36 protein-coding genes and 3 pseudogenes are annotated in these 42,920 nt (G+C 71.5%); 26 read left to right on the top strand and 13 right to left on the bottom strand.

The window, feature by feature from the left end:
* The 3 genes from STRIP9103_RS17395 to STRIP9103_RS53100 form a co-directional block, all read right to left on the bottom strand.
* Window positions 1–1,139 (bottom strand): DUF4139 domain-containing protein (locus STRIP9103_RS17395; RefSeq protein ID WP_048820457.1); only part of this gene is annotated, 1,139 nt, incomplete at its 3' end.
* Between the two features lie 124 nt (window positions 1,140–1,263).
* Window positions 1,264–1,818: an FAD-dependent oxidoreductase gene (locus tag STRIP9103_RS53105; protein WP_324605685.1), complete on the bottom strand. Its 555-nt coding sequence runs from the start codon at window positions 1,816–1,818 to the stop codon at window positions 1,264–1,266.
* A 135-nt stretch (window positions 1,819–1,953) separates the two neighbouring features.
* Window positions 1,954–2,430 carry an FAD-dependent oxidoreductase gene (locus STRIP9103_RS53100; protein WP_009313574.1) on the bottom strand — a complete coding sequence of 159 codons (477 nt, stop codon included), beginning with the start codon at window positions 2,428–2,430 and terminating at the stop codon, window positions 1,954–1,956.
* A gap of 431 nt (window positions 2,431–2,861) precedes the next feature.
* On the opposite strand from STRIP9103_RS53100, the gene STRIP9103_RS17385 reads away from it, so the two are divergent.
* The 13 genes and pseudogenes from STRIP9103_RS17385 (at window position 2,862) to STRIP9103_RS17325 (ending at window position 16,359) form a co-directional block, all read left to right on the top strand.
* On the top strand, window positions 2,862–3,965 hold the full coding sequence (locus STRIP9103_RS17385; RefSeq protein WP_234022225.1) for a lytic transglycosylase domain-containing protein: 1,104 nt from the start codon (window positions 2,862–2,864) through the stop codon (window positions 3,963–3,965).
* 184 nt (window positions 3,966–4,149) lie between these two features.
* Complete coding sequence (locus tag STRIP9103_RS17380) at window positions 4,150–5,139, top strand: RNA polymerase sigma factor (protein WP_234022224.1); 990 nt, start codon at window positions 4,150–4,152, stop codon at window positions 5,137–5,139.
* Window positions 5,140–5,296: 157 nt separating this feature from the next.
* A complete protein-coding gene (locus tag STRIP9103_RS17375) occupies window positions 5,297–6,268 on the top strand; it encodes an ABC transporter ATP-binding protein (RefSeq protein WP_009313609.1) in 972 nt (323 codons plus the stop codon).
* Window positions 6,265–7,035 (top strand): MlaE family ABC transporter permease, encoded by a 771-nt coding sequence (locus tag STRIP9103_RS17370; RefSeq protein ID WP_009313612.1) that lies wholly within the window; start codon window positions 6,265–6,267, stop codon window positions 7,033–7,035. The genes STRIP9103_RS17375 and STRIP9103_RS17370 overlap by 4 nt, the downstream gene beginning before the upstream one ends.
* Window positions 7,036–7,046: 11 nt before the next feature.
* Window positions 7,047–7,871 carry an MlaE family ABC transporter permease gene (locus STRIP9103_RS17365; protein ID WP_009313599.1) on the top strand — a complete coding sequence of 275 codons (825 nt, stop codon included), beginning with the start codon at window positions 7,047–7,049 and terminating at the stop codon, window positions 7,869–7,871.
* Window positions 7,872–7,876: 5 nt separating this feature from the next.
* Window positions 7,877–9,133, top strand: a complete 1,257-nt coding sequence (locus STRIP9103_RS17360) for an MCE family protein (RefSeq protein WP_048820449.1) — start codon at window positions 7,877–7,879, stop codon at window positions 9,131–9,133.
* Complete coding sequence (locus STRIP9103_RS17355; RefSeq protein ID WP_009313601.1) at window positions 9,130–10,167, top strand: MCE family protein; 1,038 nt, start codon at window positions 9,130–9,132, stop codon at window positions 10,165–10,167. The genes STRIP9103_RS17360 and STRIP9103_RS17355 overlap by 4 nt, the downstream gene beginning before the upstream one ends.
* Window positions 10,164–11,267, top strand: coding sequence for an MCE family protein (locus tag STRIP9103_RS17350; RefSeq protein ID WP_009313567.1), 1,104 nt, complete (start codon window positions 10,164–10,166; stop codon window positions 11,265–11,267). Before STRIP9103_RS17355 ends, STRIP9103_RS17350 begins: the two co-directional genes overlap by 4 nt.
* Window positions 11,264–12,395 (top strand): annotated as a pseudogene (locus STRIP9103_RS17345) (MCE family protein). Before STRIP9103_RS17350 ends, STRIP9103_RS17345 begins: the two are co-directional and overlap by 4 nt.
* 8 nt (window positions 12,396–12,403) lie before the next feature.
* Window positions 12,404–13,722, top strand: a pseudogene (locus tag STRIP9103_RS17340) (MCE family protein).
* On the top strand, window positions 13,719–14,996 hold the full coding sequence (locus STRIP9103_RS17335; protein ID WP_009313566.1) for an MCE family protein: 1,278 nt from the start codon (window positions 13,719–13,721) through the stop codon (window positions 14,994–14,996). The pseudogene STRIP9103_RS17340 and the gene STRIP9103_RS17335 overlap by 4 nt, the downstream one beginning before the upstream one ends.
* Window positions 14,969–15,517, top strand: a complete 549-nt coding sequence (locus tag STRIP9103_RS17330; protein WP_009313571.1) for a hypothetical protein — start codon at window positions 14,969–14,971, stop codon at window positions 15,515–15,517. Before STRIP9103_RS17335 ends, STRIP9103_RS17330 begins: the two co-directional genes overlap by 28 nt.
* A gap of 47 nt (window positions 15,518–15,564) precedes the next feature.
* Window positions 15,565–16,359, top strand: a complete 795-nt coding sequence (locus STRIP9103_RS17325) for a hypothetical protein (protein WP_009313589.1) — start codon at window positions 15,565–15,567, stop codon at window positions 16,357–16,359.
* Here STRIP9103_RS17325 and STRIP9103_RS17320 read toward each other — a convergent pair.
* The 5 genes from STRIP9103_RS17320 to STRIP9103_RS17300 form a co-directional block, all read right to left on the bottom strand.
* Entirely contained in the window at window positions 16,356–17,045 is a 690-nt protein-coding gene (locus tag STRIP9103_RS17320) for a CPBP family intramembrane glutamic endopeptidase (RefSeq protein WP_009313591.1), read from the bottom strand. The two genes, STRIP9103_RS17325 and STRIP9103_RS17320, sit on opposite strands and share 4 nt — an antisense overlap.
* 93 nt (window positions 17,046–17,138) lie before the next feature.
* Entirely contained in the window at window positions 17,139–17,444 is a 306-nt protein-coding gene (locus tag STRIP9103_RS49945; protein ID WP_009313594.1) for a hypothetical protein, read from the bottom strand.
* Between the two features lie 680 nt (window positions 17,445–18,124).
* On the bottom strand, window positions 18,125–19,309 hold the full coding sequence (locus tag STRIP9103_RS17310; protein WP_009313577.1) for a PP2C family protein-serine/threonine phosphatase: 1,185 nt from the start codon (window positions 19,307–19,309) through the stop codon (window positions 18,125–18,127).
* A gap of 125 nt (window positions 19,310–19,434) precedes the next feature.
* Window positions 19,435–20,193, bottom strand: coding sequence for an IclR family transcriptional regulator (locus tag STRIP9103_RS17305; protein WP_009313583.1), 759 nt, complete (start codon window positions 20,191–20,193; stop codon window positions 19,435–19,437).
* A gap of 106 nt (window positions 20,194–20,299) precedes the next feature.
* A complete protein-coding gene (locus tag STRIP9103_RS17300) occupies window positions 20,300–21,154 on the bottom strand; it encodes a glycoside hydrolase family 16 protein (protein WP_234022222.1) in 855 nt (284 codons plus the stop codon).
* A 323-nt stretch (window positions 21,155–21,477) separates the two neighbouring features.
* Between STRIP9103_RS17300 and STRIP9103_RS17295 the strand changes: the two genes are divergently transcribed.
* Window positions 21,478–22,818 carry an acyltransferase family protein gene (locus STRIP9103_RS17295; RefSeq protein WP_052315573.1) on the top strand — a complete coding sequence of 447 codons (1,341 nt, stop codon included), beginning with the start codon at window positions 21,478–21,480 and terminating at the stop codon, window positions 22,816–22,818.
* Between the two features lie 419 nt (window positions 22,819–23,237).
* Window positions 23,238–23,696, top strand: a complete 459-nt coding sequence (locus tag STRIP9103_RS17290) for a pyridoxamine 5'-phosphate oxidase family protein (protein ID WP_009313606.1) — start codon at window positions 23,238–23,240, stop codon at window positions 23,694–23,696.
* Between the two features lie 607 nt (window positions 23,697–24,303).
* Here the strand turns inward: STRIP9103_RS17290 and STRIP9103_RS17285 are convergent.
* Window positions 24,304–25,200 carry an alpha/beta hydrolase gene (locus tag STRIP9103_RS17285; RefSeq protein ID WP_009313587.1) on the bottom strand — a complete coding sequence of 299 codons (897 nt, stop codon included), beginning with the start codon at window positions 25,198–25,200 and terminating at the stop codon, window positions 24,304–24,306.
* A 116-nt stretch (window positions 25,201–25,316) separates the two neighbouring features.
* On the opposite strand from STRIP9103_RS17285, the gene STRIP9103_RS17280 reads away from it, so the two are divergent.
* The 6 genes from STRIP9103_RS17280 to STRIP9103_RS17255 all read left to right on the top strand — a co-directional run bounded on the left by STRIP9103_RS17280 (window position 25,317) and on the right by STRIP9103_RS17255 (window position 34,442).
* Window positions 25,317–26,354: a PucR family transcriptional regulator gene (locus STRIP9103_RS17280; protein ID WP_009313575.1), complete on the top strand. Its 1,038-nt coding sequence runs from the start codon at window positions 25,317–25,319 to the stop codon at window positions 26,352–26,354.
* A 99-nt stretch (window positions 26,355–26,453) separates the two neighbouring features.
* The gene (locus STRIP9103_RS17275) at window positions 26,454–27,410 is read left to right on the top strand and encodes a cyclase family protein (RefSeq protein ID WP_009313595.1); all 957 of its coding nucleotides are present in this window, start codon (window positions 26,454–26,456) and stop codon (window positions 27,408–27,410) included.
* 254 nt (window positions 27,411–27,664) lie between these two features.
* Entirely contained in the window at window positions 27,665–30,562 is a 2,898-nt protein-coding gene (locus STRIP9103_RS17270) for a SpoIIE family protein phosphatase (protein WP_408995650.1), read from the top strand.
* Window positions 30,563–30,643: 81 nt separating this feature from the next.
* On the top strand, window positions 30,644–32,230 hold the full coding sequence (locus STRIP9103_RS17265; protein ID WP_009313572.1) for a sugar ABC transporter ATP-binding protein: 1,587 nt from the start codon (window positions 30,644–30,646) through the stop codon (window positions 32,228–32,230).
* A complete protein-coding gene (locus STRIP9103_RS17260) occupies window positions 32,227–33,273 on the top strand; it encodes an ABC transporter permease (RefSeq protein ID WP_009313610.1) in 1,047 nt (348 codons plus the stop codon). The genes STRIP9103_RS17265 and STRIP9103_RS17260 overlap by 4 nt, the downstream gene beginning before the upstream one ends.
* Window positions 33,274–33,344: 71 nt before the next feature.
* Entirely contained in the window at window positions 33,345–34,442 is a 1,098-nt protein-coding gene (locus tag STRIP9103_RS17255) for a substrate-binding domain-containing protein (protein ID WP_086019280.1), read from the top strand.
* Between the two features lie 89 nt (window positions 34,443–34,531).
* Here STRIP9103_RS17255 and STRIP9103_RS17250 read toward each other — a convergent pair whose 3' ends face one another.
* Window positions 34,532–35,926 (bottom strand): hypothetical protein, encoded by a 1,395-nt coding sequence (locus STRIP9103_RS17250; protein WP_009313586.1) that lies wholly within the window; start codon window positions 35,924–35,926, stop codon window positions 34,532–34,534.
* 274 nt (window positions 35,927–36,200) lie between these two features.
* Between STRIP9103_RS17250 and STRIP9103_RS17245 the strand changes: the two genes are divergently transcribed.
* Window positions 36,201–37,178: a peptidoglycan-binding domain-containing protein gene (locus STRIP9103_RS17245; RefSeq protein ID WP_009313592.1), complete on the top strand. Its 978-nt coding sequence runs from the start codon at window positions 36,201–36,203 to the stop codon at window positions 37,176–37,178.
* A 63-nt stretch (window positions 37,179–37,241) separates the two neighbouring features.
* Here the strand turns inward: STRIP9103_RS17245 and STRIP9103_RS17240 are convergent, their stop codons facing one another.
* Both STRIP9103_RS17240 and STRIP9103_RS17235 read right to left on the bottom strand, forming a co-directional pair.
* A complete protein-coding gene (locus STRIP9103_RS17240) occupies window positions 37,242–37,472 on the bottom strand; it encodes a twin-arginine translocase TatA/TatE family subunit (protein ID WP_009313614.1) in 231 nt (76 codons plus the stop codon).
* Window positions 37,460–38,134 carry a hypothetical protein gene (locus STRIP9103_RS17235; RefSeq protein ID WP_009313613.1) on the bottom strand — a complete coding sequence of 225 codons (675 nt, stop codon included), beginning with the start codon at window positions 38,132–38,134 and terminating at the stop codon, window positions 37,460–37,462. Before STRIP9103_RS17235 ends, STRIP9103_RS17240 begins: the two co-directional genes overlap by 13 nt.
* Window positions 38,135–38,331: 197 nt before the next feature.
* Here STRIP9103_RS17235 and STRIP9103_RS17230 point away from each other — a divergent pair, with 197 nt between their 5' ends.
* The 3 genes from STRIP9103_RS17230 to STRIP9103_RS17220 all read left to right on the top strand — a co-directional run bounded on the left by STRIP9103_RS17230 (window position 38,332) and on the right by STRIP9103_RS17220 (window position 41,174).
* The gene (locus STRIP9103_RS17230; RefSeq protein WP_009313590.1) at window positions 38,332–38,721 is read left to right on the top strand and encodes a BlaI/MecI/CopY family transcriptional regulator; all 390 of its coding nucleotides are present in this window, start codon (window positions 38,332–38,334) and stop codon (window positions 38,719–38,721) included.
* 6 nt (window positions 38,722–38,727) lie between these two features.
* Window positions 38,728–39,660, top strand: a complete 933-nt coding sequence (locus STRIP9103_RS17225; protein WP_009313596.1) for a M56 family metallopeptidase — start codon at window positions 38,728–38,730, stop codon at window positions 39,658–39,660.
* 140 nt (window positions 39,661–39,800) lie between these two features.
* Window positions 39,801–41,174, top strand: coding sequence for an LCP family protein (locus STRIP9103_RS17220; protein WP_009313608.1), 1,374 nt, complete (start codon window positions 39,801–39,803; stop codon window positions 41,172–41,174).
* 41 nt (window positions 41,175–41,215) lie between these two features.
* On the opposite strand, the gene STRIP9103_RS17215 is transcribed toward STRIP9103_RS17220, so the two are convergent.
* Window positions 41,216–42,205 (bottom strand): sporulation protein, encoded by a 990-nt coding sequence (locus STRIP9103_RS17215; RefSeq protein WP_009313604.1) that lies wholly within the window; start codon window positions 42,203–42,205, stop codon window positions 41,216–41,218.
* 126 nt (window positions 42,206–42,331) lie between these two features.
* Between STRIP9103_RS17215 and STRIP9103_RS46575 the strand changes: the two are divergent.
* Window positions 42,332–42,727: pseudogene (locus tag STRIP9103_RS46575) on the top strand (hypothetical protein); the annotation flags it as partial.
* Window positions 42,728–42,920 lie beyond the last annotated feature (193 nt).

Genomic DNA, 42,920 nt, shown 5'->3' with positions numbered 1-42,920 from the left:
TGCGCGAGGTCGGCCATCCCGCCGCCGAACGACACCGGGGAGGGGTTGTACGCGCCACCGGGCACCGGGACCGCGGCCGGCGGACCGCCGTAGCCCTGCGAGGCCGGCGGCGGGGGAGGCGGCGGTGGCGGAACGGGACCGGACGCGGAGCCGTCCGCGGCACCCACGGGCGCGGAGCCGGCCACGACAGCCGCAGGTGCGGCGGTCGTGGCAGGGCGGGGGCCGGCTGCCTCGTACCCGGTGAACAGATCGGCGAGCCCTGCCGGAGGCTCGCGCCAGCCGGAGGGTGCGGGGGCGGGCTGACGGCGTCCGATCCGGATCGAGCGGAGCCTCGGGAGGTCGGTGCGGCGCTGAAGGTCGGCGGTGGCCAGGGCGATGCGCACGCCGGTCCAGTCCTCGCCGGTCCGCTGGGCGACCGAGGCACGCAGCACCAGACGGCCACTGCCGTCGCCCTGACGGTGCGCAAGACGGTAGGTCGGCACCCAGACGGCGCCCGGCACCCCGTACTCCAGCTCCACCTCGGGCTGCGCGTCACCGGTGCCGTCGAGGGTCAGGACCGCGCAGACCGTGGTCTCCACATGCGCTGACGGTGCGTCGGTGGAGGCGCGGGCGAGCCTGTCGGCGGCGACGGCGAGCTTGTGCTCGACGTCGCGCAGCGCATCCTCCAGCTCGACGAGGCGGGTGTGCAGTCCCGTCAGCCGCTCGTCGACGAAGTCGGCGAGCTCCAGCCACGCGTCGACCGGGGTGCGGCGGTGCGGGTCCTCGCGCCTGCGGGGAGGTGGGATCGGGTGCAGAGCCCTCACTTCATCGATCAGGCCCAGCTGCCGGTCCCGGCGTCCCTGTGCCGCCGCATACTCGTCGCGCAGCCGCTCGACCTCGCGCCGCAACTCGTCGGGCGTGTCCGTGCCGAGCGGCTGGGCCTCGACCTCCACCCGGGCTTCGGTGACACGGACCCCAGGTGCGCCCAGGACACGGGCCCGCAGCGAGCCCGGGTCCAGCGAGCGGGGCAGTCCCGTCACCCGTACCCGGCCGTCGGGCGGCACAATGCCCCGGGCCAGACGGCGGCAGACCGCGCCCCGCGCGTACACCACGACCGAATCGAGGGTCGACCCCCACCTCTGTGCTGCCTCAGCCGTCATGTGCTCCGCCCCGCCCTGTCCATGCTGAGCGAAGCCTACGCCCGGGCGGTCTGCGCGTCCGCGTCGCCTCAGGAGGACGGCGTCCGGGTCCACAGCCTGATGCGAGCCCCGCAAAGCAAAGCTGTCAACCGACGTCGAAGAGATTCGGCAGTCGGAGGAGGTAACGCGTGCGGTCGTGGCGTTTGAGCGCCTTGAACTCGGGGGCTCGATACAGCGGGGTGACGGTGCATCGCTCGGCGGCCGAACCGATTTCGTCCAGCAGGGCGTTGACAGCCTGTCGGGCCGAGGTGTTGGCGCCTTCCATGGTGGCCAGATCGATGGGCACGGCCACGTAGTCGCCGGACAGGAAGAGGTTGGGGATCTTCGTGGCCGACCGCGGACGGTGGTGCAAGGTCCCCACCGGATGGATGAGCACCTGTTCCTCGTTGACCGGGTTCGGGGTGCCGAGTCCGTCCACGGCCGGATCGAGGAACCAGGAGTGCGGCACGGAGTCCTTCAGGACCATACGACCGCTGTCGTTGAGCGCCGCCTTCAGCTGCGCCCACACCTCGCGGGCGACTTCGGTGCGAGTGCTCCCCCAGAGGGGGTACCCCCAGCTTGGCCGTCTTGCCGTACAGGATGCCCGGCTGGTCCCACTCGGAGACGTCCACGGACAGACAGTCCGCGACCGTGCCGTCACCGAAGTCGGAGGGGAAGTCGTGGCCCGGCCAGTGCTGGGCCTGGGCGATCGCGGTCAGCGACCAGGGGGAGTCGATGAGGTCGAGGTGGCCGTGCAGGATCGGCGTACGTTCGGTCGGATAGAACTGGATGCCGGTCATCCGGTCCGTCTCCAGCCGGTCGCACTCGGCCGGTTGGGGTCGGCGGCGCGCACGGCGGAGTTCCAGGTGCGGCGGGCGTGCTCGACCGGCATGGCCGAGATGCAGTGGTCGGCGGTGACGGTCCGGCGGGCGCCCTCCGGGTCCTCCACGACGGCCCCGGCGATCCGGCCCGCGTCCAGGGTCGGGTCCCGTACCGTCCAGCCGATGTGGAACTCGACTCCGAGTGACTTCAGGTACGTCACCCAGGGGTCGATCCAGATGGTGTCGGGCAGGTTGTGGTGGATGCCGGGGATGAAGCGGAAGCCGTGCTCCCCGGGCAGGGGTCCGTGGCCGCCCGTGCCGCTGCCCGGCACGTCCATGCTGCGGGCCTTGCCGCCCAGCGCCTCGCGTTCGTAGACCGTGACCCGGAAGCCGCGTTCGGCGAGTTCGTGCGCGGCCGTGAGCCCGGCGACGCCTCCGCCCAGTACGGCCATGGTCTGTGGGGCGGTGCCGTACTGGGCTGTGGCCGGCTGGGGGGTCCGAGGGTGACCCCGCCGCCGGCGGCTGTGGCCGCGGCTGTGGCTGTGGCCAGGAACCCTCTGCGTGTGGTGCCGTCCGTCGCTACCCCTTACCGTCGGTAACCATTGGCGCGCGAGGGTATGAGCGGCGTACCGATCTCGGAAGGCGACCGACGGAGCCTGGGTCACTTTGGCTTGATGCCGCGTCACCTCGGCGGCACCCGACGGCGTGCGGCGAAGGCATTCCCGGTCCGACTGCGGACGGCCGTCCAGAGTTCCGAGGCGATGTCCAGGGCGGATGACACTGCTCTCCCGCATGTTCCTCCTCCGGCGACGGACTCGCCGACCGCCCGCGTAGAGCAGAGGACGGAATCCGCACAGGGAGGGGCCGCGAGGTGGCGGTGCGCATGTTGTTCAGGACGGTCGGTACGGCGAGAGGGGCACTCAGAGGGACCAGATGCACGGCGATCGCGGCGGCGGCGATGGCCGCGCTGACCGCCTCCCAGGCGCCGGGGGTCTCGGCACAGGCCGCGGAGGCGGCGCGGAACGCGGCGCGCGCCGAGCACGGGCCGAGCGTGTCCGGCGACGCCCCGTACCGCACCGAGCTTCCGCCACTGCGGACCGGGAAGTCCGACGAGGACACGGCCGCGGGGCGGGCCGGCGGTGCACTGCCCGCGACCGTGTTCGCCGCGTACCGGCGCGCCGAGTCGGAGCTCGCGGGCACCGCACCGGGATGCCGACTGGAGTGGCAACTGCTGGCCGCCATCGGCCAGGTGGAGCCGGGGCAGGCGCGCGGCGGCCGGGTGACCGCAGACGGTACGGCCGTGACACCGATCCTCGGCCCCCGGCTGAACGGCGGCGCCTTCGCGGTCATCCGGGACACCGACGGCGGCCGGTACGACGGGGACACGGCGTACGACCGGGCGGTCGGCCCGATGCAGTTCATCCCGTCGACCTGGACCCGCTGGGGCGCGGACGGCAACGGCGACGGGCGGGCCGACCCGAACAACGTCTTCGACGCGGCGCTCGCCGCCGGGCGCTATCTGTGCGCGGGGTGGGGGAGGGACCTCTCCGACCCGGCCGACCTGGATCGGGCGATCCTCGGCTACAACCACTCGGAGGCCTATCTGCGCACGGTCCGGGCCTGGTACGCGTACTTCCTGGCAGGGCATCGGGTGGTGCCGGACCGGAGCGGTGGGCCGTCCGCGCGACCGGAGCCGTCGAGGCCGAGCAGTACACGCGAACCCGCGCCGGAGCCGTCCGAGCGCCCGGGCGCGAGCCCGTCCCCTACGCCGCCCACACCGCCCGCCTCACCCTCACCTTCCCCCTCTCCCACCCCGTCCCGTCCGGCGGGCGGAGCGGAGGAGGCGGACGAGTCGCCGCTCCCCGTACCCGATCCGGGCGTTGAGCTGCCCGGCGGCGACGTGCTGCCCGGTGTCGGCCCGCTGACCAGCAACGGTGAGGACACGATGCGCCCGTCCCCCTCCACAACCACGGATACCGGGCGGTAATGTCGCCACCCGCCGGACGGCACGAGACCGGCGGAGTGAGCGCGAAGGGGCCCTCATGGCGACGGACATGCCTGCTGAGACAGAGGCGGCGGCCATGGCTGCTGGGACAGAGACGGACCACGACCGCTGGCAGCGCATGTGGAGCCACCGCGAGTAGTTGCTCAAGGTGGCCAGGCGCAGGTCGATGAGCCCGGAGGACGCCGAGGACGCGGTACACGAGGCGATGCTGCGCGCCGCCGAGCGCCCGGACCTCGACGACGAGCGCCTCGGCGCCTGGCTGACGACCGTGACCATGCGGCTGTGCGTCGACCGGTACCGCCAGGTCAACCGTGAGGCCGAGGTGCGCACCAGCCCCACGCTGATCGCGCCGGGCCCGGTGCCCGTCGAGGAGGCCGTGTGCGACCGGGCCGAGGCGAAGTGGCTGGCCGTGCGCAGCGGGGAGCTGCCCGCCCGGCAGGCGGAGGCGCTGCGGCTCAAGTCCGAGGACCTGGACGTAGGCCAGGTCGCCACGGAGATGGGGCTGAGCTATCGGACCGTCGAGTCGCTGCTCGCCCGGGCCCGGCGGACGCTGCGCGCCTCGCTGGCCGGGACGCTCGGCGTGGTGCTGTTCCTGCTCGGGCGCGGACGGCCGCGGGGAGGCGGGAAAGCGCATGCCGTGGCCGTCGCCTCGACGGCGGCGACCCTGGCGGTGGCGGGGTTCGTGCTGCCGTACGCGCTCGACGGGGGCGGGAGCGGGGACGGTCCGACTCCGCGGCCCTCCGTGTCCGGGCCCTCGGAGGCGCTCACGACCGACGGGGACGGCCAGGCGCGCGCGCCGGAGCCGCGCGCATCGTCACCCGGGTCGGCGGCTCCCGGCGACGGTCCGGCGGGATCCGCGGCCGGCGGCGGATCGATGCTGCCGCTGTCCGTGCCGCCCTTGCCGGAGGTCTCGGTGTCCCCGCTTCCGGGGCTGCCCGCGCCCGCGGTCCCGGGCGTGCCAGAGCTGCCGGACACACCGGATATACCGAACATTCCTGATGTGCCTGATATGTCTGATGTGCTGGACGTGCCGGATACGCCGGTCGAGTCCGCCGTCCCCTCGGTGCCGCCGGTGTCCTCGATGTCGTCGGTTCCGGACACGTCTGTCGTACCGGCCACCCCCCTCTCCCTCCCTACGACGACCGCGCTCCCGTAAACGCGCAGGTCAGGAGTTCGGTGAGGCCGCCTGCCCAGCCGTCCGCGAACCCGCCCGCAAACCCGTCCGAAAAAAATCGGCCTCGCCGCGACGGACGCCCCGCCCCTCCCCGTAGAGCAGATGTCGGAGCTGCTCCACGGCTGAAGGGTGGGACCGGATGGGTGTCGAGATCTGTGTGGAAGGGCTGACCAAGTCCTTCGGCCACCAGGTCATCTGGCAGGACGTCTCACTGACGCTGCCCGCCGGGGAGGTATCGGTCATGCTCGGCCCCTCGGGTACCGGCAAGTCGGTGTTCCTCAAGACGCTCGTCGGGCTGCTGAAGCCGGAACGCGGCTCGGTCAAGGTCGCCGGGCGGGACATCACGAAGCTCTGTGAGCACGACCTGTACGAGGTGCGGAAGCTGTTCGGGGTGCTGTTCCAGGACGGCGCGCTGTTCGGCTCGATGAACCTGTACGACAACATCGCCTTCCCGCTGCGCGAGCACACCCGGAAGTCCGAGAGCCAGATCCGGCGGATCGTGCTGGAGAAGATGGACATGGTCGGGCTGATCGGCGCCGAGGGGAAGCTGCCCGGCGAGATCTCCGGCGGTATGCGCAAGCGGGCCGGGCTGGCACGGGCCCTGGTCCTTGACCCCGAGATCATCCTCTTCGACGAGCCCGACTCGGGCCTCGACCCCGTGCGCGTCGCCTACCTCAACCAGCTGATCGTCGACCTCAACGCGCAGATCGACGCCACCTTCCTGATCGTCACGCACGACATCGCCTCGGCCCGCCAGGTGCCGGACAACATCGGGCTGCTGTTCCGGCGCGAGCTGGTGATGTTCGGCCCGCGCGAGAAGCTGCTGACCAGCGACGAACCCGTCGTACGCCAGTTCCTGAACGGCCGGATGCAGGGGCCGATCGGCATGGCGGAGGAGAAGGACGCCGCCCAGGTCGAGCAGGAGCTGGCACAGCTCGGCGACGGCGAGCACACCACGACGCCCGGCAGTCAGGAGCTGCCTCCCCGCCTGCTGCCGGGTCCGGGCATCACCAGACCGCCCCGCTGGGAGGCCATCGCCCGACGGGAGACCGAACCGCACCGGAAGGAGCGGGAGACCGAGCCGCACCGGAAGGAGGTGGCCGGAGCGTGAGCCTGTCGCCGACCGGAGCGCTGCGGCACTCGGGCAACCTGTTCGCGATGGCGCTGGACGTCGTGCGGACCATCCCCCGACGGCCGTTCCAGGCGCGGGAGTTCATCCAGCAGGCGTGGTTCGTCGCGAGCGTCACGATCCTGCCCACGGCCCTCGTGTCGATCCCCTTCGGGGCCGTCATCGCCCTCCAGATAGGCAGCCTGACCCGGCAGCTCGGCGCCCAGTCCTTCGCGGGTGCCGCCTCCGTCCTCGCCGTCCTGCGGGAGGCCTCGCCGATCGTCACCGCGCTGCTGATCGCGGGCGCGGGCGGCACGGCGATCTGCGCGGACCTCGGGGCGCGCAAGATCCGGGACGAGATCGACGCCATGCAGGTGCTCGGCATCGACCCGATCCACCGGCTGGTCGTCCCCCGCGTCCTGGCCTCCATGGTGGTGGCCGTGCTGCTCAACGGCCTGGTGTCGGTCGTCGGCGTGGCCGGCGGCTACTTCTTCAACGTGATCCTCCAGAACGGCACCCCCGGCGCGTACCTGGCGTCCTTCACCACCCTCGCCCAGCTCTCCGACCTGTGGGCGGCCGAGGTGAAGGCGCTGGTGTTCGGGGCGATCGCCGGGATCGTCGCCTCGTACAAGGGGCTCACCGCGAAGGGCGGCCCCAAGGGCGTCGGTGACGCGGTCAACCAGTCGGTGGTGATCACCTTCATGTTGCTGTTCGTGACCAACTTCGTGATGACGGCGGTGTACTTCCAAGTCGTCCCGCAGAGGGGCTGAGGAAACCGACGATGCGACCTCCACGACTCCTCGACCGCCCACTCCGCTCACTGGAGGAGCTGGGCACCCAACTCTCCTTCTACGGCCGCTCACTCGCGTGGACGGGCCGCACCCTGCGCCGCTACAAGAAGGAGATCGTGCGGCTGCTCGCCGAGGTGAGCTTCGGACGCGGGGCGCTGGCCGTCGTCGGCGGCACGGTCGGCGTCATCGCCTTCCTGTCGTTCTTCACCGGCACCGAGGTGGGCCTCCAGGGTTACGCGGCCCTCAACCAGCTCGGCACCTCCAACTTCGTGGCCTTCCTGTCGGCGTACTTCAACACCCGCGAGATCGCCCCGCTGGTGGCCGGGCTCGCCCTGTCCGCCACGGTCGGCGCCGGGTTCACCGCACAGCTCGGCGCGATGCGGATCAGCGAGGAGACCGACGCGCTCGAAGTGATGGACGTGCCCTCGCTGCCGTTCCTGGTGACCACCAGGATGGTCGCCGGTTTCGTCGCCGTGATCCCGCTGTACGTGATCGGCCTGCTCTCCTCCTACCTCGCCGCCCGCACCATCACCACCGGCTACTACGGGCAGTCGACCGGCACGTACGACCACTACTTCCACCAGTACCTGCCGCCCGTCGACGTGCTGTGGTCCTTCGGCAAGGTGATCGTCTTCGCCGTCCTGATCATCCTGGTGCACTGCTACTACGGCTACTACGCGAGCGGCGGACCCGCCGGGGTCGGCGTCGCCGTGGGCCGTGCGGTGCGGACCTCGATCGTCGCCGTCAACGTCCTGGACTTCTTTCTGAGCCTCGCGATCTGGGGCGCCAACACGACCGTACGGATCGCGGGGTGAGATCGATGAGAGGGACGAGAGTACTGAGACTTCGGTTGTACGGCATCGCCTTCATCGCCGTGCTCGCGCTGCTGCTGTCGCTCGCCGTGGCCGTCTACCAGCAGGCGTTCACCTCGGCGGTGCGCATCACCCTGGAGGCCGGCAGCCTCGGCAACCAGCTCGATCCGCGCGCCGACGTCAAGCTGCGCGGGCTGCTGGTCGGCGAGGTCCGCTCGGTGCGCGCGGACGGCGAGAAGGCGACCCTCGACATCGCGCTCAAGCCGGAGTACGTCGCGTTCATCCCGGCGGACGTGCACGCGCGGCTGCTGCCCAAGACGCTGTTCGGCGAGAAGTACGTCGACCTCGTGGCACCGCGCGGTTCCTCGGCCCGGCCCATCCGCGCCGGGGACGTCATCACCCAGGACCGTACGAAGGCGGGCATGGAGCTGCAGCGGCTGCTGAACGACCTGCTGCCACTGCTGCGCACGGTCGAGCCGGGTGAACTGAACGCCACACTCTCGGCGTTCGCCACCGCGCTGGAGGGCCGCGGCGACCGGATCGGCGACAACCTCACCCGTGTCGAGAGCTATCTGCGCCGCCTCAACCCGCACATGCCGTCCCTCAAGGAGGACATCTCCCGCTTCGCCGATGTCGCCGAGGTGTACGGGGACGCGGCGCCCGACCTGATGCGGATCCTGCGCAACACGGTCACCACCAGCCGCACGATCGTCGAGAAGAAGGACCGGCTGGCCGCCGCGCTCCGCACCACCGCGACCGTCGCGGGCACCGGTGAGGACTTCTTCGACGTGAACGGCGACCGGCTGATCACGCTGGGCCGGGTCTCCCGACCCACCCTTCGGCTGTTCGCCCGCTACTCACCAGAGTACCCCTGCCTCCTCGAAGGCCTGGTCCGGCAGGAGAAGGCGTCCGAGGAGGCGTTCCGGGGCGGCCGGATGCGGATCACCCTCGAAGTCGTCCGCCCGCAGGCCGCGTACGAGCCCGGCGAGGAGCCGCGTTACGCCGAGCGGTCCGGGCCGAACTGCCGGGGGCTGCCCCGGCCGCAGGTGCCCGCACCGCACACGAAGCTCAACGACGGTACGTCGCCCGGTGGTTCGGGCGGCGACCTGCCCGGAGGTGTCGACGTGTCCGCCACCGAGGCCGAGCAGCGGGCCGTGGGCTCGCTCGTGGCCCCCGTCATGGGCGTACCGGCGGACGAGGTGCCGCCCGTCGCGACCCTGCTGTTCGGCCCGCTGGCCCGGGGAACGGCGGTGAGCGTCGCATGAGGACCGCAGGAGCCCGTCAAACGGCCGCCCCGCTGGTCAAGTTCAGCCTGTTCGCGCTGGTCACGATCCTGGCGACGGCTCTGCTCGCCGCCACCATCATCAACGTGTCCTTCGCGCCGAAGGACACCTACCGGGCCGTGTTCAGCGATGTGACCGGCCTGGAGGAGGGCGACGACATCCGCGTGGCCGGGGTGCGGGTCGGCGAGGTCGAGGGCATCCGGATCAAGGACCGGACCCTGGCCGAGGTCACCTTCACGGTCACCGCGGAGCGCCCGCTGCTCACCAGTACCGGCGCGGTCGTCCGCTACCGGAACCTGGTCGGGCAGCGGTACATCGCGCTCACCGAGGGCGCCGGCGACGGCACCCGGCTGAGGCCCGGCGGCACCATCCCGCTGTCCAGGACCCAGCCCGCGCTGGACCTCAACGCGCTGCTGAACGGCTTCAAGCCGCTGTTCGCCGCGCTCAGCCCGAACGACGTCAACCAGCTCGCCACCGAGATCATCAAAACCCTGCAGGGCGAGGGCGGCACGGTGAACAGCCTGCTCGCGCACACGGCGTTGCTCACCACGACGCTCGCCGACCGCGACGAGCTGATCGGCTCCGTGATCGACAACCTCAACTCCGTACTGAAGACGCTCGACGAGCGCGGTGGCCGTTTCTCCGGACTGCTGAAGCAGTTGCGGCGGGTGATCTCCGGGCTGTCCACCGACCGCAAGCCCATCGGGGAGTCACTGGTGAGCATCGGCGATCTCACGGAGGCCACGTCGGGGCTCCTCGACGACGCCCGCCCGCCGCTGAAGGACGACATCACCGAGCTGGGCGAGCTCACCGGAACGCTGAACAGGAACGAGAAGACCGTGGAGGGCGTGCTGAAGCGGCTGCCGAACAAGCTCACCGAGCTGACGGGGACGGCGTCCTACGGCTCGTGGTTCAACTTCTACCTCTGCGACTTCGACGGCCGGATCGTGCTGCCGAAGACGGAGCAGGTGCTCACCCCCGAGTTCCACGTGGCGCGGGCGAGGTGCGGCGCATGAGGATCCGCATCGTGCCGCGCAGGACGCGACGCCACCGCCCCGAGCCGCTGGTCAAGGTGCGCATACTGCCACCGAAGCTGCCGAGGATCAGGCTGCCCCGGAAAGCGGGCCGCCCGCGGCTGAAGCCGTTCCGGGAACGCGACCCCGTGGTCGTCGGCGCGGCCGGGCTCACCACCCTCGCGCTGCTGACCGTGGCCGCGTTCAACGCCGACAGCCTGCCGCTGATCGGCGGCGGCGAGACGTACAGCGCCGCCTTCTCGGAGGCCGGCGGACTCAAGCCGGGCGACGAGGTGCGGATCGCCGGGGTCAAGGTCGGCAAGGTCGAGGACGTCGATCTGGACGGCGACCACGTCAAGGTGACCTTCAAGGTCAAGGACGACCCGGACTTCGGCACCGAGACCGGTGCGTCGATCCGGGTCAAGACGATCCTCGGCGCGAAGTACCTGGCGCTGCACCCGAAGGGGCGGGGCCAACTGAAGCCGGGCAGCGAGATCCCGCTGCGCCGGACGGTCTCCGCGTACGACGTCGTGCAGGCGTTCAGCGACCTGACGACCACGACGGAGGAAGTCGACACGGAACGGCTCGCGAAGGCGCTGGACACGATCTCCACCACCTTCCAGGACTCGCCCGCGGAGGTGCGGGAGTCCATCAAGGGACTGTCACGGATCTCCCGGACGGTGGCTTCGCGCGACAAGGCGCTGCGCGAGCTCCTCGACCACGCGAACGGAGTCACCGGGGTGCTGGCCGAGCACTCGGAGGACTTCTCCGCGCTGGTGAAGGACGGCGACAAGCTGTTCAAGGAGATCAGCAAGCGGCGCGCGGCGACCCACAAACTGCTCAAGAACTCCGCTCTGCTGGGCATCGAGCTCTCCGGGCTGGTCGAGGACAACCGCGAGGAGATCGGGCCCGCGCTCAAGAACCTCAACACCTTCGTCAGGATGCTCGAACGCAACCAGGCGAGCCTCGACCGGAGCGTCAAGCTGCTCGCGCCCTACGTCCGGGTCTTCACCAACACCCTCGGCAACGGCCGCTGGTTCGACTCCTACGTCCAGAACCTGGTCGCCGCCCCGGTGGTGCCACGTACGGGAGGCTCACGATGACCAGGCGCTCGTCCGTCCCGCGCACCCTGGTGCTGCTCATCGCGCTCGCGGTCGTCGCCGCGCTCGCCGTCGTGCTGTGGCCGCGTCCCGGGACCGTCCGGGTCACGGCGTACTTCCCGCGCACCGTCGGCATCTACCCCGGCTCGGACGTCCGCGTCCTCGGCATCCGCATCGGCGAGGTCAAGCGGATCACGCCGGAGGGCGGCCGGGTGCGCGTCGAGCTGGAGTACGAGGAGGGCCGCAAGCTGCCCGCGGACGCGCAGGCCGCCATCATCAACTCCTCGGTGGTGCGACCGTTACGTGCAGCTGTTGCCGGTGTACCGCAAGGGCCCGGTGCTGCGGGACGGCGACGTCATTCCCGAGTCGCGCACGGCCGTCCCCGTCGAGCTGGACCGGATCTTCGACAGCCTGCACACCACGTCCGAGGCGCTCGGCCCGAAGGGCGCGAACAAGGACGGCTCCCTGTCGCGGCTGCTGGGCGTGAGCGCGGACAACCTCGAAGGCCAGGGCGAGAACCTCAACCAGACCGTCGAGGACCTCTCGCAGGCCGTCACCACGCTGTCCGACGGGCGGGGCGACCTGTTCGGCACCGTACAGAACCTCCAGGTGTTCACGGCGGCCCTGGCGGCCGACGACCAGAACGTGCGGTCGTTCAACACCAGCCTCGCCAAGGTGGCGGAGCAGCTTGCCGGGGAGCGCAAGGACCTCGCGGCGGCGCTGAAGCACCTGGGCGCGGCACTCGGCGACGTGTCGGAGTTCGTGAAGAAGAACAAGAAGTCACTGACCTCGAACGTACGGGGCCTCAGCAAGGTCACCAAGGTCCTCGTCACCCAACGCGCCGCGCTGGAGGAGCTGTTGGAGGTCGCCCCCACGGGTCTGTCGAACCTGCAGAACGCCTACAACGCCTCCGCCGGCACCCTCGACACCCGCAACAACCCCGAGGCGCCGCAGGACCCGGCGTCCCTCCTGTGCTCCCTTCTGAAGACGACCGGGGACGAGGGCGGCGAGAACCCCGACTGCGCGGAGCTGAAGAAACTCTTCGACTCCCTGCCCGAGGTACCGACGGCCCCCGCGGTGACGGGCACGGTCGACCGGACGCTCGGCGGAATCCTGGAGGTCCGCGCATGAGCCCACGTATGAGGGGATACCTGAGCGTGCCGCGCGGGGGACGGACGGTCGTGTGGACGGCCGCCGGTTCACTGCTGCTGACGGGCTGCCAGTTCAACGGCTGGTACGACGTCCAGCTCCCCGGAGGAGCGGCGGCGGACGGTCGCGCCTACCACGTCACGGTCGAGTTCAGGGACGTACTGGACCTGGTCCCGCAGTCGGCGGTCAAGGTCAACAACGTCACCGTGGGCGCGGTCGAGAAGGTGGAGTTGGACGGCTGGCACGCCCGGGTGCGACTGCGCGTCGCCGACTCGGTGAAGCTGCCCGCCAACGCGGTCGCCGAGCTCCGGCAGACCAGCATGCTCGGCGAGAAGTACGTGGCGCTGTCCGCGCCGGTCGGCACCGCGCCCGTAGGACGGCTCCGCGACGGCGACCGCGTCCCGCTGTCCCGCTGTCCCGCAGCGGCCGCAACCCGGAGATCGAGGAGGTGCTGTCCGCCCTGTCCGCGCTCCTCAACGGCGGCGGCGTCGCCCAGCTCAAGACGATCACCGTGGAGCTCAACAAGGCGCTGGAGGGCCGCGAGAACCGGGTCAGGTCCCTGCTCACGGAACTCGACACGTTCCTCGGCGGCCTCGACGGACAGCGCGCGGACATCGTCCGCGCCCTCAAGGGCATCGACCGGCTGGCCAAGCGGCTGAGGAAGGAGAAGAAGACGATCGCCAAGGCCGTCGACACGCTGCCGCCCGCACTGAAGGTCCTCGCCGACCAGCGCCGCGACCTGACGCGGATGCTCACCGCCCTGTCGAAGCTGAGCAAGACCGGCACCCGGGTCGTGAACGCCTCGCGGGACGACACCGTCGCCAACCTCAAGCAGCTGAGGCCGATCCTGCAGCAGCTCAACAAGGCGGGCGACGATCTGCCCAACTCCCTTGAACTGCTGACTACTTACCCGTTCCCCCGCAATGTGGTCGACGCGGTCAAGGGCGACTACGTCAACCTCGCGGTCACCGCCGACCTCGACCTGGCCGGCATCTACGGCAACGTCAAGGACAAGCCCGGCGAGTCCGGCGGCTCCGGTGACGGGGACGACGGTTCCGACACCCCGGATCTGCCGGATCTGCCGGAGCTCCCGGACGTGCCCGGCGTGCCGACGCCGACCGCGCCGCCCGGGACCCCGGAGGCTCCGGGCGAACCCTCGGCGCCCACGGACGGCGACGACCTGCTGTGCCCGCCGGTGTGCACCGCGGGCTATGGCCCCCGATACGGCCCCCGAGGGGACTCCGGCCGCCTCCCGGCGGGGATCGACCTCGCGCTCGCCGAGCTCATGCTGAAGGGAATACAGCCGTGATCACCCGTACGGTCAAGGCCCAGCTGCTCGCCTTCGCCACTCTCACCGCCGTCGGGGTGTCGTACGTCGGCGCCGAGTACACGGGCCTGGTGGACGACGTCCTCGACCGTGGCTACACCGTGCGGGCCGACTTCGCCGCGTCCGGGGGCATCTTCTCCGGCGCCGAGGTCACCTACCGAGGGGTGCCGGTGGGCCGGGTGGGCGAGCTGCGGCTGTCCGGCCGAGGGGTGTCGGTGGCCCTGGAGATCGAGGACGACGCGCCCCGTATCCCGGCCGACACCCTGGCGGTGGTCGCCAACCGTTCGGCGGTGGGCGAGCAGTACGTCGATCTGCAACCGCGGCGGACCGGCGGCCCGTACCTGCTCGACGGCAGCCCGATACCGCGCGAGCGCACCCGGGTGCCGCTGCCCACCACCGACCTCGTCCTCAGCCTCGACCGGCTGGTCGACTCCGTCGGCAAGGACGATCTGCGCACCACCGTCGACGAGTTGGGCAAGGCCTTCTCCGGCACCGGGCCACGGCTGAGCCGACTCGTGGACTCGGGGAACGAACTCGTCGAGGCGGCCTCCGACACACTCCCGGAGACGATCGCGCTGATCGAGGACTCGCGGACAATGCTCAAGACACAGGCCGACCAGGGTTCGGCCATCAAGTCGTTCTCCCGCGATCTGGCGGCGCTCACGGAGGAGTTGAAGTCGAGCGACGGGGACCTGCGCCGGCTGATCGGCAACGCGACGCCCGCCGCCCAGGAGATCGACTCCCTGCTGAAGTCGACCCGGCCGGATCTGCCGGTCCTGCTGGCCAATCTCATCAGCGGCGGCCAGGTCACCGTGGCGCGGCTGCCCGGAGTCGAACAGGCCCTGGTCACCTTCCCGGTCGTCGTCGCCGGCAGCTACACGGTCGTCCCGGGCGACGGCACCACCCACTTCGGCCTCGTCCTGGGCGCCGACGACCCGCCGCCGTGCACCCAGGGGTACGGCGGGACTCAGCGGCGCGACCCCGCTGACACCAGCACGCGCCCGGCGAACACCGACGCACGCTGCACGGCGCCGCGCGGCAGCGACACCTCGGTGCGCGGCGCGCAGAACGCCCCCGGCACGTCGGCGGGGTCGTACGGCGCCGAACGGGCCGCGTACGTCACCCCGTACGACCCGGACACCGGCACAGCCACCGGCCCGGACGGGAGGCCCGTCGAGATCGGCTCGACGGGCGGCGAACAGACCGTCTTCGGAAAGGAGTCGTGGCAATGGCTACTCGTCGGCCCGATGGCATGAACGCCGAGACCGATGGCATGAAGGCCGACGGCAGGAAGCGGGGGCGCCGCAGGGCGCTGTCCGCCGGACTCGTCGTCGCGACCGTCCTGACGACCGCGTTGTCGGTCTGGCTGGCCGTGGGGCTGTCCGGGCAGCGCGCGGCCGAGCAGCGGCGGCAGGACGTCCTGGCGGCGGCCCGCCAGTCGGCGCTGAACTTCACCTCGCTCGACTACCGCCACTACGACCGGGACAGCGGGAACGTGCTCAAGAGCGCCACCGGCGACTTCAAGGAGCAGTTCGCCGCGCAGACCGAGCAGTTGACCGAGCTGGTCGTCGAGAACAAGTCCGTGTCCGAGGGACAGGTCCTCGAAGCGGGCATCGTGCGGTCCGACAGCCGGTCCGCCCGGGTCCTGGTCGTCGCCGACAGCAAGGTGACCAACACCGCCGTGCCCAACGGAGAGGCGCGCACGTACCGGCTCCAGCTCGACCTCGTATTCAAGGACGGCCACTGGCTGACGTCCGGCGTCGAGTTCGTGGGCTGACGGCCCGCCTCCCGTATGAACAGACACGTGAGTTGAGGAGAATGACCGTGGCGAACACGACCTCGCGAGGCCGCGGCGCCGGCTCCCCCGCCAGCCGCACCATGACCGCGGCCGTCCGCGCGGCGGCCAAGCGCGCCCGACGTGTGGAGCACTCCGCGGCCGAGGCACCACCACGGGCCGAGGAGCGGTACTCCGGGCGCACGGTGGTGATCGATGCTCCGGGCGGTGACGGGTGGGACGACCCGCCGGGGCCGGCACCGGAGTCCGAAGAAGCACCGGAGCCGGACCAGGTGCCTGAGTCCGAGGAGGTGCCGGAGGAGAGCGCGTCCGTACGACGGCCCTGGCGACGGCTGCTCACCATGGCGCTCTGCGTCGTGCTCGGGGCGGGTCTGGTCGCCGTCGCCGTGCTCGGGTGGCAGTACCGGGAGGGGCGGCGCGCGGAGCAGGCGCGGGGAGAGGCGCTCGCGGCCGCGCGGAAGGCGGCGCCCGTCGTCCTGTCGTACGACTACCGGCACCTCGACCGGGACTTCGCCCGGGCCCGCACCCATCTGACCGGCGCCTTCCGTGACGAGTACCGCAGGACCACGACGACGGTCGTCGGACCGACCGCCAGGAAGTACCACGGCGTGGTGAAGGCGGCGGTGGCGGCACCCGCGGGCGGTGGCCGGCCCGCGACGTCCGTCGTATCGGCCGGACCGGACAAGGCCGTGGTCCTGCTGTTCGTCAACCAGGTCACCACGAGCACCCAGGTCACGGGGTCCCGCGTGGATCTGAACCGGGTGCGGATGACGCTCACCCGCACCTCGGAGGGCTGGAAGGTGAGCGCCGTGGACGCGCTCTAGACGCGGGGCGCCGCCCATGCCAGCGCGTAGCCGAAACCGTTGATCGCCCAGTGCAGCGCCGCCGGTGCCGGCAGGCTGCCGGAACGGCGCCGCAGCTCGCACAGGATCACCCCGGCGGCGACCATGGCCACGACGGCCACCATGACGGTCGGCGCCACGTCTGCCGAACCGCTTCCGAAAGCAGTTGCCACGGCGGTGTTGGAACGGTTGAGTCCGCGGGACGGCAGTACGTGCCAGAGACCGAACAGCAGTGACGACACGGCGGTGGCCCACGCCGTTCCGTGCCGGCGTCGGACCATGGCCCACAGAACACCGCGGAAGGCGGTCTCCTCCAGCAGCACGGTGCCGAACGGGACCCGCACCAGCACCCGCCACAGCAACTGCTCCACGGACAGGTCGACGGCCCTGGCATCCCGGAACGCCTCTCGGCCGGCCGGAACGGCGAGAAGGAGCAGGAGGACGGCGAGGACGGCACCGGCCAGGACGGGCGCCCACCGCAGTCCCCGGCGCACACCCGCCGCGTCGAGCCCCAGATCGGCCGAGGTGAGACCGTCCCAGCGGGCGATCAGTATCAGTACGGCCGTCGCCGTCACACACGTGAGGACGTAGACGAAGGGGCCCCGCACGAGCCAGTTGTTGATCAGGTTCGCGGCGACCAGAACGACAACGACACACACGATCCGCATCCTGCTCCCAGGATCCCGCGTCCGGGCACGGCCGCCACCGCGCCTCGAAGAAGCCTCGCGAGCGTCGACCCGAGGCAGGCCGGACTCACCTTTCTACGAGGTGACCCGTCGAGAGTCTTCGCGGTGGCCGGCCTCGGCCCAGCGCGAGGCGGCGGTGCGGGTGTCGCCGGCGTCGAGGCAGCGGTCGACGGCGACGAGGATGTCGGCCTCCTCCTCTTCGATCCGGGCAAGCCGGTCCGCCTGGTCCGCGCGCTCGTAGCCGGTGGCCGCCTGCTCGGCGAGGTCGAGGTGGACGCGGGCGCGGGCGCGCCCGATACGGGCGGCGCGGTCGCCGACGAGGAGGCTGCGGGCGTACTGCGCGGGTTCGAGCATGTCGAAACGGTCGCTGCGGGCGCGCACGAGGGAGTGCTCGACGAGGTCATGGAGGATTCCGAGTACGTCGCCGACGGCGAGGTCGACGCCGGTTTCGAACTCATGGACCCGTCGGGTAACTCGAGGGGACCGCTCGCTTCGTCGGCACGTACACCGTCGGGGAAACGGTGACGACGAAGGACCGCCGGCGCGCGGGCAACACCCGGTGGAGCTTCGTGCGCTCCTCCACCCCGTACTCCCACCTTCTTTACTGCTCCGCATCGCGGTGTGGGCTCCGGCGCCCACTGGAACCTCTCGCCCGGGTGCTTCACCGAGGAGATCCGGTCGCTCGATGTCGTGACGACCGAGAACGAGACGTATCTACGAGGCACCCGAAGCCCATCCGGACCGGCTCGAGTCGGCGCGACGGTGTGTCGAGCGTCGGGCTGCAGGGCTGAGGAAGGAAGAGGTCCCGGCGAAGCTGGAGGTCAGTCGTGAGCAGGCGCTGAGAGCCTTCCGGGACGCCTCTTTTCTTGAAGCCGAGCGGTGCGAAGAGTCCTTCGGTTCCGCCGTATGACCCGGGACACCGTCGTGGCCGACGCCCTGCCTGTGGCGCCTGGTCACCCTCGGGGCGGATGACACGGCTGCTGAGGCCGGTCGCCCGCATGGCTACGGTCGAGGTTGTCTCAACGGAGGTTGGCGGACACCGACAAGGACAACCCCGACCATCAGGTGCGGCTGAGCTTCCTGGGCTGAAGGGGAACGTCCTGGGCGTGATCGACCCATGGCTTGCGGAGCAGGAGGAGGGCCGCGTCGTCCTCCAGTCGGCCGCCCACGTGTGTCAGGAGTTCGTCGTGGAGCGCGGTGAGGGTGTGGGCCGGCTCGTCCGACACGTGCTGGGTCAGCCGCTCGGCGAGCGGGTAGAACTCACGGCCGTGGTCGCGGGCCTCGGTGACGCCGTCGGTGTAGAGCAGCAGCTGATCCCCGTCGGCGAAGGGCAGTATCTGCAGGTCGGGGGTCTCACCCGTGAGGGCGCGCAGCCCGAGCGGCGGGGCCGGATGGGCGGGTTCCACCGGCACGACCTCCGATCCACGTATCAGCAGGGGAGGCGCGTGTCCGCAGTTGACCACCTCCAGAGACCCTGACCGGGGGTGTCCGGCGACCACCGCGGTGACGAAGTCGTCGCAACCCAGGTTGCGGGCCAGGCTGCGCTCGATCCTGTCGACCACGGCGAGCAGATCGGGCTCCTCGTAGGCCGCCTCGCGGAACACCCCGAGGACGAGAGCGGCGATTCCCACGGCCGGCAGCCCCTTGCCCCGCACATCGCCGACGATCAATCGGACTCCGTACGGGGTGGGCACCAGCGCGTAGAGGTCCCCGCCGATGCGGGCCTCCGCTGCCGCGGCGCTGTAGCGGACGGCCACCTGGAACGGGCCGACGGTCGCCGGTACCGGCTGGAGCAGCGCGTGCTGGGCGGCCTCCGCGACCGAGCGGACCGCCGCGAGCACCCGCTCGCGTCGCCTGCGCAACGCGCTGGCCAGGCCACTCGCCAGAGTGACGGCCACCAGGGCGGACAGTACGGCGGCCAGCTCGCGGCCCGGCGCACCGTCACGGACGCCGAGCGCCGCGCCCAGCACCCCGGCGAGGAGACCGACGCAGAGGACTCCGCGCGGCCCGCTGGTGGTGGCGGCCAGCGCGGGCGCGGCGGCGAGCAGCGGCAGCCAGATCAGTCCGGCCCCGCTCACGAGATCCACGATCACGACGAGGGAGACGATCAGGACGGGCAGCAATGGCGTGGCGGAGGCCAGCCGTGCGGCGATGCGCTTGCGGGCCGACGCCCTGGGGGCGTCCACCGGGTTCCCGGACGGCCGCGTCGGCCGGTGATCGCCACCACGGTCTGGGGTGTGCCTCATGTTTCGCCCGCAGTCCTCACCTGTGCGCGGAGTGCGTGCACTCCTGAAATATCTGTTTGATCCGGAAATACAGGAAATAGGGTAGGCGCGAATGCCGCAAGGAGGCGATTTTCAGATAGTGAGTCTCAGATGGTGAGTGAAAGACCCCTGGTCACACGACTCGCGGTCGGGACCAGCCGCGCCCGGATCTCCTCCAGCCGGGAGAGCCGGTCCGCTCGCAGCGAGACGCCGAGCGAACCGAGCGTGTCCCCGCTGTACACGGGCACCGCGATGCAGACCGTGCCGAGGGTGTACTCCTCCAGGTCCGTGACGGCCGGGGCCACGGGCGAGGTGTCGAGCCGCCGGAGCAGTTCCGGCGGGTCGGTGATGGTCCGTGGCGTGAGATCGGTGAGGGGGTGCCGGGAGAGATAGTCCTTGCGGGAGTCCTCGTCCAGCTCGCGCAGCACCGACTTGCCCAGCGCGGTGGCGTGCCCGGCGTCCTCGAACCCCACCCAGAGGTCGACCCGGGGTGCCCGGGGGCTGTCGACGATCTCGGCGACCCGGATCTCGCCGTCCTCGTAGAAGGTGAGGTAGGCGGCGGTCGTCAGCTCGTCCCGCAGCGCGGCGAGCGTCGGGCGGACGCGGCTGAGCAGTGCCTGCCCGCGGCCGGTGGTGTGCAGCGCCCGCAGCTTGTCACCCAGGACGAACCCGCCGTCGTCCAGCTTCCGCAGATATCCGTCGTGGACCAGCGTCCGCAGCAGGTGATAGGCGGTGGCCAGGGGCAGCCCCGTCTCCCGGGCCAGCTGCTTCGCCGGCGCGCCGTTCTCGTGCGCGCTCGCCGCCTCCAGCAGGCGGAAGGCCCGCTGTACGGACGTGATGAGGGTAGGGCCGTCCTGAGCAGCCATACGGCCAGCCTGCGCCGGGTGCCCGACACAGGCAACATTCACCCGGTCCCCGGGAAACAGGACTCGCCCGGTTCCTCGCGGCCTCACGCCACCAGGGCGTGGCGGATCACTTCCACCCGTACGCGTACGCGGCGACCCAGGTGATGTCGAGCTGGGCGCTGCTGCCCGGGGCGGCGCCGGGTCCTTCCAGGGCGCTTTCGTTCTGGAGCACCCAGGACAGGGGCTGGTCCGGCACGTCGCGGGTGTCGTGCCCCACCTGCCGGCCGTCCACGAAGAACCGCACGTGTCCGGGCGTCCACTCCGTCGAGACGGTGTGCCACTCCGTCCAGTCGTCGCTCCCCGGGAAGTAGCCCTGCTCGCCGCCGTCGCACGGATGGTGGAAGGCGGTGAGCTCGCCGGTCCACTCCCCTTCGGGATGGTCCATCTCGCAGCCTCCGCCGTAGTGCAGCCAGGCGGACTTGTATCCCGGAGCGAGCTCGGTCACCTTGATACGGGCGCTGTACTTGCCGTACTTCATCTGCATGACGGCACGAGGCACCACTGCCGCAGCGTGCACGGGACCTCCGTCGGCCGGCCGCCACATCCGGATGTACATCCTTCCGTCGCCGTTCTCCGCAGGACCCACGCTCACGGTGTCCTCCGGGTGGTAGACGCCCACGACGTCCCGGCCCCGATCGTTGGCCGTGTCACGCCAACCTGTCGGATAGGCCCACCAGTTGTCGCGGTACGTACCGCTCAGGCCTCCGCAGTACGCGCCCGAGGTGTCGACGTGGTGGTCGCAGTCGCTGAACGAGCCCAGCGGTACCCGATCGCCGTTGAAGTCCTCCGCGAGGACCTGCCAGAAGGGCCCGCAGTCCCCGCGGGGCAGTTCGGTGCCCGTGCCACGGCAGGCGTCGGCCGACACGGGCGCTCCGTCGGCTCGGGGGACACCGAGGAGGACGGCCAGCAGCATGAGGCCCATGGGCAGCAGTAACGTGCGTCTACGACGGCTCGGTGCCGCGTGTGAACCCATGGGGCAAACCCTCCGGTCCGAGGCGGGATGTGCTGCGCGAGGGAGCATCCTGGCCGCACGGCCGGTGCCGCGCCACCCCTGGAACGGATCCCCAACCGGACGGTCGGGCTCCGCCGCCGGGGCGTGTGGAGGATGGTGTGCGGATGAGTGGTGTGCGAATGATGTCGTGCCGGGCACGGGTTGGTTGCGGCACGGCGTTTCCGGGGCGTTGATCCCGGGCCTCGGGCAGCATGACGACGTATGAGACGTATGAGCAGAGATCGCCACGTCGTATGAGCAGAGATCTGAGCAGAGACCTGAGCAGAGACCGCTACGTCGATTTCCTGCGCGCGTGGGCCATCGTCCTGGTGGTGGCCGGCCACTGGCTGATCACGGCGCTGGTCCACGCTCCCGGTGGTGGGATCACCGCGCCGGAGCTGTTGGCGGTCGTTCCGTGGACCCAGTGGCTGACGCTCGGCTTCCAGATCATGCCGCTGTTCTTCCTGGCCGGGGGCTACGCGGCGGGCGGCTCCTGGGCGCGTACGCGGGCGGCGGGTGGTACGGCGGCCGGGTGGGTGGCGCGGCGGGCGCTGCGGCTGCTGCTCCCGACGGGCGTGTACAGCGCTCTGGTGCTGTTCGCCGTCGGGGTCTGCTCGGCGGTCGGCGTGGATCCGGGCACGCTCGCGCTGGTGGGCTGGGCGATGGCGATGCAGTTCTGGTTCCTCCCGGTGTATCTGCTGGTCAGCGCCCTGACCCCACCGCTGTACGCGGCGCACCGGCGCTGGGGGCCGGCCGTCCCCGTGGTCTTGGGCGTGGTCGCCGTGGTGGCCGACGTGCTGGTCGTGGCGGCGAGCACGCCGTACGTCGGGCTGCTCAACTACGTGCTCGTGTGGGGTGTGGCCTACCAGTTGGGTTTCTGCTGGCGGGACGGTCTGCTGACCGGGCGCCGGGCGGTGGCGCCCGCGATGGCGGTGTGCGGAGGGCTGGCCTTCGCGGCGCTGGTCGGCCTCGGACCGTTCCCGGTCAGCCTGATCCGGGTGACGGGACAGAATCCGAGCAACACCGATCCGCCGTCGGCGGCGATGCTGGCGTGGGCCGTGGCCCAGGTGGGGCTGTGTCTCCTCGCTGCACCGATTACGCGCCGGCTGCTGGCCCGGGAGCGGGTGTGGCGGGTGGTGCGTCCGGTGGGCGGTGCCAGCATGACGCTGTATCTGTGGCACATGCTGCCGGTGCTGGTCGTCGCCGCCGCGTTCTATCTGACCGGGCTCGCCCCCGAGCCCGCGCTCGGATCGGCGGCGTGGTGGGCGCTGCGGGTGCCCTGGTTGCTGGTGCTCGGCGTCGTGCTGGCCGGTGTCGTGGTGGTGCTGCGGCCTCTGGAGCGCGGGCTGGCGGCGTTGCAGGCGCGGATGGGCCCGGACGCCGATCCACGCCGCTCCTGGCCGCTGTGGCTCGGCCTCGCCGCCTGTGTCGTAGCTCTGGCATGGTTCGCCGTACACGGCTTCGCACCGGATGGCCGGTTCCCCGTGCTCCCCGCGCTGGGCCTGGCCCTGGGCACCCTGCTGTCGGCGCTTCCCCTACGCACGAAGCCACGCGACGCCGAAAGGCCCGAGAGCGCCTTGGAGGAAGCCGCCTGACAGCCGGGGCCGGCGGTCACTGAACCGAGCGCGTCGCGGGCGCAACCCCGCGACGCGGCACGGCCATGCGTCTGCCGAGCCGACGCACCCCGCGGGCCCGGGACGACCTCACCACCGCAACGCCGTCCCGCCCGACCATGACGTCACACCTGGCCGACGCCGTGTGCGCCGGCCGGGCGCGACGGCACAGGGCAGCTACTCTCCGCGAGGGAGAAGGCGTCGTCTTGTCCGTTACCCGGAAGGTGGTGGACGGCTGTCCGGTACGCAAGGCTGTGGCGGGCTCTGACGGCAAAGGCAGCGGCCGGGTGGTATGCCGAAGGGCCGGAGCCAAATTCGGAGCCAAAATCGGAGTCAAGCTCGGAGCCAAGCTCGGGGGCTGTTCGTGAAATGCCGGAGCGGTCACGGGTGTTGATCACGGCATGACTCAAGGTCCCGCGCCTCGCCCGCTGTCCGACGAAGCCCTCTCCGACCTGCTCGGCAGGCAGCAGTTCGGCACCCTCGCCACGGTGAAGCGCAGCGGCCATCCCCACATGACCACCATGGTCTACAGCTGGGACGCCGACGCCCGTGTCCTGCGGTTCTCGACGACGGCCGATCGCATCAAGGTCAAGCATCTGCGCAACGACCCGCATGCCGCGCTGCATGTGCAGGGCGGCGACATGTGGTCGTTCGCCGTCGCCGAGGGCAAGGCGGAGGTTTCCGAGATCACGACGGTTCCCGGTGACGAGGTCGGGCGGGAACTGCTCGGGATGATCCCGACGGCCGCCAAGCCGGAGGACGAAGCCGCGTTCCTGGAGCAACTGGTCGCCGAGCGCCGGGTGGTCATCCGGCTGAAGGTGGACCGGCTGTACGGAACGGCACTCGACATCGACAACTAGGCCGTGTCGCATCGAACCCAGGCTGGGTTGTCACCTGGCCGCTGGCCGCTGGCCGCTGGCCGCTGGCCGCTGGCCGCTGCCGGGGCGACCGGTTCGACGCGCCGCCGGCGATCGGTTATCGGGATAACGATGGGGCTGACGATCGCCTACCGCGATGGTCCCGGTTCCGGCGACCGGTGGCGCGAGGATGGCGGTGGTCCGCGCGACCGCCGGGCAGGGTGACGGCGGTTCTGGCGGCTGGTGCGGCGCGATGGCGGTGGTCCGCGGGACCGCCCGGCACGATAACGGCGGTCCGCGCGACCGCCCGGCGCGATGACAGCGGTTCCGGCGGTGGTGCGGCGGATGGCGGCGGTCCGCGGGACCGCCCGGCAGAAACGGCGTCCGCGCGCCGCCCGGCGCGATGACAGCGGTTCCGGCGGCCGGTGCGGCACGATGGCGGCGGTTCCCGCGACCGCCCGGCGCGATAACGGCAGCTCCGGCGCCCCCCGGCATGAGGATGGCGGTGCTGGCGGTCGCCCGGCGCGATGGCGGTGGCCGACCGACCGGGTCGAACCGGCCTGGTCGGCCACCCGGCCTGGTCGGCCACCCGGCCTGGTCGGCCCCCGGCTCAGCCCGCGAGGGCGCGGCGCAGGGTCGTGCCGAGTTCGGTGTTCTGCCGGCCGGAGATCTCGGCGGAGAGGACCGCCTGCGATCCGTGGAACGTGCCGGGCCACTGGTGCAGTTCGACCGGGACGCCCGCCTGGAGCAGGCGCACCGCGTAGGCGATGTCCTCGTCGCGGTTCGGACAGAACTCCGCGGTGGCGATGTAGGCGGGAGGCAGGCCGGACAGGTCGGCGGCGCGCGCGGGCGCGGCGTACGGTGTGGCGGGCGCGGAGCCCAGATAGTGCCCCCACGCGGCGGCGACCTTGGCGCTGTTCATCCAGGGCGTGTCGGTGAAGTTCCGCCTCGACCATGTCTCCGGCCGGTCGTCGAGCCCGGGCTGGTTCAGCAGTTGGAAGCGGATCGGCGGCCCCTGCTCGTCGCGCGCACGCAACGCCACCGCCGCCGCGAGAGTGCCGCCGGCGCTGTGGCCGCCGACCGCGATCCGCTCCGGGGCGACGCCGAGTTCGGTGGTGTGCTCGGCCGCCCAGGTCAGTACGGCGTAGGCGTCGTCCAAGGCGGCCGGGAACCGGTGTTCGGGGGACAGCCGGTAGCCCACCGAGATCACCGTCGCGCCGGAGAGGGTCGCGATCCGGGTGGCCCACGGGTGTTCGGTGTCGAGGTCGCCCATGACGAATCCGCCGCCGTGCAGCCAGATGACGGCGCCCTGCGCCTGGTGCGGGCGGTACATCCGCACCGGCACGTCCGGATCGGCGGGCACGGTGCGGTCCTCGACCTCGATGCCCGTGGTGTCCGGTGGCGGCACCGCGGCGGCCAGTTCGGCGAACTTCTTGCGGTCGGCGACCGGGTCGATGAGGTCGGTACGGGGGAACAGCGGGATGAACGCTTCGAGTTCGGGATCCATGTCGCCATCCTCGTGGCCGACCGCCCCGGCAACCTCCGCCGCCCGTCGGGGAATTGGCGGGCATCGCGCACCGATCGGCGCCTGCCCTCTTCTCCGGCACGTCATATCCTCCTGGCATGGAGGCACTGGCCGTACGGCTGTCGCATCTGGATTCCGAGGCCGAGGGCGCGATCCGCGTCGTCATGTTCTACGACACGCTGATGCGTCGCCGAGTGGATCTCCCGGCGCTCGCCCGGGCCTCGGCGAGCCTGGCCGAGTGCGTGGCCGGGATCAGGATCCACGGCACGGGACGGACGATCCGCTTCTCGCCCGACGGAACGGAGGCGTCCACCTCGCCACCGTCCCCGTCCTCCACCGCCCCGATCACCCTCGACGAGGAGGAGATCGGCACGGTGTGGCTGGAACGCCCCGGAGCACCCGGCGCGCTCGACCCGATGGTCCTCGACCGGCTGGCCCTCGCCGCCGCGGCGGTCCTCGAACGGTACGGCCCGGCCCGCACCACCATGGCCGACCCCGCCCTCATCGAACTGGCGATCAGCTGCGACAGCGACGAGGCGGCCAGAGCCCGGGCGTTACGGCTCCTGGGCTTCGCCACCGACCTTCCCGTCCGTGTCGTCGCCGCCCGGACGAGGCTTCCGCTCGACCGGATCGGCGGCCTGGTCTGCCCGGCCCGCCCCGTCAAGGCGGCGCTGCTCGGCGACGTCGGCGTCATCCTGGCCACCACGGTGGACCGGGCCCGCTTCCCGGCGGACGTACGCGCCGGTGTCGGCGCCGCCGAGAACCCCGCCCTCTCCTGGCAGGAGGCCCGCACCGCGCTCCGCTTCACCACCCCGCGCCGACCGATCGTGCACTACGACCGTCTGGGCGCGTTGGCGCTGCTCGCCCAAGTGCCGCAGGGCGCCGCGCGGAACAACGCCGACGTGGCCGCGGTCGAGCACCTGGCCGCGGATACCCCGGAACACCTGGAGACCCTGGACGCCTACTGCGAGACCGGCTCCGTCCGCCGCGCCGCCGACCTGCTCCATCTGCACCACAGCAGCGTCGCCCGCAGGCTCGAACAGATCGGCAAGGCCCTGGACATCGAACTCACCGAGCCGACCGGCCTGCTCCGAGCCAGACTCGCCCTGACCGCGTGGCACCTGCTCAACGACTGACCCGCATCGGTCTCGTGCCGGTGAACGACCTCGCCGGGACAGGCCGACCTCTCCACGGCCGAGGTGGCACACGTACGGGTCGGCGCCGAGGATGAGGGAGTGGCCGAAGAGACCGATCCCGGGACGACCGGTACCGGCAATGGACCCGCTGTCCCGCCTGCGGAGTTCGACGCGCTGTTCGAGGCGGTCCGTACATGGGGCCGGTGGGCGTCGGCCGACCGCGGGGCCTGGAACCGTGTGACGGCGGAACAGGTGCGTCGTGCGACGACGAGGGTGCGTTCCGGGACGGTCGTGCCGATGGCGCTGCCCTGGAACACCCGGCCCGGCCCCGACAACCGCAAGCCCGCCCTGCACCACATGACCGATCTCGGCGACGTGGAGAGCCCGGAACCGTCCACCCACAAGGACTTCATCGCCGCCGACTACCACGGCAAGGGCGTCACCCATCTCGACGCGTTGTGCCACATCGCGTACCGGGGGCAGCTCTACGACGGCCGGCAGGCGGGCGAGGTCGTCGACGCCGCGGGCGCCCGCTTCGGCGCGGTGTCGGCGCTCGGACCCCTGGTGACGACGGGTGTGCTCCTCGACCTCCCCGCGGTCCTCGGGATCCCCTGGCTGGAGCCGGGGCGGGCGGTGCACGCGGAGGACGTCGCGGCCGCCGAGAGGACGCTCGGCGTGACGATCGGCGAGGGCGACGCGGTGCTGCTGCGTACCGGACACGTACGCCGCCGTACGGAACTCGGTGCCTGGGACCCCGACACGGCGAGCGCGGGCTTCCATGTGGACGCCGTACCGCTGCTGGCCGAGCGGGGGATCGCGCTGCTCGGAAGCGATGGCGACAGCGATGTACGGCCCTCACCCGTGGACGGTGTGCACTCGCCGATCCACGCCCTGGCCGTCGCCGCGATGGGCGTGCCACTGCTGGACAACCTCGATCTGGAAGCACTCTCCGCCGCGACCGCCGAGGCGGGCCGGTACGAGTTCCTGCTCGTCGTGGCGCCGCTGAACGTACCGGGCGGCACGGGCTCGCCCGTCACTCCGGTCGCGGTCCTCTGAAAGAGCTCTTGGAGACGGTCGGCAAGAGCTCTTGGAGACGGTCGGCCATGGTCCCGCGACAGGCGCCGGACAGCCGCCCCCGTGATGTACGCCCAGTATCGTCACTAAGTGTGAAGAAATGTGCGAGCGGTGACTCATGCACCCAATGTCCGTATCCTCGACAATGTCAGCTTTTCCTGAAAGTGAATGATCGCAGGCAGGTGAGGTGGAGAGTGGTTCGGTCCGACAGGGAACCGATACCGACGGGGCTCGCCATGCGCGGCACGGGGCCCGTCCTCTTCCGTGAACGGTTTCTGCAGGGGGAGCCGGTCGAGACAGGTGTGCGCACATCGATCCTGGACTCGTGGCGGCGCTGCCGCACCCTGGGCCTCTCGCCGGACCAGTCCGACCTTCCCTTCCACGACGCCTACGACCCCGACGGCCGCATCGTCCGCGCGGCCGTGCCGGTGCTCGACAGACTGCAGTCCAGGTTCTCCGGCAGCGAGATCAACATCTCACTCGCCGACGCGAACGGGACGGTCCTCCTGCGCCGCTTCGGCGAGCCGACCCTGGCCAGAGGCCTCCCGGCGATCCAGCGGGTCCCCGGTTTCGTGTTCGCCGAGCCGTTCGCCGGCACCAACGGCATCGGCCTGGCCCTCGCCGAGCGACAGCTCATCCGGGTCTACGGCGCCGAGCACTTCGCGGAGCGCTCCCAGGCCAACGCCTGTGTGGCGTTGCCTGTCAGGGACCCGCTCAGCGGGCGCATCGAGGGCGTCCTGTGCTTCGGCTATCCGCGCAGCGCCGAGAACCCGGCGTTCACCACCGTCATCCGCAGCGCGGCGAAGGCCATGGAACGCCGTCTGCTGGGGCAGAGCTCCGCACGCGAGCGCGCCCTGCTGGGGGCCTACCTGGCCGCCGGAGCCGAAGCCGCCGCCGGCCCCCACCACGGCGTCGCGCTGGACGACCTGGCCCCCGAGCTGCGCCCCGGCGACCGGGCGCTCCTCATGGAGAAGGCCGCGGAACTGATCTCCCGCGGGCAGCGGGCCGCCGTCGATGTGCCCCTGTCCGACGGCCGGCGGGTCACGCTCGTGAGCCGCCCGATGGAGAGCGCTTCCGGCGTGGAGGGCATCGCCGTCGAGGCCGTCCTGCCCGGCCCTTCACCGGGCGAAGGCCTGACCGGCCCGAACGGAGAGAAGCTGGCCGTCAGGGATCGGGTCGACGAACCGCCGGGCATCGGTGTCGAGGCCGTCGCCCGCGTACCCTCTGCCATCGCCGCCACCGCCATCCCCCAGCCCGCGCGCCTTCCCGTCACCTCGCCGCCCGGGCGTCTCCTCGACGTCACGCCCGCTCAAGCCGCACGGGACAAGACAGTCGCGATCGGAGACGGTCCTCCGGCCGAGCGCCCCCAACCGGCTCCGATCGGAGACGGCCCCCCGGGCGAGCGCCCCCAACCGGCCCCGTCGGCCAGAGGGCTCGTGCTGCTGGGCGAGCCGCAGGTCGGGGCCTACGCCATGGCCGCGCGCCGTCGGCTGGAGCTGCTGTCCGAGGCCAGCTCCCGCATCGGCACCACCCTGGAGGTGCGCCGTACCGCCGAGGAACTCGCCGAGACGGCGGTCCCGCGGCTTGCGGACTTCGTGACCGTCGACATACCCGAGGCCGTACTCCGCGGCGAGGAGTCCACCGACCCCGTCGGTGACCTGCGTCGTGCGGTGGTCCACGGCATCCGCGACGACCTGCCGTTCACCCCGGTCGGCAAGCGGATCGAGTTCGGCCCGACCGCACCCCAGCGGCGCTGTCTGACCGGTGGACAGGCGGTACTGGAGCCGGACCTGAAGGCCGCCGCGGGCTGGCTCGCCCAGGACCCCGAGCACACCGAACGGCTGCTGAGCCATGTCCACTCGCTCATCGCGGTTCCCCTCGTCGCCCGCGGTGTCGTGCTGGGCATCGCCAGCTTCTACCGGGCCCAGGACCCCGCCCCCTTCGGCGACGACGACCGTTCACTGGCCCAGGAGCTCGCCGCCCGCGCCGCCCTGTGCATCGACAACGCCCGGCGCTACACCCACGAACGCACCATGGTCCTGGCCCTCCAGCGCAGACTGCTGCCGCACGGGCTGCCCGACCAGGAGGCCGTCGAGGTCGCCCATCGCTATCTGCCCGCCGAGTCCGACGTGAGCGGCGACTGGTACGACGTCATCCCGCTGTCCGGCGCCCGCATCGGCCTGATCGTCGGTGACGTCGTCGGCCACGGCATGCTCTCCGCCGCCACCATGGGCCGACTGCGGACCGCCGCACGCAGCTTCGCCGAACTCGACTTCCCGCCGGACGAGGTGCTCACCCACCTCGACAACCTCGTGGCGCGCCTGGACCGGGAGGACCCCGGTGGCGAGGGCTCCGGCATCATCGGCGCGACCTGCCTCTACGTCATCTACGACCCCACCTCGCAGAAGTCCGTCATGGCCCGCGCCGGCCACCCTCCGCCGGCACTGGTCTGCCCCGACGGAACCGTGTCGTACCCGGATCTGCCGGCCGGCCCCCCGCTCGGCCTCGGCGGGCTGCCCTTCGACGCCGTCGAGATCGACGTTCCCGCCAACAGCCAGCTGGTCCTCTACACCGACGGGCTCATCGAGGACCGGCACCGTGACGTCGACGTGGTCCTCGACCAACTGCGCGGCGCCCTGGCCCACCACCCGGAGCGCACCCCCGAGGACACCTGCCAGGCGATCCTCGACACCGTCGCACCCGCCCACCCGTGCGACGACATCGCCCTGCTCGTCGCCCGCACCCACGCCCTGGACCCCAGCCGGATCGCCACCTGGGAGCTGCCCCCGGACCCGGCCCTCGTCGCCGGCGTCCGCGCCTCCGCCCTGCGGCGACTGGCCGACTGGGGACTCGACGACGCCTCCTTCGCCGCGGAGCTGATCCTCAGCGAGCTGGTCACCAACGCCATCCGCCACGGCGCCGGGCCCATCCGGGTACGGCTGCTGCACGACCGCACCCTCGTCTGCGAGGTCGCCGACGCCAGCAACACCGCCCCTCACCTGCGTCGGGCCGCCAGCACCGACGAGGGCGGACGCGGCCTGTTCCTCGTCGCGCAACTGGCACGGAGCTGGGGCACGCGCTACCTCCCCGAGGGCAAGGTGATCTGGGCCGAGTGCGGGCTGGACGGCGTCTGACGGCGGTACCCCCGCCGTCCGCGCCACAGCGGACAGCGAGATGTTCGGAATGTTGCGATGTGTCGATTAGTATCCGTATCCGTGTACGACGCTCCCGATCCGTCCGCGAAGGCGGTGCCGCCCGTCGGGGCGGAACCCCTGGTCCGCATGCGCGGGCTCGCCAAGCGGTTCGGCGGGACCCGTGCCCTGGACGGCGTCGATCTCGACGTCCACGCCGGCAGCGTCCTCGCCCTTCTCGGGCCCAACGGCGCGGGCAAGTCCACGCTGATCAAGGTGCTCGCCGGAGTCCACCACGCCGACGCGGGGCGGATCACGGTCGACGGACACCCGCTCGGCAGCCACGCCGCCACCCGCGGCATGTCCTTCATCCACCAGGACCTCGGTCTCGTGGAGTGGATGACGGTCGCCGAGAACATGGCCCTGGGCATCGGATATCCACGCCGGGCGGGACTGATCTCCTGGCGGCGCAACCGCGAGCGCTGCGTCGACGCCCTGCGGATCGTCGCCGCGCATCTCGACCCCGACGCACCGATCGCCCGACTCGCCCCGGCCGAGCGTTCACTCGTCGCGATCGCCCGGGCCCTGGCGGCGCGCGCGAAGCTCATCGTCCTCGACGAGCCGACCGCCCGCCTCCCGGCCGCGGACTGCGCCCGCCTGTTCCGCGTCCTGCACGCCCTGCGCGACCGCGGGCACGCCATCCTCTATGCGACCCACCGCCTGGACGAGGTGTACGAGGTCGCCGACACCTTCGCCGTACTGCGGGACGGCCGCCTCGTCAGCCACGGCCCGCTGGCGGGGCACGACCCCGTCCACCTGGTGCGCGACATCGTCGGCGAGGAACCGATCGTCCCCCACCCCACCACGGCCCCGGCCGCCGGACCACCCGTCCTGACCCTCGACGGCGTACGGACCGCGAACGCGGGACCGGTCAGCCTGGAACTGCGGGCCGGAGAAGCCCTGGGCCTGGTCGGCCTCTCCGGCGCCGGGCACATGGACCTGGGCCGGGCCCTGGCCGGGTCCCGGCCCCTGACCGACGGGCGGGCCCTGCTCGGCGGCCGACCGTACCGCCCCCGCTCGGTCGCCGACGCCGTCGCCCTCGGCGTCGGCTTCGTACCCGGCGACAGACAGCGGGAGGGCTGCCTGGCCGAGCTGACCGTACGGGAGAACCTCCTGGCAGATCCCCGGGCGGGAGGCCTGTCGGCGCGGCGCCGGGGCAGCCCTCGTACAGGAGGTCTGTCGGCGCGGCGCTGGATCAACCCCCGCCGCGAACGCGCCGAGGCCACCGCCCTGATCGAACGGTTCTCGGTGCGCCCCCGCGACAGCGAGGCGCCCATCGCCACTCTGTCCGGGGGCAACCAGCAGAAGGTCATGATCGGCCGGTGGTTCCGGGCGGGGCTGCGGCTGCTGATCCTGGAGGAGCCGACCGCGAGCGTCGATGTCGGTGCCAAGGCCGCCATCCACCGGCTGCTCGACGAGGCGCTGGCCGCGGGCCTCGCCGTCCTCCTCATCTCCACCGACTTCGAGGAGGTCGCGGCCGTGTGCCGCCGCACCCTGGTGTTCGTCCGAGGAGCGGTGACGACCGAGCTGAGCGGCGCGGACCTCACCGTCGCCGCACTCACCCGGGCGGCCTCGGCCGTACCCCCGCCCGGGACCGGGACGAACCCATGACCGCCCCGCCGCCCTCCCCCTCCTCGGGCCGGACGCGATGGCGCCGCCCCGGCGGGCCGGGCCGCCCGGGCGGACACCTCATCGGCGCCTACGGCCTGCTCGCACTCACCGCTCTGCTGTTCCTGATCTTCTCCCTCGCTCTGCCGGACACCTTCCCCACGCTGAACACCGTCGACTCGATCCTCTCCAACCAGTCGATCCCGGCCGTCCTCGCGCTCGCCGCCATGGTTCCCATCGTCACCGGCGCGTTCGACCTCTCCATCGGCTACGCCCTCGGCCTGGCGCACGTCATGGTGATGCAGCTCGTCGTCAACGAGGGATGGCCGTGGCCGCTCGCCTGTCTCGCCGTGATCGCCGGAGGGACGGTCGTGGGCGTCCTCAACGGTGTCATCGTCGAGTTCGGCCGGATCGACTCCTTCATCGCCACCCTCGGCACCGGCAGCATGCTGTACGCCGTGACCGGCTGGATCACCGACGGCGGCCGGATCGTCCCCGGACCCCAAGGCCTCCCGCCCGCGTTCACCGACCTCTACGACTCCATGTTCCTCGGCCTCCCGGTGCCCGCCTTCTACGTGCTCGCCCTCGCCGCCGTCCTCTGGACGGTGCTGGAGCGGCTGCCGTTCGGCCGATACCTGTACGTCGTCGGCTCGAACCCCCGTGCGGCCGACCTCCTCGGCATCCCGACCCGCACATACACCGTCCACGCGTTCGCCGCGTCGGGGCTGATCGTCGGCTTCGCCGGTGTGCTGCTCGCCGCCCAGCAACAGATCGGCAACCCGAGCGTCGGCCTCGACTATCTGCTGCCCGCCTTCGTCGGCGCCCTCCTCGGCTCCACCGCGATCAGACCCGGCCGCCCCAACGCCCTCGGCACCGTCGTCGCCGTCGCCGTCCTCGCCGTCGGCCTGACCGGCCTCGCCCAGCTGGGTGCCGACTTCTGGACGGTCCCGCTGTTCCACGGCGGCACCCTGCTCATCGCCGTCGGCCTGGCCGGATACGCCGTCCGCCGCAGACAGAGCGGCGGCACGACGGGCACCACTCCATGAGAGGAGCTCACTTGCACGGCAACCGCCCAGCCGTCTTCGGCACCTTCAAAGTCAGGCTCTGCGCCCTTGTGATGACGGCAGCCGCCGTCGTCGGCTGCGAACGCGGCTCGTCGGAGGGCTCCGAGGCGTCCCCCACGGGCCCGAGCGGCTGCCCCGCCGTCCACACCAGGGCCCAGAGCGCCGTCACCCGGGCAGAGGAGACCGACGTCCCCTGGGACGGACCGACCGGCGGCCCCACCGCGGTGTCCCGCAGGACCATCGTCTACGTCGCCCAGACCATGACCAATCCGGGAGTCGCGGGGGCCGCGAAGGGGGTGCGGGAAGCCGCACGGGTCATCGGCTGGAACGTCCGGGTCATCGACGGCGGAGGCACACCCGCCGGCATCCAGGCGGCGATGAGCGAGGCCGTGGCCCTCCGGCCCGCGGGCATCGTCATCGGCGGCTTCGACCCCAACTCGACGTCACGGCAGGTGGCACGGGCCGACGCGGCGGGCATCCCGCTCATCGGCTGGCACGCGGTCGCCGAGCCCGGCCCGAGCGAGCGGCCCCCGCTCTTCACCAACGTCACCACCCACGTCGAGGCCGTGGCCGCGATCAGCGCGCGGTGGATCATCGCGCACTCCAACGGCCGTGCCGGGGTCGTGCTCATCACCGACGCCTCGATCCCCTTCGCCAAGAACAAGTCCGACCTGATCCGCGAGGAGCTGGCCACCTGCCGGGGCGTACGCCTGCTCTCGTACGAGAACATCCCGATCCCGGACGCCGGCAGCCGCACCCCGCGCGAGATCTCCTCGCTGCTCTCCCGGTTCGGGAACAGGTGGACCCATTCCGTCGCCATCAACGACCTGTACTTCGCCGACGCCGCCCCCGCCTTCCGCGCGGCCGGCGAGAAGGGCTCCGGCCCGCCCTTCAACATCGGCGCGGGCGACGGCGCCCCCGCCGCCTTCCAGCGCATCAACAGCCGCCGGTACCAGGCCGCCACGGTGCCCGAGCCGCTGTCCCTGCAGGGCTGGCAGATCGTCGACGAGTTCAACCGCGCCTTCTCCGACCGCCCCGCCAGCGGATATGTGGCGCCCGTCCACATCACCACGGCCGACAACAGCGAAGGCGCCACCACCTGGAACCCGTCCGGCTACCGGGAGGCGTACCGGAAGATCTGGGGCAAGTAGCCGCGCCCCCGGTGTCGCGCGGTCCGGCGCGGGTGCCGTCGGGCCGCGCACGCCGGTGGTCACCGGCCGGTGTCAGGGTGCCCCGCTCGTCACTGGCCGGGTGTCAGGACGTATGTGTTGAGGGTGTCCACGGTCGTGACGGGGGACGGGGAGCCCAGGTCGTAGCGGTCCACGGCGAGGTAGTTGGGCTTCTTGCGGGCGGCGGGGGTGCAGAAGGTCTGCGCGCGGTTCTGGAGCTTGCCGTTGTCCGTCTCGGCGGTCCCGCTGATCGTGTAGTCGCGGAAGTGGTTCATCACGAACAGCGGATGGAAGGCGGCCGAGTCCGTGGTGAGCGGCCGGCCCGTGCCCCAGCGGCTGTAGCAGGACCAGTCGGAGTCACCGATCCCGCCGCCCATCGACCAGTAGTTCTCCACGGTCCACTCCCGCTGGTACATCACACCGAAGGTGTCACGGGTCGCGTAACCGCTCGACACATCACTCGCACGCGTACGGTCGCTGAAGATCAGCAACTGCTTGCCCCGGGCGGCGAGATCCGCCATCCTCGGCCAGCCGCTCGTCGCCACGCCCTCCTGGTCCGGCCGGTACAGCACGTCCGACAGTCCGCTGACGGAGGCCAGGGACGACTTCAGCACGTCGGAGGCGGTGTAGTCCTCCAGGAAGACCGTGACGAACTGACCCGGGTTGGCCTTGAGGAAGTCCACCATCCGCTGCAGATCGGTGGCGAGCGGCACCGGGCCGCTCACCCCGTCACAGCTGTTGTGACACAGCACGGCCTGCCCCGACACGGTGTACGCGTCCAGCATGAACCCCCGTACGCCGTCGGTCAGTTGCCGGCTGACGCCCCGCGACTGGTTGGGGAAGAGACTGACCGGGAACGAGGCGAAGTCGCCGTCGACGCCGTTGGCGAAGGCGTTGTGCGAGGTGAGGAACGTGACCTGGTCCAGTGTGCGGGTGTCGGCGGACGGCATCGCGGTCGTCGCGTAGGTGACCGGGGTGAGGTACCAACGGGCCAGATCGCCGCTCGACCCGATCCGCACGGCCGATGAGTCCGACGACACCCCCGTGAGGTACTGCGAGGTCCCGGGCACGCCGATCGTGTACGTGCTCCCCGTGCCGGCCGTGATCGTCCATGTCGTGCCGTCCGCGCCGCAGGCGGTGGTCACCGCGGAGGTGCCGCTCCGTCCGAGACAGATCCCCGACTCGTCGGTGTTCCGCAACTGATGGCCACCGCTGACCGCCACCGGCGTCCACTGCTGGTGGTCCTCGTTGCCCTTGGGGTTGTGCGCCGCGACGGTACCGCCGCTGTCGGCCGCGTTGAGACCCGTGACGGAGTTCTGCAGATGGACCGAGTACGTCGGGACCGCCGCGGCGGCCGGACTCGGCGCAAGCAGCACGGGAACGCCCAGGGCGAGCGCGGCGACCGTGCACAGGGCGCGGGGGCGGGGGCGCAGACGGGCACGGGGACGAGGACGGGGGAGGCTCACGGGTTTCCCTTCACGCCGACACAACGGGACTGGAGTGATGTCAGAGGCATGACATACCGAGAGTCGGGTCATGCGCCAGTGTCGGTACATGAAGACCTGGTGAGTCCGAACTCGCCCTCGTGGGGCGGGGCTTGAGCCTGTGGGCGCTGCCGCGGCCCCGAGTGGCTGCTTTTCAACCTTTCAGGACTTACTGCTTACAGATTCAATCATCTCTTGGAGATTATGCGTGGAAGATATGCCTAAACTCTGAAGCCCGCCCGGAGAGAGACCACGTGTGAGTGAACCGACAGGCCCCGTCTGCCCGCGATGCGGTACACCCCGGGCGACGGACGGCACTCCGGCCTGTTCCTGCGGCCAACTGGCCTCGGACGCCCACCGCGAGAACCGCACGGCACAGGCGGCAGCCGCAGAGGACTTCGATCCGGTACGCATACGACCGTTTGTGAAGGTGAGCGGCGAGGCCGAGGCCGCCGACGGCGGTGAGGACGCCGATGAGGCCGGACACGCCGACCCCGGAGATGGCACCGGGTTCGCCGACGGCTCCGCTGCCGCGCCGCTCGACACCGGGCACGTGTCGGCGGGCGAACCGGTCGTCTCTTCGCGGGACGCCGACGACGCGGGGGATCGGTCGGGGGCCGACGGCGGCGCTCAGGGCGCTCGGCGGCGCCGTCGTCGTGGAGTGGCGCTGGCCGCCGGAGCGGGAGCCGCCGTGGTGGCCGCGGTGGCGGCGGGATTCATCAGCGGACTCTTCTCGTACGAGGCCCCCTCGCGGGACGGCGCCCTGCCCGACGATGTGCGGGCGGAACTGCCGGAAGGTGCGCCGTCCGGCAGCGACGCACCGTCGACGACTCCCTCCCGCGCCACGTCCTCCCCGGCGCCGTCCGACACCCCGGCGACCTCCCCGAGTGGGACCCCGAGCGAGAGCCGGGCCACCCCGACCGGCTCCTCCTCGGACCCGACCGGCATCCCCTCCGGCGGCGGCCAGACCGCCACGGCGGGTCCCATCCCCACCCAGTCGGTCGATCCGAATCCCGTCCTCCGCTTCGGCGACACAGGACCCGAGGTCACCGAACTCCAGCTCCGTCTGCGAGAGTCCGGCCTCTACGACGGCGACATCGACGGCGACTACGACCGCCAAGTCGAGAGCGCGGTCCGCGCATACCAACTGACCCGCGTCATCCTCGACGACGAGTCGGGCGTCTACGGCGTCTCGACCCGAGCCTCACTCGAATCCGAGACTTCGGAGCCGTGAGCGGTCCGGTGGGCGCGGACGGGAGACCGGCGGGCTTCGGCCAAAGTCCGTTCCGGAGGTGATCTATGGCCTGCCGGTGCCGTCGCCCGGGGTGCCGGCCGGGGGGACCGTCTCGCCGCGGATGACCTTGGGGCCGTTCTCATGGGCGGGGATGTCGTGCTTCAGGGCGCGGGCCTCGGCCTTGAGGACGCGGGTGGCCTTGCCCGCGGAGCGGGCCAGGTCCGGGAGCTTCTTGGCGGCCAGGGCGGCTGTCACGACGATGAGGACGACGGCGAGTTCGCTCAGTCCGAACATGCGGGGCCTGTCTTTCGTTTCTGTCTTCTGTCCGGCCCTGCCGACGGGTCGGGGTGCAGGGACGGATCCTCGTGGATGCAGCGGCGCAGGTGAGGCAGTATGCCGCGCTTCAGCAGGGCCTGCTGCCAGGTCAGGCGGGCCTGTTCCGGATCCGTGCGAGGTGTGTCGCCGTCGCGTCCGCGCAGCGCCGTGCGGAACAGCGCGGCGAGGCCCATGAGGGCACTGATGGCCGCGACGAGCGCGAGGGTCCAGCCGGCGGATATGAGGGAGCCGGGCAACGTGCCTTGCACGCCGGCCAGTCGAAGAAGGTGGCCGAGCACCAGCACGGCCACCGCCGAGCAGGCCGCGAGGGACGGGGTGAGTACGGCCAGCAGGGGCAGCAGCCCGGCGTCGGCCCGGCGACCGGCGTCGCTCCGCTCCGCCTCGGTGGCCGACGCGATCGCGGTGAGGTACGCGCGGTACTCGTCCTGCGCCGCGGCCGTCGTCTCCTCGGCGTCCGCGAGCGCCCGTATCCACAGCCGGCGTGCGGCCAGACCGGAGGGATCGGCGCGCAGGACGGCACGGATCTCCGGGGTGTTCAGCGCCCGGTGCAGTACGGCCTCGAAGTCCGCCCGGTCCTCGGGGCGAAGGCCGTGCTCCCCGGCTGGGAGCGGATCGACCACTTGGTCTCCTGACGGTAGGGGCAGAGGGGCGGGCGGGGCGGTACCGCAGGGACCGGCCTGCCGGGTTCAGAATCTACAACACTGTAGAAGATGGGAGGGGGTGTGATCCGTCTTCTACAATTTTGTAGATCCTGCGGGTGGGTGCGGCTGAGCGATGGACCGCCCAGGAATCCAGGGCGGCGGAGAGGAGACAGGGCGTGGTGGACCAGCGGCAGCGTCCACGGCGGCGGGGGCAGGGCGAGCTGGAGGCGCTCGTCCTGGGCGCGCTGGGTGAGGCGGACGGCCCCCGGAGCGCGGGGTGGGTGCAGGAGCGGCTGGGCGGCGACCTCGCCTATACGACGGTCATCACGATCCTGACCCGGTTGCTGGCCAAGGGCGCGGTGACCCGGGAGCGCGCCGGCCGGTCCTTCGTGTGGACCCCGGCCGCCGACCAGGCGGGCCTGGCCGCGCACCGGATGCGCCGGGTGCTCGACGGGGAGCGCGACCGCGAGGCGGTGCTGGCCAGCTTCGTCACCTCCCTGGAACCGGACGACGAGCGGCTGCTGCGTGAGCTGCTGGGGCAGCCGAAGGGCGAAGGGGAAGACTGAGACCTCATGGGGGTGTTCGTCTTTCTGCCGCTGGTCCTGCCCTTGACGGCGTGGCCCATCGCACGGCTCGCCGAACAGCGACTGGATCCACGCACCGCCACCCGGCTGCTGACCGGCGTGGCCCTGGTGATGGCCGTGTGCAGCACCGTGTGCCTCGGGCTGCTGATGGTGGTCGGCACCGCCCAACTGCCCGGCAACCCGCTGCCCGACGGCTGGTCGGACCCCGAGGTGCGCGAGGCCGTGCCGTACGACGAGGTCGCCGGGAAGGCCGCCATCCCGGCGCTGCTCGCGGTGCTCCTGGCCTGCGGCCGGACCGTGTGGCGGCACGGGCGGGTGCGCCGCCGCGCCCACCGGGCCCTGGCCGGACTGCCGGACACCGAGGTGGCCGTACTGCCCGACGAGGCGCCGTACGCGTACGCGCTGCCCGGTGGCCGTCGTGACCGTGTGGTGGTGACCACGGCCCTGCTGTCCTGTCTGGAACCGGCCGAGCGACGCGCCCTGTTCGCACATGAGCGGGCCCATCTCGCCGCGCGGCACCACCGGTTCCTGCTGGCCGTCCGACTGGCCGCGCGCGCCAACCCGTTCCTGCGGCCCCTGCGTACGGCCGTGTCGTACACGACGGAACGGTGGGCGGACGAGGACGCGGCCCGCAGGGTCGGCAGCCGGCGTGTCGTGGCCCGCGCGATCGGCAGGGCGGCGCTCGTGTCGGCCGGCACCCCGGCGGCCGTGCTCGCCGGCTTCGCGGCGCCGGGGCCGGTGCCGCGCCGGGTGGCGGCCCTGCTCGGCCCCGAGCCCGCGGTGCGCAGTTGGCCGTCGGTGTTCACGTCGGTCGGCCTGGCCGCGTGGGGCGCGGCTGCGGGTGCCGCCGTGTCGGCCATGTCGTCGGCGAACGCGGCCGTGACGATGTTCTTCATCCTGTACGCGGCGACGCCCTTGTGAGGGTGAATCGTGCCGTGAGACGAGTTCGGCGGTGATCCGTATATCTACATGGATGTAGAGTCCTGTGGTTCGGTGATCACAACTGCCGGACGCTCAGGGGCAGTCGAACGGCCGGGTGCGGCCGAGGCGGGGGAAGGCCGGTGAGTGGTACGGGAAGGCGGCGCGCGGGCGCCGGCAGCGGTGTGACGCGGCGGGGGCGGGTGCTGGGGTGGTCCGCGGGAGCCTGCGCGATCCTCGTCCTCGGTGTCGCGGGTGTCGGGGCCTGGGTGTACAAGGACCTGGACGACAACATCACGGCCGCCGACATCGACAACAAGCTCGGCGGGGACCGTCCCGCGAACCTCAGTCCGGGCTCCAAGAACATCCTGGTCGTCGGTTCGGACAGCCGCGACGGCGCCAACGCGAAGTACGGCAAGGACCTCGACACCATGCAGTCGGACACGCTGATGGTGATGCACGTCCCGGCGAACCGCGAGTGGGCGACCGTGGTGTCGTTCCCGCGTGACTCATGGGTCGAGATATCGGCGTGCGAGAAGGGCGACGGTGGGACGTCGAGCCCGCACCGCGCGAAGATCAACGAGGCGTTCGCGATCGGCGGGAGCGGTGGGGAGGTCGCCGGGGCCGCCGCCTGCACCATCAAGACGGTCGAGGCCAACACCGGTCTGCGCATCGACCACTTCATGTCCGTCGACTTCCAGGGCTTCAAGGGGATGGTCAACGCCCTGGACGGCATAGAGGTCTGCCCCGAGGAGGCCATCCACGACGAGAAGGCCCGCCTCGACCTGGAGGCGGGCTGCCAGACGGTCAGGGACGAGAAGGCACTCGGCTACGTACGGACCCGGTACAGCGTCGGTGACGGCTCCGACATCGGACGCATCGGGCGCCAGCAGGAGTTCATGGAGGCCCTGGCCGAGAAGGCGCAGTCCAAACTGACCGACCCGAGCGCGCTGTACGGCTTCCTGCAGTCCGCCACCAAGTCCCTGACCACGGACGAGGACCTGGCCGGCATCGACCCGCTCTACGACCTCGCCTCCGAACTCAAGGGCATCCCCAGCGAACGGCTCACCTTCCTGACCGTCCCCAACTACCCCCGCGAGGCGGACGTACCCACCGACAAGGCCAACATCGTCTGGCAGTACCCGCAGGCCGCCGACCTGTTCACCTCCCTCGCCAAGGACAAGGAGGTCGACAAGAAGCGACTGAAGGCCGAGACGGAGGACCTGGTCTACGCGTCCGCCGTACGCGTCCAGGTCCTCAACGGCACCGGAGTCACCGGACGCGCCGCCGCCGTCGCCGAGAAGCTGCGCGAGGCCGGCTTCACCGTCGTCGGCACGGGCAACGCACCGGAGAACACCGACGACACGACGGTCACGTACCCGTCCGACCTGGCCAAGCAGGCCGAGGTCCTCACCTCACGCCTGCCGGACGCCGACGCCTCGCAGGCCGCGGACGCCACCGCGGGCGTGGTGACGCTGGTCGTGGGGACGGACCTCGACCTCGACGACCTGCCGTGATGTGACGTGAGCGGGCCGGCGGGCCCGCTCACGTCGGCCCGTCAGCCCCCCTCTTCCTCCTCGTCGCCCTCGAAGAAGTCCCCGATCTCGTCCACGACTTCGGCGGCGACCATGCCACCGACGACACCGACCGCGAGCCCGGCCGCGCCGGCCGCGACGGCGGTGCCCACGCCGGGGCCCGAGCGGTGGCCGTCGTCGTGGTGCTCGACGTGGCCTTGGCTTCCCTCGTGGCCGTACGAGGCGGGGGAGCCGTACGACGCCCGGTGCTCCACGAGTCGGCGGATCCAGCCGTCGACGACGGTGGTCCAGTCCTGGTGCTCGACCCCGTCGTGGGAGACCGTGAAGCGGGTGAGCGTGTCGTGGCCCTCGGAGAACAGGCCGCCGCGCTTGTCGGCCTCCAGGACGACGTCCATGCCGCCCGGCGCGGCGAGGAAGGTCAGCTCGATCTCGTTGACCTGGTGCGCGTACTGCGGGGCCGGGGTGAGCTCGATCTCCTGGTAGAAGGGAAGCTGTTGACCGGTGCCGTTGATGCGGCCGTGTTCGAGGTCGGCGGACTTGAAGCCGAATCCGAGCCGGCCGAGCGCTTCGAGGATCGCCTCCTGGACGGGCAGCGGCGCGACGCTCAGCTGGTCCAGGTCGCCCTTGTCCTTCGCGCCGGCGACGGCCAGTTCGGTGCGTACGCCGAGGACGATGCCCAGGGCCTGCCCGTACAACTCGGTGATGGGGGTCTCCCACGGCAGGGCGATCGTGAACGGGACCTCGCGCACCTCGCCCTCCGCGAGTCGGAAGCCGCCGCCGACGGTGGACCGGTCGAAGACGACGACGCCCTCGCTCTCGCCCTCCTCGTACTCCGCCTCGACCCGGGCCACCAGCTCCAGGGTGATGTGCTCGATGTCGAAGTCGGCGTCACCGCCCTTGAGATGGACCCGACCCGTCAGCGCGCCGCCGGGGCGGAACGCGCCGGGGTCGAGAACCGTGTCGACCGTGGGGCCGCCCACGCCGAGCGATCCGAGCAGTCGTTTGAACACCATCGTGGCGTCCACTCCTTATATGTACGTGTGTTACCTGTGTTACGTGTGGTGCAGACGATGCGCGCGCCGCAGGTGTTGCCCGCGTTTCCTCTACACGCATGTAGAAGCATAAGGGTGGGTCGGGCGACTCATCGGGCGCCCCGGCCCGAGTCCGCGGCCGAAGCGACCTTCGAGGTCACCGGTACCACGGCCCCGAACATCGACATCGCCGAGAAGGTGCAGGCGGCGCTGATGCCGTATCCGGTGACCGTCGTCGGCCTGGTCGTCGTGGTCTTCCAGGAGGGCCATGGCGCGAGTCCGTTCGGCGTGAAGCAGGCCGGGCCGATCATGAGTGCGATGCCGATCTTCCTGGTGCTCCTCGACGCGTTCGTGGTGCGGATGGCCCTCGTGCCCGCCGTCCTTGGAGTACTGGGTGAACGGGCCTGGTGGCTGCCGCGCCGACTGGAACGGTTCCCGCCGCGGGTCGACGTGGAGGGCGAGGCGCTTGGCCGGTGGGAGCCCCGGCGGCCGGTCCCCGCCCCCGTGCAGCCGGAGGCGGTCGAGGCCCGATACCCACGGACAGAGCCCCGGCGCCATGGCCGGCCCCAGGAGTTCCACGGGAACTGGTGGGTTCGGGCCATGCCTTCCGTCCGCTCGGCCCGTGAGGGTGCGTTCCGCTCCCGCACACCCGGCCATCGCCGCGGCGCTCCCGGCGGCCACCCCGTCATGGTCCGTG

Source organism: Streptomyces ipomoeae 91-03 (assembly GCF_000317595.1).
Lineage (GTDB): Bacteria > Actinomycetota > Actinomycetes > Streptomycetales > Streptomycetaceae > Streptomyces > Streptomyces ipomoeae.
The sequence above is the reverse complement of the archived record's forward strand: the minus strand, read 5'-3'. Positions and strand labels throughout refer to the sequence as shown.

Coding starts and splice junctions, on each gene's coding strand:
- STRIP9103_RS53100 (WP_009313574.1), bottom strand. CDS start 2,430: ATGGCCGTACTGGGCGGAGGCGTCGCCGGGCTCACGGCCGCGCACGAA.
- STRIP9103_RS17385 (WP_234022225.1), top strand. CDS start 2,862: ATGTTGTTCAGGACGGTCGGTACGGCGAGAGGGGCACTCAGAGGGACC.
- STRIP9103_RS17380 (WP_234022224.1), top strand. CDS start 4,150: ATGAGCCCGGAGGACGCCGAGGACGCGGTACACGAGGCGATGCTGCGC.
- STRIP9103_RS17375 (WP_009313609.1), top strand. CDS start 5,297: ATGGGTGTCGAGATCTGTGTGGAAGGGCTGACCAAGTCCTTCGGCCAC.
- STRIP9103_RS17365 (WP_009313599.1), top strand. CDS start 7,047: ATGCGACCTCCACGACTCCTCGACCGCCCACTCCGCTCACTGGAGGAG.
- STRIP9103_RS17360 (WP_048820449.1), top strand. CDS start 7,877: ATGAGAGGGACGAGAGTACTGAGACTTCGGTTGTACGGCATCGCCTTC.
- STRIP9103_RS17355 (WP_009313601.1), top strand. CDS start 9,130: ATGAGGACCGCAGGAGCCCGTCAAACGGCCGCCCCGCTGGTCAAGTTC.
- STRIP9103_RS17350 (WP_009313567.1), top strand. CDS start 10,164: ATGAGGATCCGCATCGTGCCGCGCAGGACGCGACGCCACCGCCCCGAG.
- STRIP9103_RS17330 (WP_009313571.1), top strand. CDS start 14,969: ATGGCTACTCGTCGGCCCGATGGCATGAACGCCGAGACCGATGGCATG.
- STRIP9103_RS17320 (WP_009313591.1), bottom strand. CDS start 17,045: ATGCGGATCGTGTGTGTCGTTGTCGTTCTGGTCGCCGCGAACCTGATC.
- STRIP9103_RS17310 (WP_009313577.1), bottom strand. CDS start 19,309: ATGAGGCACACCCCAGACCGTGGTGGCGATCACCGGCCGACGCGGCCG.
- STRIP9103_RS17305 (WP_009313583.1), bottom strand. CDS start 20,193: ATGGCTGCTCAGGACGGCCCTACCCTCATCACGTCCGTACAGCGGGCC.
- STRIP9103_RS17300 (WP_234022222.1), bottom strand. CDS start 21,154: ATGGGCCTCATGCTGCTGGCCGTCCTCCTCGGTGTCCCCCGAGCCGAC.
- STRIP9103_RS17295 (WP_052315573.1), top strand. CDS start 21,478: ATGAGCAGAGATCTGAGCAGAGACCTGAGCAGAGACCGCTACGTCGAT.
- STRIP9103_RS17290 (WP_009313606.1), top strand. CDS start 23,238: ATGACTCAAGGTCCCGCGCCTCGCCCGCTGTCCGACGAAGCCCTCTCC.
- STRIP9103_RS17285 (WP_009313587.1), bottom strand. CDS start 25,200: ATGGATCCCGAACTCGAAGCGTTCATCCCGCTGTTCCCCCGTACCGAC.
- STRIP9103_RS17280 (WP_009313575.1), top strand. CDS start 25,317: ATGGAGGCACTGGCCGTACGGCTGTCGCATCTGGATTCCGAGGCCGAG.
- STRIP9103_RS17270 (WP_408995650.1), top strand. CDS start 27,665: ATGCGCGGCACGGGGCCCGTCCTCTTCCGTGAACGGTTTCTGCAGGGG.
- STRIP9103_RS17260 (WP_009313610.1), top strand. CDS start 32,227: ATGACCGCCCCGCCGCCCTCCCCCTCCTCGGGCCGGACGCGATGGCGC.
- STRIP9103_RS17255 (WP_086019280.1), top strand. CDS start 33,345: ATGACGGCAGCCGCCGTCGTCGGCTGCGAACGCGGCTCGTCGGAGGGC.
- STRIP9103_RS17240 (WP_009313614.1), bottom strand. CDS start 37,472: ATGTTCGGACTGAGCGAACTCGCCGTCGTCCTCATCGTCGTGACAGCC.
- STRIP9103_RS17225 (WP_009313596.1), top strand. CDS start 38,728: ATGGGGGTGTTCGTCTTTCTGCCGCTGGTCCTGCCCTTGACGGCGTGG.
- STRIP9103_RS17215 (WP_009313604.1), bottom strand. CDS start 42,205: ATGGTGTTCAAACGACTGCTCGGATCGCTCGGCGTGGGCGGCCCCACG.